Here is a 56,488-nt window from a genome sequence, read left to right on the forward strand (position 1 = left end):
GCCAGCGCCGCCTGCGCCGTCGCGTACAGCCCTAGATTCTGCAGGTTAAAGCGCAGCGATTGGCCGATCAGAAACTCCATCGACAGGTAGTACACCCGCTTGCGCCGCTGATGCGCGTGACGCTGCCGGGTTTGACAGTAGGCGTCATACAGGCGATCACGCACCACCAGCGCCAGGGCATTGAACCAGTCCCGCTGGCCCGCCGCCGCCGGCTCCATACCGACGCGATGGCGCAGCGCGCTGACGATCTGGCGCTGCATACGGCTTTCACTGCTCTCGCTTTCCGCGCTATAGGACATACGCTGCTACCCCTGTTATCTCGGCGTGATACGCCGTTGGCTCTGCGGCGCGGCGCGCCCTGAGCCGTCGTTCCCGTCGCCATCGCCGACGCGCTATGCGCCCGGCCCGCGGCCCCCGTCATGCGCTATGGCGCGCACGTACCACCGCCCAGCGGCAGATACTTGATCAGCCGCTGCTCATTTCCCCCCGCGCCGTAGCGGTAGTGGTACTCATCGGTCATTTGACGGATCAATAGCATGCCCATGCCATGCTCCGGCCAGCTGCACGGATCGTCCATGTGGGGATCCGGCGCCGTCGGCCGCAGCGCCCCGCGGGGGATCGGCTGCCCGCGATCGCGCAGCACTACCTCCAGATGCCGGGGATGGCGCGTCAGGGTTACCGCCACCGGATGCGCCCCCGCCTGACCGTGACGCACGATATTGCTGAAGGACTCATTGGCGGCCAGCTCCAGCTGGAACAGAACGTCAGGGGGCGCGCCGCTAAAAAACTCCTGCAGCGCGGCTCCCAGCGGAGCCAGGCTATCCAGCGTCGCCGCCAGCGGAAATGAATAGGTGCGCAGCTTCATGCCCTACCGCCTCATGCGCCGTGCTGCGCCAGCATCTGCTGGCGATCGGTGCCGATATGAAAAACGCGATCCATCCGGGTGATGCGGAACATGCCCTGGATATTTTCATTCAGCCCGCACAGCAGCAGATCGCCCCGATTGTTTAACAGCTTCAGCAGCGATACCAGCGCGCCCAGGCAGCTACTGTCGATGAAGTCCACCTGGCTGAAGTCCAGCAGCAGCCGGTGGTGCCCCTGCTCGATCAGCGTAACGACGTTCTGGCGAAAGACCCCGGCAACCGACGCATCCAGGCGGCGGATCAGCGGCGAGACAATCGTCAGGCCACCCACTTCCTCTACGGCAAAATTCATATATTCTCCTCTACCCGTCCCTGCAGGCCATCGGCGCAGCGGGTGATCATCAACAGTGAAATATCATCGGAAAAGCGTTGATGTGGGGTTCCCTCATCGGGGCTGTGCCAGCGCGAGAGCGCGGCGGCCAGCGTCTGCAGCAGCTGCGGCGCCGCCGCGTGGCTCTGCGCCTGCAGCTCACGGCGCAGGCGCACCTCGCCGAACAGCTCGCCCTGCGGGCTGTCGCACTCGCTGACGCCATCGCTGTACAGGCACAGTCGATCGCCGGGAGCCAGCGTCAGCGTATGATCCTCATACTCTGCCCACTCAAACATGCCGATCGGCAGACCGCCGTCGCCAACGCCGCTCAGGCTACCGTCCGCCCGGATCCACAGCGGCGTAGGATGCCCGGCCTGACACAGGGCTATCTGGCCGTCACGGGTGTCCAACACCCCGTACACCAGGGTGAAATAGCGCACGACGCCATCCTCCTGCGGCTCCAGGCAAAAGCGACGATTGAGCTCGCTCACCACCCGGTGCGGCGGCGCAGGATCCTGCGCCGAGGGGGAGAACAGCAGACTGTGCGTCAGCAGCGCGCTGTTAAACTCCTGCGCCACCGACTGCGCCAGCATGGCGGCGCTTACGCCGTGTCCGGCCACATCCACACAGTAGAACGCCAGATGATGCGTATCCAGCAGAACATAGTTCAGCAGATCGCCGGACACATAGGCCGAGGGCAAGAACAGCCAGTCGGCATGGAAGCCGTTAATGGTTTGGTCGTGAGAGGGCAGCAGATTGCGCTGCATCGCGGCGGCGGCCTGCAGATCGGATTCAATCTGCTGATAGGCATGGGCCAGCGTAGCGTTGCGCGCCGCCAGCGTGGCCTCCAGAGAGATGATGCGTCGGGCGGCATGCAAGCGACTGCGCAGCTGCCCCTGATTGAGGGGTTTCGTCAAGAAATCGTCGGCGCCGGCGGCCATTCCGGCCAGCATATCCTCGGTTGACTGGCGGATAGTCAACAGGATCAGATAGATATAGTGACCATAGTCTCCGGCGCGGATCGCCCGGCACAGCGCGGCGCCGTCCATCAGCGGCATCTCCCAGTCGCTGATCACAATATGCACCCGATGGCTCGCCAGGCACGCCAACGCCTGCTCACCGTCCTGCGCCTCGATAACCCGGTATTGCCAGCGCGCCAGGATCGTCGCCAGCAGGCGACGATAGCCCGGTGAGTCATCCACAATCAATACCGTATCGGCAAGCAAGACGCTCTCCGCTACCATGGTCATCCCCCGGGCCACGCCCGTTGACGTAATAACCGAGTACCCTGTAGCAAAGATAGATAACAACCCGGCGGCTCACCAATTTTTCCGCCGTATTTTATCGCCGGACGCGCCCTAAACGGCGGCGCCCGCACCGTGAGTCACCCCCTGCGCCGCGTTAAAACTGCAGCCTCAGCCAGGCGAAATAGACGTTGCCGTTATCATAGGTGCCTGGGATATACGTCATTTGCAGCGTCAGCGGACCATAGCCGACGGAAGCCATCGGTAATATCACCGGAATCGGTATATAGCGCCAGTTATCACGCATGGTCACCCCCACGGTATAGCCGGCGCCCCAATGAAAGTCCGATCCCTCCAGCGGGCGCCAGGTCGCCTCCCAGCCATAGCCGCCGATCGGCTCCCACTTATTAAACGAGTCTTTAAACGCCATCAGGTACAGGCCGTGCCAGTTACCCTTCTCATCCCAGCGGGACTGGCCAAAACCAGCGCCCCACGGACGTTCGTTATAGGTATCGATCTTCTCCCGGCTATAGGCAAAGCGGGCGTGCCACGTAATCGCCGGCAGATACAGATCGTAATGCTGCGGCTGATCCCAGGTCTGAACAATATTGTTGCGTAACGTGTCCAGCATTCCTGGCTCAGCGGCGGAGGCCGCCCCAGCCAAAAAGACGGGCAATGCCGCCAACGCGGCCAGAATGTCATTATGCGTTTTCACTAAAACGGGTTCACTCTATTTTATTTAATGCAGGCGCCCATAGCATAAAATACAAACACAAACCATCTATAAACAAACAGCCGCACGCCTACGGCTCGCCATCATTGAAAACAATCACTTAATTATCAGTTAGATAAAACAAAATCGCGCTATTAAAAACGCCGCATAGAATACGCTTAATATGCGCTAACACATTCAAATCACGATTAATTTAATGACCAAGGTACCCTGCCGCCATCCCTGAAAAAGATCATCCAGGCGCGATAAAATAAGATATTTCTCACGCGGTAGCATATTTATATTTTATTGGCTGCGTAGCCACAGCGCGGTCGCCAGCCCCTTTCTGCCCGCGCCGTTGCCGCCCCGTGAGTTAGTGCTATGATGAATCCACCTCTGTCTGGCTGGCGCCAGCGACTTGCCATGATGGCACCCTTTTCAACCCTGCCAGCCAGCTCCAGCAGCGTTATACTGAGGTCAGGATCATGAGCGTAGACATCACCCACAATGACGCCCCTTTCGGTACTTTGCTTGGCTATGCACCGGGCGGCGTCGCAATTTACTCCTCCGACTATAGCACGCTGGATCCCCGGGTTTATCCCGATGAAGCCTCCTTGCGCAGCTACATCGACGACGAATATATGGGCCACAAGTGGCAGTGCGTCGAATTTGCCCGCCGTTTTCTGTTTCTGAACTACGGCGTCGTATTTACCGACGTCGGCATGGCCTATGAAATTTTCTCCCTGCGTTTTCTGCGTCAGGTGGTTAACGACAGCCTACTGCCGCTGCAGGCCTTCGCCAACGGCTCGGCACGGGCGCCGGTCGCCGGCGCGCTGCTGATCTGGCAGAAAGGCGGTGAATTCAAGGATACCGGCCACGTCGCCGTCATCACCCAGCTGCTGGGAGACCGGGTGCGCATCGCTGAGCAAAACGTTATCCACGCCCCGCTGCCGCCGGGACAGCAGTGGACGCGAGAGCTCACGCTGCAGCGACACCACGACCGCTATACCATTCGGGACTCGTTTGACGATACCGAGATCCTCGGCTGGATGATCCATACCGATGACGCCCGCGACAGTTTACCCCAGCCCACTCTCGCACCGCCGATGATGGCACTACATGACGCCCGGCGCAGCGATAGGGGGACCTTTGACGGCCGCTGGCTGAATGAAGACGATCCCCTCGAAAAGGCCTATGTACAGGCTAATGGGCACATCATCAACCAAAACCCGTATCAATATGTCACCATCAGCGAAAGCGCCGAGCAGGAGCTGATCAAGGCCACCAATGAGCTGCACCTGATGTACCTGCACGCCACCGATAAGGTGCTGCGCGATGACAGTCTGCTGGCGCTGTTCGATATTCCCAAGATCCTCTGGCCGCGCCTACGCCTCTCCTGGCAGCAGCGTCGCCACTGCATGATCACCGGACGCATGGACTTCTGTATGGATGAACGGGGGCTGAAGGTCTACGAATACAACGCTGACTCGGCCTCCTGCCATACGGAGGCCGCGCTGATCCTGCAGCGCTGGGCGAAACAGGGCGACGGCGTTCCGGGCTACAACCCGGGCGAGGATCTGCTCAACGAGCTGGCCGGCGCCTGGCGCCACAGCCACGCCCGCCCGTTTGTCCACATCATGCAGGATAACGACGTCGAGGAGAGCTATCATGCGCTCTTTATGCAGCGGGCGCTGTCGCAGGCCGGCTTAGATAGCAAGATAGTCAAAGGTCTGGCGGCGCTGCGCTGGGACGCCACCGGTCAGCTGATCGACGACGATGGGCGCCAGGTGAACTGCGTGTGGAAAACCTGGGCGTGGGAGACCGCCCTGGAGCAGGTGCGGGAGGTCAGCGACGCCGAATATGCCGCGGTGCCCATCCGCACCGGCCAACCGGAAAACCAGGTGCGGCTGATCGACGTTCTGCTGCGGCCGGAAATCATGGTGTTCGAACCGCTGTGGACCGTCATCCCCGGCAACAAGGCGATCCTCCCGATCCTGTGGTCGCTGTTCCCCCACCACCGCTATCTCCTGGATACCGACTTTGAACCGACGCCGGCGCTGATCCGCAGCGGCTACGCCGTTAAGCCGATCGCCGGACGCTGTGGCAGCAATATCGATCTGGTCAGTCGCCATGAGGAGGTGCTCGATACCACCAGCGGAAAATTCCGCGACCAGAAGAATATTTATCAGCAGCTATGGTGCCTGCCGCGGGTGGCGGACAAGCATATCCAGGTCTGTACCTTTACCGTGGGCGGTAGCTACGGCGGCGCCTGCCTGCGCGCAGACAGCTCATTGGTGATCAAGAAAGAGAGTGATATCGAGCCGCTTATCGTGCTCAAAGACAGTGAGTTTCTGAAGTAGGTGCCGACCTAAGCCCGCCGATCGGCGGGCTTAGGTGCGACGGAGAGCCTATTCCAGCAGAGGCTGGCGTTAACACGCGCCGAAGCGCGCAGATCCCCTGCGCACTCCCGCTCGTCAGGCGCCTACGCTGACTGATGGGATAGGCTCTATCTCCGTGACATCATGGGTATGGGTCGCCGCCCGCTCAGCGCAGAGGGCGCGCACCGGACGTTATTCTGGGACGTTATTCTGAAACCAGCTCCTGGAGCTGATTGCGGAATTCGACAATTTTCTTACCTGGCTCTTTTTTACAAACTTTAATCACCTGCGGCACCATGATCGTCTGGACCTTCTGCCAGTCAACATAATCACCGTTTTTATAGTCGAGATCCTTATTGACCACCCAGACCATAACCGGCGTCATCGCCTTCGGGTTCATCTGGGTAAACTCATGGCAAGTCATGGTTTCCGGCGTGGTTACCGTGGTCATCGTCAGCGCCTGGGCACAGGCGTTGCCAGCCAGTGCCAGCGTCAGCGCCAGTACGGAACCACCAATAAATGTTGTTTTATTTTTCATCACCAACTCCTTATTCAGTCATATTCTCGTTAGACGCACTCGATACTGCTACTCTTATAAATATCATTTTTATTTTATTTCCATAATAAAAAGCAGCAAAAAACAGTCCACCTCCTGTACATATTTTCGGACACTACTTCAGCGCCACAAATAGATTAGACAAAATGACAGTGCTAGGCTGGATTTTATTTATGAGATTATCGCGCAGCGCATTTATTGATAATAAATTAAAATAAAACCTTCCTTCGCACGTAATGTATAAATTTATTTTCAAGCGATGAGACGCACAGCGCATCGATATAAAACCGCACGACGCAGAATCTCATACGCCGCCGCGCGCTCAGGCCATGACGGCGCCAATTACATACTCCGTGCCCCTAGGGGCCCAGTAGACGGCGCGCCACCGTAGCACCGACGATAGCCAACAGCATCGGCAGCAGAAAGTCTGGGCTGATATGGGTTAGCTCGAACACCAGCAGCAGCGCGGTCAGCGGCATTCCCATCGAGGCGGATAAAAACGCCCCGGCGCCGACGACGGCGAACGCCCCCAGCGCGGTGCCCGGCCACAGCCTCAGCCACAGACTCCCCACGATGCAGGCCAGCAGCGCGCCGTTGGCCAACGCCGGCGTCATCAGCCCTCCGCGTGCCCCCGCCCGCAGAGCCGCCATCTGTACCGCCACCTTCGCACATAGCAGCAGTCCGGCCAACGCAATGCCCACGTCGCTGTTAAAGCTGAGCCAGGTCGCCCCTTTTCCGTTGCCAGGCAGCTGCGGTAGCCACAGACTGAGCAGCGCCAGCAGCAGAAAGGCCAGCAGATTATCCCGGATCAGTCGGACATCACGCGTAGAGCGAGATTCAGCCAAACGTCCCAGGCGGGCAAACAGCACCCCCGCACAGCCAAACAGCGGGCCAAACAGCAGCGACCAGAGGATCAGCCCCTCCGTCACCCGATAACCCGGCATATGGTATTGGTACTCATCCCCCAGTCCGATCCGGGCGACCAGCGTCGCCACTGCGCAGCAGACCAGCGCCGGGATCACCGCCCTCGCCCGCCAGCTCTTCAGCAGCACCTCCAGCGTAAACAGAGCGCCGGCCAGCGGCACATTGTACACCGCCGCCAGGCCAGCCCCGGCGCCGCAGGCAATCAGTGTACGCGTCTGCTGCGCCGTAACCCCCAGCGCAGAGGCCAGACGCTCCGCCCCCAGGGCCCCCATCTCCCGCGGCGCAGACTCCCGCCCCAGCGGCGATCCCATCCCGACCGTAATCACCTGCAGCGCGGCATGCAGTATGCTTTCCCGCGGCGGCATCCGCGGCGGCGGAGTGCGTAGCACGTCGCGCACGCTGACCAGACGGCGTCCATAACGGTACAGCGCGTACCACCCCACGCCGGCTACGCCGCCCGCCGCCATCAGCGCCGTAAAACGGCGCCACGCCGGCGCATCGCTGACCCCCTGTAGAAAAGACTCACTGCTGATAACCGCATCCAGGCTATAGCCATAGGCAAGGTGCTGCACGCTGTGCAGCAGCAGGGCGACCAGCCATCCCGCCCCCCCAGCGATCCCCCCCGTCAGCAGCGTCGCCAGCGTAAAGCGGCCCCAGCGCCGCCAATGCAATATGTCACCCAGCTTACTCACCGTCACCGTCCGTCACCCATTCATCACAGTGGGTGACCATAGCACAGCCTGTGCCAGGCTATCCTGCCGCGGCTGCGTCAATATTGTTATCTTTTCTTACACGTCAGAGAGCGAGCGCCGCCATCTACGCGCTTATAATAAAAAGCTGGGTTATTCATCGCTCAAGAGAAGAATAAATACGCCGACTCCGATAAATAATGACATTCAGCCATACTGTATATATCGCGCGAGAACTATTGGGTGCGCAATATATAAAACATTGCAAGCCGATAAGTTTGACCCATGACAAGTTTTAACAGGATAAAACCACTGCGGGTTATCCTTGCCTATGCTATTCCTTATATTGCTGGGTGCACCGCAACGTTAATTGAGTAGGACAATCTCTCTATCCCCAAAGGAAATTCATATGCAGAATTTAACTGGCAAGTGGCTATGTCATGGCGATGGAATGACCTATCAGATTACGCAAGATGGAAATGCCGTATTTGTTTCCGGATCAGGCAACGGCTGCCATAACGTAGGCTTTGGTGTTATTGACCCACAGGATCAATCCGTTGTATTAAATTGGGCCGATCTTCCTGATAGCAAAGGCTTTGGCGCAAAGGGCACCTGCTATATTGATGCCAGCCATCCCGGTACGCTGAAGAAAAAGGAGGGGTCTGCCAAATATGCTATCGGAAACTTTGAAAAGGTAGCTTAACCTGGAATAACCCCATCGCCGCATGCGATGGGGTCTTCGGCGAATATAAGGCATTTTATCAACCTGACCAACATGACACGTCTGGCGATCCATCGGTCATCGCGAGCAGGCGCCGCATCAAAATAATAGGGCGATCTCATCATCCTGCGCCACCGCAATGATGTAGCCTGAAGACGGCAATCCCATCCCCCATGCCTCCACGATCAGGGCTCCCTCTTGCCGAGCGGTGGCGCCGCGCACGGTGAAACGTGCGGCCACCGGTGCTGCGTGAGTCCTCTCTGCCGTTGCCCTGCGGCCAGCAGATCGGCGGCGGCAGAATGACGCCACACGGCCGAGAAGGCATGGTTTTAAAGATGGCCGATTAGAGCGCGTTGATTCATCCGATCGCAGGGAGGGCAGGACACAGGATCGTCGAGATATCGGCGTGTGGTGCGTTGCCGCACATTATGGGCTTTCTTGGGCAAGTCGATACGAGCAACGTGGAGAATGCGATGGAGGGCGATTATTGTGTGGCTAGCTAAACCGAACTAGGGATGCACAGTAAACGCTCCGGGAAACCCTTCATCGCTGAATGCTGTGCTAAATGTGGTCCGCCACCGAGGCCTCGAACCTCGCACCTACAACCTCAAGGTTATCGGCTCTACCAAACTGAGCTAGTGGCGGATAGATTGGAGCGGGCAGCGGGAATCGAACCCGCATCATCAGCTTGGAAGGCTGAGGTAATGGCCATTATACGATGCCCGCCTATATGGTGGCCCTTGCTGACTTTGAGCCAGCGACCAATCGGTTATGAGCCTTTAGCCCACGCCTCTCTGAGCTAAAGGGGCAAGCACTGTAAACAAGGGAGAGTTATCCCCAGACTGCCGCAGCCGACGCTAACCAGGGGTCTCATTACCGCGGTGGGGGATGTTATCGATGACCGTAGCGATGAGCAATGGCTCAAGGAGATTTTCAGATATTCCTCACACAGCGCAGCAGGGCGCGCTCTGGGCTGCCCCGCCTCTTACCGTTTACCCCTCGGTATTACTGTGCAGGGCGCCATCCAGCCCCCGCACATCATCGCGCCCACGGATTATATCGCCAGGGCGCGAAGGGCGCGTCAATCGACGACCCTCAATGCGTAGGATAACAGCGCTAGCCCATCGGCCCGCAGATCGCGCGCTCTTTAGGCGTTATCGCCACCCTCTCGCAGAGCGTTAGGGCAGCACATCTCCGCACTACGATTAAGGCGTGTCATGTTCACGCTCTGGGCCCCGTCTGAGCGATCTGGCTCATACAATCGGGTGTTCCACTCGCTGTTTTGCCAGGAGTGGGCGGATGGGGAGCAAGCGCAATGGTACGAGGCTATGCACGTCTGGCAGTCGATCACCTTACCGAGTACGCCAGAAAAATCGACCCACTTTTGGCAATTAACGACACAAAAACGACACAGGAGGGAAAATAGGCAGGATTGAAAATCGCGTAACGCATTGATTTTCAATGGTGCGCCCTGCAGGATTCGAACCTGCGACCCACGGCTTAGAAGGCCGTTGCTCTATCCGACTGAGCTAAGGGCGCATCGGAAAACAACCGGTGCATCTGCCTGATGTTTCAGGCGGAATGGGATTATACGGCCCCACTCGGGTGAGTCAATGCCTTTCACTGTAAAACGCGCCTATCGGGTATTGATGGAGATCAATATTCACCTGACAGCGGGCCAGCCATTTGCGACAATGGCGTTATCCCCGCAACATAACCAGGATGGATCAGCTCACCATGACAGCAAAAATTATTGATGGGAAAACGATTGCGCAGCAGGTCAGAAGCGAAGTGGCGACACGGGTGCGACAGCGCCTGGCGGACGGCAAACGGGCGCCGGGACTGGCGGTTATCATGGTCGGTGACGATCCAGCCTCCCGCATCTACGTCGGCAGTAAACAGCGCGCCTGTGAAGAGGTCGGCTTTCTCTCCCGCTCCTATGCGTTGCCGGACAGTGCCGATGAGGCCCAGCTGCTTGCGCTGATCGATACACTCAACGCAGACGCGGCCATCGATGGCATTCTGGTACAGCTGCCGCTGCCCGCCGGCATCGATAACAGCCGCGTGCTGGAACGCATCCATCCGGACAAAGACGTGGATGGCTTTCACCCTTACAACCTGGGCCGCCTGTGTCAGCGCACTCCCAAGCTGCGCCCCTGCACCCCGCGCGGCATCATTACCCTGCTGGAGCGCTGCGGCATCGAAACCCAGGGGATGGATGCCGTGATGGTCGGCGCCTCCAACATCGTGGGGAGACCGATGGCGCTGGAGCTGCTGCTGGCCGGCTGCACCACCACCATCACCCACAGCCGCACCCGTAACCTGCAGCAGCACGTCGAGCGCGCCGATCTGATCGTCGCCGCCGTCGGTAAACCCGGCTTTATCCCCGGCGAATGGGTCAAGCCCGGCGCGGTGGTGATCGATGTCGGCATCAATCGGCTGGAGAGCGGTAAAGTGGTCGGCGACGTCGACTTTGCCGGTGCCGCCCAGCGCGCCAGCTGGATCACCCCGGTCCCCGGCGGCGTCGGGCCGATGACCGTCGCCACCCTGATGCAGAACACCCTGCAGGCCTGTGAGGCGTTTCACGATCGCTAAGTCCTCGGCGCGCCATCGCACCCCAGACGCAGCTTTCCCGTGCGCCAGGCGCTGCAGGCTGGCACAATAGCGGCGTGTCCGCCCGCGCGGCGGTTAATTTTTAAGGCAAGAGAAAAGACCATGCAAACTTTCCATCTGGACAATCACCCGCACGTCGAGCTGTGCGATCTGCTGAAGCTGCAGGGCTGGTGCGACAGCGGCGCCCAGGCCAAAAACCTGATCGCCGAGGGCCAGGTCAAGGTCGACGGCGCGATCGAAACGCGCAAGCGCGCAAAGATTGTCGCAGGCCAGGTGGTCGACTTCGCCGGGCAGCAGGCGCGCGTCATCGCCTAAGCTGAGCGTCAAACGTAAAAAAGCCGGACCCGGGTCCGGCTTTTTGCGCGTTATCACTCGGCCTTACTTACGCCGCCAGGTAGTGCCCTGCGGCCCATCCTCCAGCACGATCCCCATCGCATTCAGGCTGTCACGCGCCTCATCGGCAAGCGCCCATGCCTTGGCGGCGCGGGCGTCGTTGCGCTGCTTGATCAGCGCCTCGATCTGCGCAACCTCGTCGTCGCCTGCCGCGGCGCCGCTCTGCAGGAAGTGCTCCGGCGTCTGCTCCAGCAGCCCGAGTACGTGGGCCAGGCCGCGCATCTGCGCCGCCAGCGCATTCGCCTGCGCCATGTCTTCCCCTTTCAGGCGGTTGATCTCACGCGCCATGTCGAACAGTACCGAGTAGGCCTCCGGCGTGTTGAAGTCATCATCCATCGCCGCCCGGAAGCGAGAGGTAAAGGTCTCATCCGCCGCCGCCGCCGCCGCGGCGTCGGTGCCGCGCAGCGCGGTATACAGACGCTCCAGCGCCGCACGCGCCTGCTTCAGGTTCTCTTCGCTGTAGTTCAGCTGGCTGCGGTAGTGGCCGGACATCAGGAAGTAACGCACCGTCTCTGCGTCATAATGCGCTAGCACGTCGCGAATGGTGAAGAAGTTGCCCAGCGACTTGGACATCTTCTCGCGATCGATCATCACCATGCCGGAGTGCATCCAGTAGTTGACATAGGCGCCGTCGTGGGCGCAGGTCGACTGGGCGATCTCGTTCTCATGGTGCGGGAACATCAGATCAGAGCCACCACCGTGAATATCAAAGTGCGCCCCTAGCTGTTTGCAGTTCATCGCCGAACACTCGATGTGCCAGCCGGGACGCCCGTCGCCCCACGGTGACGACCAGCTCGGCTCGCCCGGCTTAGACATCTTCCACAGCACAAAGTCCATCGGGTTACGCTTCACGTCGGCCACCTCCACCCGCGCACCGGCCTGCAGCTGCTCCAGATCCTGGCGCGACAGCACGCCGTAGTCCGGATCGGTATCGACGGCGAACATCACGTCGCCGTTGCTGGCCACGTAGGCATGATCGCGGGCGATCAACTGCTCTACCAGCGCGATGATCTCAGCGATATGGTGGGTCGCGCGCGGCTCCACGTCGGGACGGGCGATGTTCAGGGCGTCGAAATCGCGATGCATCTCCGCCAGCATACGCTCGGTCAGTTGCTCGCAGCTCTCTTTGTTCTCCAGCGCACGCTTGATGATTTTATCGTCCACGTCGGTCACGTTACGCACATACTTCAGCCTGTAGCCCAGGTAGCGCAGGTAGCGGGCCACCACGTCGAAACAGACAAAGGTACGACCGTGGCCGATGTGACACAGGTCGTAAATGGTTACCCCACACACATACATACCGACTTCACCGGCATGGATGGGTTTAAATTCCTCTTTCTGGCGACTGAGTGTATTAAAGATTTTAAGCATCGGGGGTATCCGTGATAGTTGCTGATAACAGGATAGAAACGTAAAGGTTATACTAACGCAGCGCCCGGAGAGAATGAAGCCCGGGAGCGGCGCACGGCGAATATTCCCGGAGAAAGAGGTGCCAGCGGCAGGGGCATCGGCTACAATCATCCCGCTTGCTTCAATCATCATAAAACAGGATTATTGTTATGGTTACTTTCCACACCAATCATGGTGACATCGTCATCAAAACCTTTGACGACAAAGCACCGGCTACCGTTGCCAACTTCCTGGAATACTGCCGTGACGGCTTCTACGACAACACCATCTTTCACCGCGTGATCGATGGCTTCATGATCCAGGGCGGCGGTTTCGAGCCGGGCATGAAACAGAAAGCCACCAAGGCACCGATCAAGAATGAAGCCAACAATGGCCTGAAGAATACCCGTGGCACGCTGTCCATGGCGCGCACCAACGATCCGCACTCTGCGACCGCCCAGTTCTTCATCAACGTCGTTGATAACGACTTCCTCAACTTCCGCTCCGAGCGCCCGGACGGCTGGGGCTATGCCGTATTCGCCGAAGTGGTGGAAGGCATGGACGTGGTCGACAAGATCAAGGGTGTCTCCACCGGCCGTAACGGCATGCACCAGGATGTTCCGCGTGAAGACGTGATCATCCAAAGCGTTACCGTGAGCGAATAATCGCCCGAATGGCAACGCTGTTTATCGCTGATTTACACCTCAGCCAACAGGAACCGGCGATCACCGCCGGTTTTCTGCGTTTTCTTGCCGAAGAAGCCCCTAAGGCAGAAGCCCTGTACATTCTGGGCGACTTTTTCGACTACTGGATAGGCGATGATGACCCCCAGCCGCTGCACCGGCAGGTCGCCGAGGCGCTGCGCCGTCTGAGCGACAGCGGCGTTCCCTGCTACTTCATCTGCGGCAACCGCGATTTTTTACTGGGTAAGTCCTATGCCAAGCGCTGCGGCATGACTCTGCTGCCCGACGAACAGATCATTACGCTGTACGGTCAGCCTATTCTGCTGCTGCACGGCGATACCCTGTGCAGCGACGATCGCGACTACCAGCGCTACCGACGCCGGGTTCATAACCCCCTGCTGCAGTGGCTGTTCCGCCGCCTTCCCCTACGTCTGCGCCTGAAGATCGCCGCAGGCATGCGCCGACAGAGCCAGCGTAGCAACAGCGCCAAGGCGATGACCATCATGGACGTCAACCAGGAGACGGTCTGCGCCACCCTGCGGCGCCACGGCGTTCAGCGCATGATCCACGGCCATACCCACCGCCCGGCCCTGCACCACTTTAGCCTGGACGATGGCCGCGGCGCCCTGCGCGCGGTGCTGGGAGCCTGGCATACCCACGGCTCGATGATCCGGGTCGACGCTCAGGGGATACACCTGATCGAACTGCCCGCTCACCCCGCCGAGGACTAACCCATCGCGGCGCGGTTAACCCTCGCCAGCGTGAGCTGATATAGCGCCATGCCGGCCTACGCCGCGTACGCCTGGGCGCGTATTCCGCCCTCCCCCGCCGACAACGCCAGCGATACGGAAGGCCGCCGCAGGAGAGTCGCATCGCGACTCCCCCCATCGGCGGCGCTTAAACACGATGGCGTCAGACTCTCTGGCGTCGAACGGCTGAGGCCCCCGCAGAGCCCTTCCAGGACGACGGCTTTTGTCGTTGAGGTTTCCAGCGCATGACGGCGTAACGGGGCTATCTTTCCCCGGCGCGGCGGCCACGCAAACGTTTTCCTCACCGGCGAAGCTATGCTATGCTTTGCCCCTCTTATTTGCAGGGCCGCCGGGATCGGGCGGCCATGTCACCGCCACCGAGTTAGAGGAGCACGCCATTCATGTCCGCCAGCGCCGCACCGGCCAGGATCGCCATCGTCATGGGGTCCAAAAGCGATTGGGCCACTCTGCAGTTCGCCGCCGAAATCCTGACTCAGCTTGAACTGTCCTGCCACGTAGAGGTGGTATCAGCGCACCGTACTCCGGATAAGCTGTTTCACTTTGCCGAGCAGGCGGCGGCGCGCGGGCTGCAGGTGATCATCGCCGGCGCCGGCGGCGCGGCCCACCTGCCCGGCATGCTGGCGGCCAAAACCCTGCTGCCGGTGCTGGGCGTACCGGTACAGAGCGCCGCGCTGAATGGGGTCGACAGCCTGTACTCGATAGTGCAGATGCCGCGCGGCATCCCAGTTGGCACCCTGGCCATCGGCAAGGCGGGGGCGGCCAATGCCGCCCTGCTGGCGGCCCAGATCCTGGCGCTGCATGACGAGCCGCTGAGCCGCCGCCTGGCCGCCTGGCGCCAGGCGCAGAGCGACGACGTGCTCAACCATCCCGATCCGCGGGAGGACGCATGAAGCCGGTTTGCGTACTGGGCGACGGCCAGCTGGGACGCATGCTGCGTCAGGCCGGAGAGCCGCTGGGGATCCCGGTCTATCCGGTGGGTATCGAGGCCGATCCGCACAGCGTGCCCTGGCAGCAGGCGGTGATCACCGCCGAGATAGAGCGCTGGCCCGACACGCCGCTGACCCGCGAGCTGGCCCGCCACCCGGGCTTTATCAACCGCGATATCTTCCCACAGCTGGCCGATCGCTACAGCCAAAAGCAATTGCTGGACGAACTGGGCCTACCGACGGCGCCCTGGGCGCTGCTGGCCACCCCAGCACAGTGGCCCGCCCTGTTTGAACGCCTCGGACCGCTGGCCATCGTCAAGCGCCGCACCGGCGGCTATGACGGTCGCGGTCAGTGGCGTATCCGCCCCGGCGCTGAAACCCAGCTGGATGCCGAGGTCTACGGGCAGTGTATCGTCGAGCAAGGGATAAACTTCATCGGCGAGGTCTCGCTGATCGGCGCCCGCGCTCGGGATGACCGCTGCGTTTTCTATCCCCTCACCCATAACCTGCACCAGGACGGCATTCTGCGCGCCAGCCTGGTCTTTCCGCAGCCGGAAAGCTTTCTGCAGGAGAAGGCGCAGACGATGCTGCAGCGCATCATGCAGCGCCTGGAGTACGTCGGCGTCATGGCGATGGAGTGTTTCGTGGTGGATGACGACACCCTGCTGATTAACGAGCTAGCGCCGCGCGTACACAACAGCGGACACTGGACCCAGAACGGCGCCTCGATCAGCCAGTTCGAGCTGCACCTGCGCGCGCTGCTCGGCCTGCCGCTGCCGCACCCGGATGTCTCCACCCCCTCCGTGATGATCAACCTGATCGGCACCGCGCTGGACACCGCATGGCTAGCCGGTCCGCTGGTGCACCTGCACTGGTACGATAAGGCGGTTCGTCCGGGGCGCAAGGTGGGCCATCTCAACCTGAACCACTTCCAGTCCCAACGACTGGTCAGCGCCCTGGACACCCTGCGCGGCCAGCTGCCGGCGGAGTACCAGGACGCCCTGGCCTGGGCCGGCGCACGGCTGAGCTGAGCATCAGCGCGCAGAGGGGCGCCGCAGCAGCCCTCTTCCCAGCCCGGCGCCGCAGCACCCCAGCAGCAGCGCGGCGCCCGGCGGCAACAACAGCCACATCGGCCAGGCGGGCTGCCAGGGAAAGTCAAACACCTGCCGCTGCAGCAGCCACAGCGCCCCCTCGGCCGCGGCCGCGGCCACCGCGCCCGCCGCAAGCCCCAGCAGCATGAATTCGGCATACAGAGTGCGGCGCAGCACCCGCCGCGAAGCGCCCAGGATCCGGTAGATCTGCAGCTCCTGACGGCGCTGATCCATCCCCACCTGTACCTGCGCCAACAGCAGCAGGCCCCCACACAGCACCACCAGCAGCACCATCACCTCCAGCGCTCGCCCCACCTGATCCAATATCTGACGCGCCTGCAGCAGCAGGGCGCCCATATCCACCAGCGTCAGGGTCGGAAAGCGGCGGTTAAGCTCAGCCAAGAACCGCGTATCGCCGTCATAGCGCAGGCTGGTGAGCCAGGTTTGCGGCTGCCCCTCCAGCCCGCCGGGCGGAAAAATGAAGTAGAAGTTGGGGCGCAGACTCTCCCAGTCCACCCGCCGCAGGCTGGTCACTCGGGCGCTGAACTGGCGACTGTCGCCGCTAAACGTCAGGCTATCTCCCAGCGTCAGACCCAGGCGTTCAGCCACCCCTTGCTCCACGGAGACGCCCCCCGCGCCCGACGGCCACTCTCCGGCCAGCAGCGGGTTTCCAGGCGGCAGCGACGCCAGCCAGGTGAGGTTCAGCTCACGGTTCAGAGACTCATCGCCCCCCTGCGTCGCCGGCGGGCGCCCGTTGATCGCCGTCAGCCGCGCCAACGCAATGGGATAAAACGGCTGCGGAGTGACGCCGTTGGCGTGCAGGAACGCCTGCAGCGGCTCGCGCTGCGCCGCGCTGATGTTGAGCAGAAAGTAGTTGGGGCTGTCGGGCGGCAGCTGCTGGCGCCAGCGATCGAGCAGATCGCCGCGCAGCATCAACAGCAGCGCCAGCAGCATAAAAGAGAGCGAAAAGGCCGCCAGCTGGCTCAGGGTTGCCCCCGGCTGGCGCAGCAGACGCCCCAGCGCCAGACGCAGCGTCAGGCTGCCCGGCACCAGTCGGCGCAAGCTCCACAGCCCCAGCCAGCCGCACAGCGCCAACAGCAGGGCCAGCAGAGCCATCCCCAGCAGCAGCGACCACATCAGTGCGCTGGTGCCGACCAGCCACAGCAGCCCGGCGCCCAGCAGCAGCGCCATCAGCGGCAGGTAGTAGCGCAGGGGCCAGACCGGGCACGGCGCGTCGGCGCGCAGCACCCGCAGGGGCCGCATCGCCAGCAGCTGACGATAGGGCCGCAGGGCGACCAGCAGCGCCATCAGCGGGATCCCCCCCAGCGCCCACAGCCAGGGCCAGAGACCGGGCGACGGCAGCGCGACGGGCAGCAGCGGCGCCAATAGCCACAGCAGCCCCCGCTCGACCAGCAGCCCCAGCCCCGCCCCCACCAGCAGCGCCGACCCCAGCAGCCATAGCCACTGTCCGACCACCCACTTCAGCAGCAGACGCCGCCCGGCGCCCAGCGTCTTCAACAACGCCACCAGCGCATGACGGCGGCGGCAGTAGTGCCCCATCGCCACGCTGACGGCGGCCATGGCCAGCAGCAGCGTCAGCAGCGCCGACAGCAGCAGAAACTGCTGCGCCCGCTGCAGGGTACGCGCCAACACGTTCGAGCCCTGTGCGGCCTGAGTCAGGCGCTGATCCGCCTGCAGGCGCGGCGTCAGATAGGCGTCATAGCGCGCCAGCGCCTCGCGGCTGCCGGCCAGTCCATAGCGGTAGCTCACCCGGCTACCCGGCTGCACCACTCCGCTGCGCTCGGCGTCTGCCAGCGCGATCAGCATCCTGGGCGCGCTGCTCAGCAGACTGAACCCGCCATCCGGCTCCCGGTCGACCTCGCCGGCCACCCGCAGCGTTATATCCCCCACCTCCACGGCATCGCCGGGGCGCAGATCCAGCTGCGCCATCAGCCGTGGCGCGACCAGCGCCTCGCCGGGGCGCGGCATCTGGCGCGACGGGCGCGTATCCAGCCGCCCATACAGCGGGTAGGCGTCGTCCACCGCCTTCACCTCCGCCAGCTGCAGCTTCCCCTCGGCAAACGCCATGGTTGAAAACACCCACTGCTGGCTGACCCGGATCCCCTCCCGCCGCGCCTGCGCCAGCCACGCCTCCGGCACCGGCGTATAGCTGCGCAGCACCCGATCGGCGGCGATCGCCTCGCGTCCCTGCCGCTGCAGCCCCTGATCCAGACGATCGCCAATGCGCCCCAGCGCCAGCACGCAGGCGACCGCCAGCGCCAACGCCAGCCAGACGATCAGCAGCGACGGAGTACGCCATTCGCGCCAGAACCAGCGCCGGATCACGCGACCTCCCGCAGCGTTCCGTCCACCAGCCGCAGACGCCGCTGGCAGCGTGTCGCCAACTGAACATCGTGGGTCACCAGCACCAGCGTCGTCGCTTGGCGCTGGTTCAGCTCAAACAGCAGATCGGCAATGCGATCGCCGGTCTGGCGATCCAGGTTGCCGGTCGGTTCATCGGCAAACAGGATCTGCGGCCGGGCGCTGAAGGCGCGCGCCAGCGCGACCCGCTGCTGCTCACCGCCGGAGAGCTGGGCCGGCAGGTGGCGCAGGCGCTGCCCCAGCCCCAGCTGCGTCAGCAGCGCCGCGGCACGCTGGCCGCTGTCGCGCTCACTCTCGCCGCGCAGCAGCGCGGGCAGCTGTACGTTCTCCAGCGCCGTCAGGGTCGGAACCAGCATAAATGATTGAAACACAAAGCCGATATCGCGGGCGCGCAGGGCGGCGCGCCCCTCCTCATCCAGCTGTGACAGGGGGTGCCCCAGCAGACGCACCTCGCCGTCGCTGGCATCGTCCAGCCCGGCCAAGATCCCCAGCAGCGTCGATTTTCCCGATCCCGACTCACCGATCAGCGCCAGACTCTGTCCGCGTTTGACAACCAGGTCGACAGCAGTAAGGATGGAGATCTGGTTTTCACCCTCACCAACCCGTTTGGCGACATGATGAACTTCAATTACGTTTTGCGCTGGCATCGAATACTCCTGATAGTGGTCATGATCCTGTGTGGCCTAACGGCGGCCCGTGCCGATACACTGCTGGTGCTAGGGGACAGCCTGAGCGCCGCCTATCGCCTGCCGGAACAGCAGGGCTGGGTCGCACGCCTGGCACAGCAATGGCAGCGGCGTACCCCGCCGCTGACGGTGATCAACGCCAGCATCAGCGGCGATACCGCCGAGCAGGGCCTGCTGCGCCTGCCGGCGCTGCTGCAGCAGCACCGGCCGCGCTGGGTGCTGATTGAGCTAGGGGCCAACGATGGGCTACGCGGCGTTGCTCCCGACGCCATCGCCGCTACGCTGTCCGCTGTCATCGGACAGGTGCAGCAGGCCGGCGCCACGCCGCTGCTGATGCAGATCCGCCTGCCGCCCAACTACGGCCGGCGCTACGGCGACGCCTTCGCGGCTATCTACCCTCAGCTGGCCGCGCACTTTGGCACGGTGCTGCTGCCGTTTTACATGGAGGCGGTGGTCAGCCACCCCGACTGGATCCAGGATGACGGCCTGCACCCCAACGCGCTGGCCCAGCCGTTTATCGCCGACTGGATGGCGCAGCGCCTGCTGCCGCAGCTAACGCGCGCGGAGGACGGTGCGCCGTCTATTAATTAAACATGAATATTCAGCGACCAACAGGGCAACTTAGGTAAACTTATGCAAAAAGCCATCTTAATCACCGGCAGCTCTAGCGGCATCGGACTGGCAGCGGCCAAGGATCTACACCAGCGGGGTTACCGAGTGCTGGCCGCCTGCCGTAAAGCGGAGGACGTCGCGGCGATGGAGGCCATGGGGATGGAGGGCATCACGCTGGATCTCGACAGCGCCGAGAGCGTAGAGCAGGCCGCCCGTCGGGTACTGACGCTGACCGGCGGGCGTCTGTATGCCCTGTTCAATAACGGCGGATTCGGCCTCTATGGGCCCCTCAGCCAGATCAGCCGCGAGGGGCTGGAGCGCCAGTTCGCCACCAACCTGTTCGGCACCCATCAGCTGACTCAGCTGCTGCTACCGGCGATGCTGGCCCAGGGTGAGGGGCGCATCATCCAGACCAGCTCCATTATGGGGTTGGTTGCCACCCCCGGACGCGGCGCCTATGCCGCCAGCAAATATGCGCTGGAGGGCTGGTCGGATGCGCTGCGCATGGAGCTGCGCGGCAGCGGCGTACACGTCTCCCTGATCGAGCCCGGCCCCATCCACACGCGCTTTACCCACAACGTGCACCAGTGCGACAGCGCTAGGCCGGTGACCAACCCCAGCATCGCCGCCCGCTTCGCCCTGACCCCGGAGGCGATACTGCCCAAGCTGCGCCACGCGCTGGAGAGTCCGCGTCCGCGCCTGCGCTATCCGGTCACCGTTATCGCTCACGTGCTCAGCCTGCTGCGACGGATCCTGCCGGGCCGCGTGCTGGATCGCATTCTGAGTGGCCATTCGACGGCGCGCTGATCTTGTAATTGCCGCCGCCGCCCCCATATCCGTTTTATCTAGCCGAAGGGATCGAGAGAAACCACCATGATCAACGCCACCGTAGTCAACATTACCGAAGCCAACCTACACCAGACGCTGGAGCAATCCATGTCGGTGCCGGTGCTGTTTTACTTTTGGTCTGCCCGCAGCCAACACTGCGAACAGCTCACGCCGGTGCTGGAAAAGCTGGCCGCCGAGTACGCCGGGCAGTTCATCCTGGCCAAGGTCGACTGCGACGCCGAACAGATGCTGGCATCCCAGTTCGGGCTACGCGCCATTCCGACGGTCTACCTGTTTAAGGACGGTCAGCCGCTTGACGGCTTTCAGGGACCGCAGCCGGAAGAGCAGATCCGCGATCTGCTGGCCCGGGTTCTACCCAAGCCAGAAGAGCTAAAGGCCGCCCAGGCGGCGGAGCTAATGGCCGCCGGCAATATGGCGGAGGCCCTGCCGCTGCTGAAAGAGGCCCACACCCTGGCGCCGACCCGCAGTGATATCACGCTGGCGCTGGCGGAAACCCTGATCGCCCTAAACCGCAGCGACGAGGCCAGCGCCCTGCTGACCACCGTACCGCTGCAGGATCAGGATACTCACTACCAGAGCCTGATCGCCCAGATCGAGCTGATGAAGCAGGCCGCCGACTCCCCGGAGATCCAGCAGCTACAGCAGCAGGTCGCCGAACAGCCGCAGAACGTGGCGCTGGCCGTCCAGCTGGCCCTGCAGCTGCATCAGGTCGGACGCAATGAAGAGGCGCTGACCCTGCTGATGGATCACCTGCGCCACGATCTGGCCGCCGGTGACGGAGCGGCGCGCAAGACGCTGATGGACATTCTGGCCGCCCTGGGCACCGGCGATGCGCTGGCCGCTAAGTTCCGCCGCCAGCTCTACTCCCTGATGTACTGATCGCTGCGATCGGCGCATTCCCCTGCAATCCCTGCCCGCTGACGCCGGCGGGGATTTTTTATGGCCGCCGCCCTCGCGCGCGAGTTCCCGGTAACATTTCTGCAATTCCGAACTATTAGCACGGAATTCCGATTTTTCCACGTGCGATATCTCAAATTATTAATTAGTCGTATAAATAACCAATATTTTTATTGCTCCAGGTCATATATTCTAAAAAAGTATTACTGAATATTCGTATTCTTGTCTTTTGTAACACTTCACACCTGGCATAAGGAAATGATCCATGAGTAGTCCAATCCCACCCAGCGCCCCGCCCACGGAACAGCGCGTCGGCTTCGGCGCCTATATCGCGCTGATCTTCGCAATGGTATTCTTCTCCGGCCTGCTGGGCGGAAAAGAATGGTACGGCGTCTTCGACTTCACCACCCTCAACGGCGCATTTGGTAAGGTGGTCAGCGGCGTCAGCAGCGCCGGCGATGCGGTGAACGCCGCCACCAGCACCTTCCGCGGTAAGGGTGGCTCCGGTGCCATGGACGGATTTCTGTTCGCCTTTGGCCTGATCCCGGCGGTCATGTTCGCCCTGGGGATGATCAACGTGCTGGAGCACTACGGCGCGCTCAACGCGGCCCGTAAGCTGCTGACGCCGCTGCTGCGCCCACTGCTGGGGATCCCCGGCGCCGCCGGCCTGGCGATGATCGGCTCACTGCAGAGCACCGACGTTGGTGCCTCGTTGACCCGCAACCTCTCCGACGAAGGACAGATCGCCGAACACGAGCGTGACGTCTTCACCATGTTCCAGTTCTCCGCCGGCGCCATGATCACCAACTTCTTCTCCTCCGGCGCGGTGCTGTTCACCCTGATGACCCTCGACGGCACCCCGGCGGTACCGGCCTCTATCGGCCTGTGCGTGGCGGTGATGTTCGTGATGAAAATTTTCGGCGCCAACCTGATGCGCCTGTACCTGCGCCTGACGACACGTAACAGCGCAAAAAATGTAACCCATCCGGCACAGGGAGAAGCCTAATGTCTGCACCTATTTCTACCTCCGCATCGAAGCCCATGATCACCGACGTCTTCGTCGCCGGCGCGCGTAAAGGCTGGAACATTGCTACCACCAGCACCCTGCCCAACGTCTTGATGGCCTTTGTGCTGATCAAGGCCCTGGAGATCACCGGCGCCCTGAAAGGGATGGCGCTGGTGTTTGGCCCGCTGATGGGGCTGTTTGGCCTGCCGGGTGAGGCCGCCGCCGTGCTGATCGGCGGTTGGATGTCCATGGGCGGCGGCGTGGGCGTTGCCGTGGCGCTGTTCGACCAGGGTATCCTCACCGGAACCCATCTGGCGATCCTGGCGCCGGCCATCTACCTGATGGGCTCCCAGATCCAGTATGCCGGGCGTATCCTCGGCGTTATCGGCACCGCCGCCAAACGGATCCCGGTGATGATCGGCATCTCCGTCATCAACGCCTTCATCGCCATGCTGCTCATGCGCGTAATTCTGTAACTCAAGGAGAGATCGAATGATACAGCTGGAACAGTATCTGGACGAACTGCGCAGTGTGGTCAACGTCGACTGCGGCACCCAGACCCGCGACGGTGTCGCCCGGGTCGCCGACATCTTTGCCGGCCTGTACCGCGACGCCGGCTGGCACGCGGAGCGGGTCGATCTCGGCGATCAGGTCGGACCGGGGGTCTTTGTCACCAACCAGCCGCAGGCCGATCGCTACGATGTGCTGCTGGTCGGCCATCTGGACACCGTCTTCCCTCCGGGCACCGCCGCCGAGCGTCCGCTGAGCGTACGCGATGGCCGCGCCTACGGGCCGGGCGTCTCGGATATGAAGAGCGGCCTGCTCAATATTCTGTGGGCCCTGCGTGGTCTGGAGGAGCGCGATCGCCAGCGCCTGCGCATCGCCGTCGCCATGAACCCGGATGAAGAGACTGGATCCGTCCACTCCCACGCCTGGATTGGCGAGCTGGCCAAGCGCAGCGGCTGCGTGCTGGTGTGCGAAGCGGCGCGCGCCGACGGCTCCCTGGTCAAGGCACGGAAAGGTATGGCCCGCTATCGCCTCGACTTCCAGGGCGTCGCCGCCCACGCCGGTAACGATCCGGAGAAAGGACGCTCGGCGATCACCGCCCTGGCCCACGCCATCATCGCCGTCAACCAGCTGGGCGACAGCGACAAGGGCACCACCCTCAACGTCGGGGTGATCAGCGGCGGCGACGCGGCAAACATCGTGCCCGACCACGCTCAGGCCGTGGTCGATCTGCGCTTCTGGTGCAACGATGAGTATCAGCGCGTCAATCAGGCGCTGCAGGCCCGCTGTCAGCAGCCGTTCCTGGACGGCGTCAGCTGCACGCTGCAGCAGGATGCCCACACCCCGGCCATGGCGCCGTCGGGCGATACCGAAGCCCTGATGGCCCGCGTCGAACAGGCGGGGCGTGAAGAGGGGATCGCCATCACCTGGCAGGCGGTGGGCGGCGGCTCCGACGCCAACCACACCGCGGCGCTGGGGATCCCGTCGCTGGATGGCTTTGGCCCGATCGGCGCCGGCTTCCACAGCCCGGCCGAATACCTGGAGCTGGAGAGCGTCGCCCCGCGCATCCGTCTGCTGCGCCGAGTGATCGCCGGCCTGTAATCCCCCATCAACGAGACCCGGAGGTCGTGCCAAGCACGGCCTCCGTTTTTTATCCCCCTCCCTGCGGCGATCCTGCGCGGCGAAGCGACAAGCTGAGAGCCTGGTTACAAACTCACCACTATTTCTGTGCCATAGTTAACGATGGGTTCTGACCAAAAGGAGGGCTTATGTTCCCAGAGTATCGTGATCTGATCTCCCGTCTGAAAACCGAAGACGTCCGATTTGCCACCCTGTTCCATGAGCATAACCAGCTGGATCATGAAATCAGAAGGGCCGAAAACAGACCCGGCGCGCTATTCAATGAGCAGATCGCCGCCATGAAGCGCGAAAAACTGAGGATCAAGGATGAGCTGTACCAGATCCTGCGCAGTGAGGAGGCGGTCAGTTGATCGTTACACCGCGGACATAAAAAAACCCGCCATATGGCGGGTTTTTTGCGTCGGTGAAACGGCAGCGATTAGTGCTGACCTTTCACTTCTTTCAGACCGTTGAACGGTGCAGCCGCGCCCAGCGCTTCTTCGATACGGATCAGCTGGTTGTACTTGGCAACGCGGTCAGAACGGCTCATGGAACCGGTCTTGATCTGGCCTGCCGCGGTACCTACCGCCAGGTCAGCGATAGTGGCATCTTCGGTTTCGCCAGAACGGTGAGAGATGACAGCGGTGTAGCCAGCATCTTTCGCCATCTTGATAGCCGCCAGAGTTTCGGTCAGAGAACCGATCTGGTTGAACTTGATCAGGATGGAGTTGGCGATGCCTTTCTCGATGCCTTCTTTCAGAATCTTGGTGTTGGTTACGAACAGATCGTCACCCACCAGCTGCAGCTTGTCGCCCATCACTTTGGTCTGGTAAGCGAAACCGTCCCAGTCAGACTCGTCCAGGCCGTCTTCGATAGAGACGATCGGGAACTCTTTGGTCAGACCTTCCAGGTAGTGAGTGAACTCGTTAGAGGTGAAGGATTTGCCTTCGCCTTTCAGTTCGTACATACCGGTTTCTTTGTTGTAGAACTCAGAAGCGGCGCAGTCCATCGCCAGGGTAACATCTTTACCCAGCACGTAACCGGCTTTCTCAACGGCTTCTTTGATGGCAGCCAGCGCAGCGGCGTTGGATTCCAGGTTCGGCGCGTAGCCACCTTCGTCACCCACGGCGGTGTTCATGCCTTCGGCTTTCAGAACTTTAGCCAGGTTGTGGAACACTTCAGAACCGATGCGTACCGCTTCTTTCAGTGTCTTAGCGCCAACCGGCTGGATCATGAACTCCTGGATGTCGACGTTGTTGTCGGCGTGCTCACCGCCGTTGATGATGTTCATCATCGGCAGCGGCATGGAGTATTTGCCCGGAGTGCCGTTCAGTTCGGCGATGTGCGCGTACAGCGGCATGCCTTTAGCGGCAGCGGCAGCTTTCGCGTTAGCCAGGGAAACCGCCAGGATGGCGTTAGCACCGAACTTGGATTTGTTTTCGGTACCGTCCAGTTCGATCATGATCTGGTCGATGTTAGCCTGGTCTTTCGCGTCTTTGCCGATGATGGCTTCAGCGATCGGGCCGTTGACGGCGGCAACCGCCTTCAGGACGCCTTTACCCAGGAAACGTGACTTGTCACCGTCGCGCAGTTCCAGCGCTTCGCGAGAACCGGTAGAAGCACCTGACGGCGCAGCAGCCATACCGACGAAACCGCCTTCCAGATGAACTTCGGCTTCTACAGTCGGGTTACCGCGGGAGTCGATGATTTCGCGACCGATGACTTTAACGATTTTGGACATTAGGTTTTCCTCGATACAAGTTAAACTAAAACTCCAGACGACAGACGCGGAACAAAAGTCCCGCGCCTGCCCATAATCACTTATTTCACCTGACGTTTCTGGTATTCCGCCGCCGCTTTAACAAAGCCGGAGAACAGCGGATGCCCATCACGCGGGGTGGAGGTGAACTCCGGATGGAACTGCGAGGCCACGAACCACGGGTGGTTAGGCAGCTCGATGATCTCCACCAGGCTATTGTCCGCTGAACGGCCGGAGACGCGCAGACCCGCGGCTTCGATCGGCTTCAGCAGCATGTTGTTCACTTCGTAGCGATGACGGTGACGCTCCACAATGCTCGGCGCATCGTACAGCTGGCGCGCCAGCGTACCGTCCACCAGATTGCACTGCTGACCGCCCAGGCGCATGGTACCGCCCAGATCACTGTCTTCGCTGCGCATTTCAACGTTACCTTCTTCATCACGCCACTCGGTGATCAACGCCACGACCGGGTATTTGCAATCCGGCATGAACTCCGTTGAGTTGGCGCCTTCCATGCCCACGACGTTGCGGGCAAACTCCATCAGGGCAACCTGCATACCCAGGCAGATGCCCAGATACGGGATATTGTTTTCGCGCGCATAGCGAGCGGTGGCGATCTTCCCTTCAATGCCGCGATAGCCGAAGCCACCCGGCACCAAGATAGCATCCAGATCTTTGAGGATCTCGGTACCTTTGGTTTCGACATCCTGCGAGTCGATCAGCTTGATATTCACGCTGACGCGATTTTTCAGCCCACCGTGCTTCAATGCTTCGATCACCGACTTATAGGCGTCCGGCAGCTCGACGTACTTGCCGACCATCCCAATGGTCACTTCACCGGCGGGGTTGGCCTCTTCAAAGATAACCTGTTCCCACTCGGAGAGATTCGCCGCCGGGCAGGCCAGATTGAAGCGTTTGCAGATAAACTCATCCAGCCCCTGCGACTTGAGCAGCCCCGGGATCTTGTAGATGGAATCTACGTCTTTCAGGGAGATAACCGCTTTCTCCGGTACGTTACAGAACAGCGCGATCTTCGCGCGCTCGTTGGCCGGAATCGCGCGATCGGAGCGGCAGATCAGCACGTCAGGCTGGATACCGATAGAGAGCAGCTCTTTCACGGAATGCTGGGTCGGCTTGGTCTTCACCTCACCGGCGGCCGCCATGTAGGGTACCAGGGTCAGGTGCATGAACATGGTGTGCTCACGACCGACGTCGACCGCCAGCTGGCGGATGGCCTCCAGGAACGGCAGCGACTCGATATCACCGACGGTGCCACCGATCTCAACCAGAACCACGTCGTGGCCCTCGCCCCCTTCCAGGATGCGCTCTTTGATGGCGTTAGTGATATGCGGGATCACCTGAACGGTGGCGCCCAGATAGTCGCCGCGGCGCTCTTTACGCAGCACATCGGAGTAGATGCGCCCGGTGGTAAAGTTATTGCGACGGGACATTTTGGTACGAATGAAGCGCTCGTAGTGACCCAGGTCCAGATCGGTTTCCGCGCCGTCTTCGGTAACGAAAACTTCCCCGTGCTGGATCGGGCTCATGGTACCCGGATCGACGTTGATGTACGGGTCGAGCTTCATCATGGATACATTGAGGCCACGGGCTTCAAGAATGGCCGCCAGGGAGGCTGCGGCAATGCCTTTACCCAGAGAGGATACGACCCCGCCGGTCACAAAAATATAATTCGTTGTCATGCTGAACCTGAGAGTTAGGTTTAAAGACGATGGAAGAACCAGGACGGGACAGTAGTATACCCGAAGGTTTTATTTGCCACAAACGATCTGATCCCGTCCGCGCCGTTTTCTGCGCCCAAACACCGCCTGCAATAATCTTCTTTTACTTCTTAAACAACAAGATACAGAGAAAAAACGCCAAAAAATCCCATTAATCTCTGTCGCAGCGTATCAAACAGCCAAAACAAAACGGAAAACCACCGTCGCCGCGGCGCGCCACCCTACTGTTTTTCTTGCTGTTTTACCTGCTGCCACGCCGCTTCCATCTCCTCTAGCGAGGCGCTATCCAGCGTCTGTCCACCGGCGATTATCGCCTGCTCGACCGCGCGGAAACGGCGCTCAAACTTACGGTTGGCCTCCTGCAGTGTGGTTTCTGCACGACAGCCGAGATGACGCGCCAGATTGACCGTGGCGAACAGCAGATCCCCCACCTCCTCACTCAGGCGGGTCTGATCCACCACCGCCTGCTGCGCCTCATCCATCACTTCGTCTATCTCTTCGTAAACCTTGCCCAGCACCGGCCCCAGGGTGTCCCAGTCAAATCCCACCGAGGCACAGCGCCGCTGGATCTTGTCGGCGCGCATCAGCGCCGGCAGCGCCTGCGGAATATCATCCAGCGCTGAGTCCATCGCCTTTTGCGCCCGCTCCCGCTGCTTACGCTGCTCCCAGCGCGCCACGGACGCCTGCGCCGTCCCGTCATACTCCGCGTCGAACACGTGGGGATGGCGGCGTTCCAGCTTGTCGCAGATGCTTTGACACACGTCGTCAAAGTCGAACAGCCCCTGCTCTTGAGCCATCTGCGCATGGAACACGACCTGAAACAGCAGATCGCCCAGCTCTTCTTGAAGTCCATTGAAATCGCTGCGCTGAATCGTGTCAAGCACTTCATAGGTTTCTTCCAGCGTATAGGGCGCGATTGTGGCAAAAGTTTGACGTAGATCCCAAGGACAGCCCCGCTGCGGATCGCGCAGCGTGCGCATAATCGTCAACAGTCGTTGCATGGCAGGTGTGGTCATCGGTGTTATTCCCGCAGTAAAAAAGAGAGCGACGCCAGCCGGCCCAACCCGGGCCGGCGCGTCAGACAGTGGGGAGGCGGCCCCGGACTTACTCCGCGCCGCCGCGTCCGCCGTTCAGACGACGCGCGTCCAGCACGTCCGGCAGCTGATTCAGCTTGGCCAGCACCCGGCCCAGCACCTGCAGGTTATAGATCTCTATCTCCATATCGATGGTCGCCATCTGCTGCTTGGTATCGCTGCGGCTGGCGACCCCCAGCACATTGACCTTTTCGTTGGCCAATATGGTGGTGATGTCGCGCAGCAGCCCACTGCGATCGTTGGCGGTCACCCGCACCACCAGCGAATAGCCGCTGGAGTAGCTCTCGCCCCATACCGCGTCGATAATCCGCTCCGGCGCGTGGCGACGCAGCTCATCCAGCTGGTCGCAGTCGACCCGGTGAATGGAGATCCCGCGCCCCTGGGTAATGAAACCGACGATCTCATCGCCGGGGATCGGCTGACAGCAGCGGGCGATGTGGTGCATCAGGTTACCGACCCCTTCGACCACTACCCGGCCGCTGCTCTTGTCGCTGCGTACGCTGGACTGCCCCTTCTGGGTCAGCTGCTTCAGCGCCTCGCGATCGGCCTCCTCCGCGCTGGGCTTGTTGATCTTGCCCTGCAGGAAGTTGACCATCTGGTTCAGGCGGATATCGCCGCCGCCGATGGCGGCCAGCACCTCGTCCAGGGTATGCACGTTGTAGCGCGGCAGCAGCAGCTTTTCCGCCTCTTTCAGGCTGATCCCCAGACGGGCCAGCTCGTCATCCAGAATCTGGCGCCCGGCCAGGATGTTCTTATCGCGATCGAGCTTACGGAACCAGTTGTGGATCTTGGCGCGCCCGCGGCTGGTGGTGACATACCCCAGGTTCGGGTTCAGCCAGTCGCGGCTCGGGTTAGGCTGCTTCTGGGTGATGATCTCCACCTGATCGCCCATCTGCAGTTGATAGGTAAAGGGGACGATGCGCCCGCCGATCTTGGCACCGATGCAGCGGTGGCCGACGTCGCTGTGGATATGGTAGGCGAAGTCGAGGGGCGTGGAGCCGGCGGGCAGATCGATAACGTCGCCCTTGGGGGTAAAGACATACACCCGATCGTCCAGCACCTGGCTTCTCACCTCGTCGATCATCTCGCCGGTGTCGGCCATCTCCTCCTGCCAGGCCAGCAGCTTGCGCAGCCAGGCGATGCGGTTATCGTAGCCGGAGCGGCCGCCCGCCTGCGGCCCCTCTTTGTATTTCCAGTGCGCCGCCACGCCGAGCTCGGCGTCCTCGTGCATCTGGCGGGTACGGATCTGGATCTCCAGCGTCTTGCCGTGCGGCCCGAGCACCACCGTATGGATCGACTGGTAGCCGTTGGGCTTGGGGTTAGCGACATAGTCATCGAACTCGCTGGGCAGGTGACGGTAGTGAGTATGCACTATCCCCAGCGCCGCGTAGCAGTCCTGCAGGCGCTCGACCACCACCCGCACCGCACGCACGTCGAACAGCTCGTCAAAGGCCAGGGATTTCTTCTGCATCTTGCGCCAGATGCTGTAGATGTGCTTGGGGCGACCGTAGATATCCGCCTTGATCCCCTCCTCGGCCATCGCCCCGCGCAGGTCGCGCACAAAGTCGTCGATAAACTGCTCGCGATCGATGCGCCGCTCATGCAGCAGCTTGGCGATGCGCTTGTACTCATCCGGATGCAGGTAGCGGAAGCAAAAGTCCTCTAGCTCCCACTTCAGCTGGCCGATCCCCAGCCGGTTGGCCAGCGGAGCATAGATGTTGAAGCTCTCCTTGGCCGCCAGCACGCGCTCCTCTTCCGGCGCATCCTTCACCTCGCGCAGGTGGGCGATGCGCTCCGCCAGCTTGATCACCACGCAGCGGAAGTCCTCTACGATGGCCAGCAGCATCCGGCGAATGTTATCCACCTGCTCTGACCCGGCCGCCCCGCTCTGGGTAGCCTTCAACTCGCGGATGGCGTCCATCTCCAGCACCCCGCGCACCAGATCGGCGATGGAAGGGCCAAAGTCCTCGCGCACCCGGGCGTCATCGATCACCGCACCGTCCACCAGCGGGAACAGCAGCGCGGCGCGCATGCTGTCATTATCCATGCTCAGGGTGGAGAGGATCTCGACCATTTCGACGCCGCGCCACAGCAGCAGCGGCGCCGCGGCGTTACCGGCGGTTTTCTCCTGACAATAGCGCCAGGTGGCGGTGAGACGCTCACACGACTCAGAATTGGACAGGTTCAGGCTTGCCACCCACTGCTCGGGGACAAATTCACCAGCCGTATTCAAATGAGCACTTCTTACCGCGACCATGGTTCTCTCCCTCTCGACTACTGTCTATCAAATGCCTATTGCGCCGCCGATTCAAACAGCGCCATCGACTCCAAATGCCCCGTGTGGGGAAACATGTCCAGCATACATAAACGCGTCAACCGATAGCCGCCCTGCAGCAGCGTCTTACTGTCCCGGGCTAGCGTGGTCGGGTTACAAGAGACATAGACTACCCGACGCGGCGCCAGGCGAACGATATGCTGCATCACCCCGGGGGCGCCGGCGCGCGCCGGATCGAGCAAAATCTTGTCAAATCCCTGTGCCGCCCAGGCCTGACGCGTCACGTCCTCCTCCAGATTCTGATGGAAGAATTCTACATTACTCAGCCCGTTGTTACGTGCATTATTCTGCGCCGTCACCACCAGCTCGGGAACCCCCTCGACGCCCACCACCCGCTGGGCGCGGCGCGCCAGCGGCAGGGTAAAGTTGCCCATGCCGCAGAACAGATCCAGCACGCGCTCATCGGCCCTGACATCCAGCCAGGCCAGGGCCTGTTCGACCATCTGCGTATTTACCGCGGCGTTCACCTGGATAAAATCCTGCGGGTTAAAATCCAGGCGGATCCCGTCGATCTGGTAATAGGGCGCCTCGCCGAGCAGGCGCTGCGGTGCGCCGCCGTCGCTCAGGTACAGCGTGAGCCCGCGCTGGCGGGCAAAGGCGCCCAGGGCCTCCCGATCCGACAACGCGAGCGGATCCAGATGGCGCAGCACCATCAGCGGCCCATTGTCGGCCAGCGCCAGCTCCAGGTGTCCCAGACGGCGCCGCGCGCGCAGCGCCGACAGACACTCGCCCAGCGGCAGCAGCAGCGCCTCCAGCGCGGGCGCCAACACCGGGCAGGCCTTCAGGGCCACCAGGTCGTTAGAGGCCGCCTGACGGAACCCCAGCACCACCCGCTGCGTCCTCGCGTTAAACTGTAGCCCAAAGCGGGCGCGCCGCCGGTAGCCATAGGGCTCTCCGGCGATCACCTGCGGCGCCATATCCACCCCGGTCTCACGCGCCATCAGACGCTGTAGCGCCTGCGACTTGCTCTGCTGCTGCAACGCGATCGCCGCATGCTGCTGCTGACAGCCGCCGCAGACGCCGGCGTGGGGGCAGCGCGGCGCCACCCGCTGCGGGCTGTGGCTGATTAAACGCGTAACCCGCCCGCGGGAAAACTGGCGTTTCTCCTCGCTCAGGATGACCTCGGCCTCCTCGCCGGGCAGCAGTCCGCTGATAAACAGCGTCTTGCCCTTATCGCGCGCCACCCCCTGGCCAAAGGCATCCAGATCGGTGGCGGTCACAATCAGGTTTTTCCGGGTCGCGGTACGGCGCCCCGGTGTGTAAAATTGAGCCATGTCGATTGCTTATCTGTGCGGTGGGTTAAGCCGGGGCTTACCCCAATAATAGTTTGCCGCCAATTCTCCCACATCGGAACGCCATGACCAAATACAGCCTGCGGGCGCGCATGATGATCCTGACGCTGGCCCCGACGCTGCTGATCGGGCTGCTGCTCAGCACTTTCTTCGTCGTGCACCGCTACAATGAACTGCAGGATCAGCTGGTCGACGCCGGCGCCAGCATCATCGAGCCGCTGGCCGTCGCCAGCGAATACGGCATGACCTTCCGCAGCCGCGAGGCGGTGCGCCAGCTGATCGGCCTGCTGCATCGGCGTCACTCGGACATTGTGCGCGCCATCGCAGTCTTTGACAGCCAGAATAATCTGTTCGTTACCTCGAACTATCACCATAACTACGCCATGCTGCAGCTGCCGGACGGCAGCCCGCCGCCGACCGATCTGATGCTGAGCAAACGCGGCGACGCGCTGATCCTGCGTACCCCGATCATCTCCGAAAACCGCCTGGCGGAAGATAAAAACGCCGTCAGCGCGCCGCTGGGCTATATCGCCATTGAGCTGGATCTGCGCTCGGTGCGCCTGCAGCAGTATAAAGAGGTCTTTGTCGCCACGCTGCTGCTGCTGATCAGCATGTGCATTGCGCTGCTGTTCTCCTACCGTCTGATGCGCGACGTCACCGGCCCCATCCGCAACATGGTCAACACCGTCGATCGTATCCGCCGCGGTCAGCTCGATAGCCGCGTAGAGGGACACATGCTGGGTGAGCTGGATATGCTGAAAAACGGCATCAACTCGATGGCGATGTCGCTGACCGCCTACCATGAGGAGATGCAGCAGAACATCGACCAGGCCACCTCCGATCTGCGTGAAACCCTGGAGCAGATGGAGATCCAGAACGTCGAGCTGGATCTGGCCAAGAAGCGCGCCCAGGAGGCCGCTCGCATCAAGTCCGAGTTCCTGGCCAACATGTCCCACGAGCTGCGCACCCCGCTCAACGGCGTGATCGGCTTCACCCGCCAGGTGATGAAAACGCCGCTGAGCGCCACCCAGATAGATTACCTGCACACCATTGAACGCTCGGCCAACAACCTGCTGACCATCATCAACGACGTACTGGACTTCTCCAAGCTGGAGGCCGGTAAGCTGGTGCTGGAACACATCCCGTTCATGCTGCGTGAAACCATTGACGAGGTGGCGACCCTGCTGGCGCCCAGCGCCCATGACAAGGGGCTGGAGCTGACGCTCAACGTGCGCAACGACGTTCCGGAGCATGTGCTGGGGGATCCGATGCGCCTGCAGCAAGTGCTGACTAACCTGCTGGGCAACGCGATTAAATTTACCGAAAAGGGCAACATCGACATCCGCATCGAGCTGCGCAGCCAGACCGCCCAGGCCGTCGAGCTGGAGGTACAGGTGCACGATACCGGCATCGGTATCTCCGAGCGTCAGCAGTCCCAGCTGTTCCAGGCCTTCCGCCAGGCGGATGCCAGCATTACCCGCCGCCACGGCGGCACCGGTCTGGGGCTGGTGATCACCCAGAAGCTGATCAACGAAATGGGCGGCGACATCGCCTTCCACAGTCAGCCCCACAAAGGGTCGACCTTCTGGTTCCATATCCGCCTGGAGCTCAATCATAACGCGCCCCCCTCCAGCCTGCCGCTGGAGCGGCTGCAGGGCCAGACCCTGCTGTACATCGAAAGCAACCCGGTGGCGGCGCAGTGCACCCTCGATATGCTGAAGGTCACCCCGCTGCAGGTCACCTACTGCCCGCAGTTCGCCCAGGTGATCCCGGACAGCCACTACGATATCCTGCTGTTCGGCCTGCCGGTCAAGACCTCTCTCACGACGGAGTCGACGCAGGAGAAGCTGAGCCAGGCGCTGCGCCTGGCCGACCGGGTGATCCTGGCGCTGCCCAGCCACACGCTGCACGACAGCGATACCCTGAAGGCCCGCGGTATCCGCAGCTGCCTGTTCAAACCGCTCGCCAGCAGCCGACTGCTGCCCGCACTGATGGATAACGCCCTGCCGCTGCGGGCGCCGCAGGTGATCTCTCCGCACGGCGCCCGCCTGCCGCTGACGGTGATGGCGGTAGACGATAACCCGGCCAACCTGAAGCTTATCGGCGCCCTGCTCGGCGAGCTGGTGCAGCATACCCTGCTGTGCCACAGCGGTGAGGAGGCGCTGGCGGCGGCGCGCGAACGCCATCTGGATATCATTCTGATGGACATCCAGATGCCGGAGATGGACGGCATCCGCACCACGGAGCTGCTGCGCCAACAGGCGCGCCACGCCACCACGCCGATCATCGCTGTCACCGCCCATGCGATTAACGGCGAACGTGAGCGTTTACTGCGCGCCGGAATGGATGACTATCTGGCCAAGCCGATCGACGAAAACATGCTGCGCCAGCTGCTCAACCGCTACAGCGGCGAGCGCCCCAGCGCGCCGCTCAGCGCGCCTGTCCCGGCAGAGCCGGATAGCGCCGATGTCTCCCTCGACTGGGGCCTGGCGCTGCGCCAGGCAGCCAATAAAGCCGATCTGGCGCGCGACATGCTACAGATGCTGCTCGCGTTCCTGCCCCAGGTCCGCGAGCGGATCGCCCGCCAGCTGGCGGGCGAGCAGGACGGCGACCTGTGCAGCCTGATCCACAAGCTGCACGGCAGCAGCAGCTACAGCGGGGTGCCGCGCCTGCGCAGGCTGTGCCACTATCTGGAGCAGCAGCTGCGCCACGGTACGCCGGCCAGCGATCTGGAGCCGGAGTGGCTGGAGCTGCTGGATGAAATGGACAACGTGACCCGCGCCGCGCAGGGCTACCTCACGCCGGTGCCGGGCGACGAACAGTAAATATCTCCCGGCATCGCCGGGGGATGGTCTCTGCGCCGATAAGGCTGCCCGCATCGCCACGGAGACGTCAGGCGCCGCCGGGCCGTGGATCGCATTAGGGGCAAGAGACAAAAAAAACGGCGGGCCGCGGCCCACCGTTTCTTCTCCGCCGCCGTCGCCCGGCGCCGCGGGGGTCACCCCTCCGCGATCACCGTCGCACAGGCATAGCGTCGCTCATCGGCCAGCGACACGTGCAGCGAGGCGATCCCTAACTCGGCGGCCAGCTCGGCCGCGCGCCCGTGTAAGATCAGCCGTGGCTTGCCCAGCGCATCGTTAGCCACCTCAAACTGGGCAAAGGCCAAGCCGTGGCGGATACCGGTCCCCAACGCCTTGGCCGCCGCCTCTTTGACGGCGAAGCGCTTGGCCAGATAGCGTACCCGCTGGGCATGCGTCAGATACTGCTGCCACTCCGCCGGCGAAAGCACCCGCCGCGCCAGCTGATCGCCGCTGCGCTCAACCACCGCCGCGATGCGAGCGATCTCGACGATATCGGTACCCAGCCCCACAATAGCCATCAGCGACGCGCGTCCAGCAGCAGCTGCTTCATGTCGCGCACCGCCAAATTCAGCCCGTCGAGGGCCGCGCGGCCGATGATGCTGTGGCCGATGTTCAGCTCATGCATCTGCGGCAGAGCGGCCACCGCCTGCACGTTGTGGTAGGTCAGACCGTGCCCGGCGTTGACCTTCAGGCCACGCGCGTGCGCAAAGCGCGCCGCCGCGGCAATCCGCTCCAGCTCCGCCGCCTGCGCCAGCGCACTGGGCGCATCGGCATAGGCGCCGGTATGGATCTCAATGTAGGGCGCACCGACGGCCACCGCGGCCTCGATCTGGCGCTCATCGGGATCGATAAACAGCGACACCTGGATTTCGGCGGCGCTCAGACGCGCCACCGCCGCCGCGATCTTGTCGCGCTGACCGGCGACGTCCAGGCCCCCCTCGGTGGTCACCTCCTGGCGCTTTTCCGGCACCAGGCAGCAAAAGTGCGGCCGCAGCTCACAGGCGATCGCCACCATCTCCTCGGTCACCGCCATCTCCAGGTTCATGCGGGTCTGGATGGTCTGACGCAGCAGCCGCACATCGCGGTCGGTGATATGCCGACGGTCCTCGCGCAGGTGTACGGTGATGCCGTCCGCCCCGGCCTGCTCGGCGACGAAGGCCGCCTGTACCGGATCGGGATACTGAGTCCCGCGCGCGTTGCGCAGGGTCGCGATGTGATCGATGTTAACGCCCAGCAGAATATCGGCCATGACAGCTCCTCAAGGATGATCGGTCGGGATAACCCGGTTATCAGACATCATATTACCCGCCAACGGACGGCTGACAAGTGCCGCCGGGCTAGCCTGATGCAGTGTAACGCCGGGCGCGCCGCCGGACGCAGGACAGCGGCGGGGAAAACAGGGGGACAGTCGGCGTCAGGAGGGCCCCGGCGAGGCCGGGCGACGCGGGGAGAACTGACGGAACAGCTCACGGCTTTTCAGCGGCTTACCGCCCAAGTAGGGCTTTAAGGCCATGCGGGTAAAGCGCTTGGCGGCGCGCAGGGAGGCGCCGTCGGGGAATTCGCGGCTGGCCAGCGCCTTCAGATCGCGTCCGGTGAAGCTGAGCTGATCCACCACCAGGCTGGCGATAAATCCCTTCTCCTCGCGGTAGCGGTAGGTCATCGTATCGGCCACCGGCTCGCCGGAGCCCGCACAGTGCAGAAAGTCGACGCCGTAACCCAGCTGGGCCAGCAGCGCCAGCTCAAAGCGGCGCAGCGCCGGCTCCGGTGAGCCCGCGTGGGCGGCCAGATGTTGAATGCAGTGCAGATAATCGAAGAACAGGGCGCTGTAGCAGGTCTCCTGCTCCAGCACTCGCGCCAGCAGTTCGTTGACGTACAGGCCGCTGTAGAGGGTGATACCGCTGAGCGGCAGCGCCAGGGAGACGGCCTCGGCGCTGCGCAGGGTCTTTACCTCGCCCCGGCCGCCCCAGCGGATCAGCAGCGGTGTAAAGGGCTGCAGCGCCCCCTTCAGCAAAGAGCGGCGGCTGCGCGCCCCTTTGGCCAGCAGACGTACCCGACCATGCCCCTCGGTGAACGTATCCAGCATCAGGCTAGTTTCACTGTAGGGCCGTGCGTGCAGCACGAAGGCGCGTTGCCAGCCGTCCATCGTCTGGTTTACAGATCGTCGACGTAACCCAGGCTACGCAGCGCACGCTCGTCGTCCGCCCAGCCGGATTTCACCTTAACCCACAGCTCAAGATGCACCTTGGCGTCAAACATCGCCTCCATGTCCTGGCGCGCTTCGATACCAATGGTTTTGATCTTGCTGCCTTTGTTGCCGATGACCATCTTCTTCTGGCCATCGCGCTCCACCAGGATCAGACCGTGGATGTCATAGCCGCCGCGCTCGTTCGGCGCAAAGCGTTCGATCTCTACGGTGACCGAGTAGGGCAGCTCCTCGCCGAGGAAGCGCATCAGTTTTTCACGGATGATCTCAGAGGCCATAAAGCGCTGGGAGCGATCGGTGATGTACTCCTCCGGGAAATGGTGCTCCGCCTGCGGCAGACGCTGGCGCACGATGCGCGCGATAGCGTCCACGTTGGTGCCCTTCTCCGCCGAAATCGGCACCACGTCCAAAAAGTTCATCTGCTGGCTCAAGAACTGAATGTGCGGCAGCAGCGCGGTCTTGTCGACCACGTTGTCTACCTTGTTGATCGCCAGGATCACCGGGCACTTCAGATCGCGCAGCTTGTTGAGCACCATCTCGTCATCCGGCGTCCAGTGGGTGCCTTCCACCACAAAGATCACCAGCTCGACATCGCCGATGGAGCTGCTGGCCGCACGGTTCATCAGGCGGTTAATGGCCCGTTTCTCCTCGATGTGCAGCCCCGGGGTATCGACATAGATAGCCTGGTACGGGCCTTCCGTATGAATGCCCATAATGCGGTGACGAGTGGTCTGCGGCTTACGCGAGGTGATGGAGATTTTTTGCCCCAGCAACTGGTTCAGCAGCGTTGACTTACCGACATTGGGACGGCCAACGATGGCAATAAAGCCGCAGTAGGTTTTTTCTTCGCTCATTCAAGCTCCAACTGTTTTAACGCCTGCTCGGCGGCGGCCTGCTCGGCCTTGCGCCGGCTGGAGCCGACGCCGACTACCGGCGCGGACAGCCCGCTGACCTGGCAGTGAATGGTAAACTCCTGGTCGTGCGCCTCACCGCGCACCTGCACCACCAGATAGGAGGGCAGCGGCAGATGGCGACCCTGCAGAAACTCCTGCAAACGCGTCTTGGGATCCTTCTGCTTGTCGCCCGGGCTGATCTCCTCCAGACGGGAGCGATACCAGTCGAGGATCAGACGCTCAATGGTCTGAATATCGCTGTCGAGGAAAATGCCGCCGATCAGCGCCTCTACGGTATCCGCCAGGATAGACTCACGGCGGAAGCCACCGCTCTTCAGCTCGCCCGGCCCCAGACGCAGGCACTCGCCCAGATCGAACTCACGCGCCATTTCGGCCAGGGTGTTGCCGCGCACCAGCGTGGCGCGCATCCGGCTCATATCGCCTTCATCCACCCGCGGGAAGCGGTGATACAGCGCATTGGCGATCACAAAGCTCAGGATCGAGTCACCCAGAAACTCAAGCCGTTCATTATGTTTACTACTGGCGCTGCGGTGGGTCAGCGCCTGCATCAGCAGATCCTGCTGTCTAAAAGTGTAGCCCAGCTTACGCTGAAGCCGGTTTATTACGATGGGGTTCATGAGATACCAATAAATTCAGAATGCGTCAAAAACCGCAGCATACGGAACAGGCCTGCCTTGCCATAAGCCAATCCAAAGCTGTTTCGTTTGCAGTGGCCCCCGCGCGGGGGGCCAAACGTGTCACGGGAATATTCTACAACGACTGACCGGAGATTGCTGCGTAATTACGGGGGTTATTTAATGAATTCCACCAATCCGCTCCAGCCGGACGCCGGTTGGCCACTGGCCTTCCTGTTTCTTAAAGCTCATCCAGATCGCCGTGGCCTTACCGACCAGATTTTTCTCCGGCACGAAACCCCAGTAACGGCTGTCGGCGCTGTTGTCGCGGTTATCACCCATCATAAAGTAGTGGCCCGGCGGGACGATCCAGGTGCCCTCGGGCTGACCCGGCTGCTGGTAGTAGCGGGAGACCATATCCTGCGCCTGCGGCACGGTCAGGATGCTGTGGCTCACCGTACCCAGCGTCTCCTGACGCTGATACATGCGGTAGCCGTTCGGCACGCTCTGATCGATGGGATACTGATAGAAACCGCTGCTCGGCTCGTTGGCGCTCATCTGATTAAAGGTCTGCACCCATTCGCTCGGGCGCGACGGACTGTAGGTGATAGGCAGCAGCCGATCGCACTGCTCGCCCTGCTGGCAGGCTGGATACACCGTCAGCTCCTTGCTGTAGGGGTCGTACACCACTTTGTCGCCCGGCAGACCGATGGCGCGCTTGATGTAATCCAGACGCGGATCGAGCGGATACTTGAACACCACGATATCGCCGCGCTTGGGATGCCCGGTCGGGATCAGGGTGGTCTGGGTCACCGGATCCTTCAGCCCGTAGGCAAACTTCTCCACCAGAATAAAGTCGCCGATCAGCAGCGTCGGCATCATCGAACCGGAGGGGATCTGGAACGGTTCGTAGATAAAGGAACGGATCACCAATACCAGAGCCAGCACCGGGAACACCGATACGCAGGACTCGATCCAGCCCGGCGCCTTGACGGCCTGGCGGGCGCTCTGCGCATCCAGCCCCTGCTCGGTCTGGCTGTTAATCTGCGCCAGGCGGGCACGCCGCGCCGGCGCCAGTTTGAAACGGTCGATACACCACACGATACCGGTTACCAGCGTGGCGATAACCAGGATCAAGGCAAACATATTTGCCATGTCCATCACTCCTTAAAATCAATGCTTATAAACGCAGCGGGCGCGGTATCAACCGCGCCCGCCAGGCTAACGATCAGTCCTTGCCGACGTGCAGAATGGCCAGGAACGCTTCCTGCGGCAGCTCGACGTTGCCGATCTGCTTCATGCGTTTCTTACCCTCTTTCTGCTTCTGCAGCAGCTTCTTCTTACGGCTGATGTCGCCGCCATAGCACTTGGCCAGTACGTTCTTACGCAGCTGCTTCACCGTCGCTCGAGCGATGATCTGGTTACCGATCGCCGCCTGAATGGCGATGTCAAACTGCTGGCGCGGGATCAGCTCTTTCATCTTCTCGACCAGCTCACGGCCACGCACATTGGCGTTGGCGCGGTGGGTAATCAGCGCCAGCGCATCGACGCGCTCGCTGTTGACCATCACGTCAACCCGCACCATATCCGAGGCCTGGAAGCGCTTGAAGCCGTAATCCAGCGACGCATAGCCGCGCGAGGTGGACTTCAGACGGTCGAAGAAGTCCAACACCACCTCGGCCATCGGGATTTCATAGGTCAGCGCCACCTGATTACCGTGGTAGACCATGTTGGTCTGCACGCCGCGCTTCTCGATACAGAGCGTAATCACGTTACCCAGGAACTCCTGCGGCAGCAGCATATGGCACTCGGCGATCGGCTCGCGCAGCTCCTGAATATTGTTCACCGCCGGCAGCTTGGAGGGGCTGTCCACGTAGATCACCTCGTTACGGGTGGTCTCCACCTCATACACTACCGTCGGCGCGGTGGTGATCAGATCCAGATCGTACTCACGCTCCAGACGCTCCTGAATGATCTCCATGTGCAGCAGGCCGAGGAAGCCGCAGCGGAAGCCGAAGCCCAGCGCCGTCGAGGTCTCCGGCTCATAGAACAGCGAGGCGTCGTTCAGGCTCAGCTTGCCCAGCGCATCGCGGAAGGCATCATAGTCATCGGAGCTGACCGGGAACAGCCCGGCGTATACCTGCGGCTTCACCTTCTTGAAGCCCGGCAGGGCGACGTCCGCCGGGTTGCGGGCCAGGGTCAGGGTATCGCCCACCGGCGCACCGTGGATATCCTTGATGGCGCAGACCAGCCAGCCGACCTCGCCGCAGTTCAGCACGTCGCGATCGACCTGTTTCGGGGTGAAGATCCCCAGACGATCGGCGTTATAGGTCTGCCCGGTGGTCATCACCTTGACCTTATCGCCCTTGCGCAGCGTACCGTTCTTAATACGGATCAGCGACACCACGCCGAGGTAGTTATCGAACCAGGAGTCGATGATCAGCGCCTGCAGCGGCGCCTCTGGATCGCCCTCCGGCGCCGGAATATCGCGCACCAGACGCTCCAGCACATCGCCGACGCCAACGCCGGTCTTGGCCGAGCAGCGCACCGCATCGGTGGCATCGATGCCGACGATGTCTTCGATCTCCTGGGAGACACGATCCGGATCGGCGGCGGGCAGGTCGATCTTGTTCAGTACCGGCACCACTTCGAGATCCATTTCGATGGCGGTATAGCAGTTGGCCAGGGTCTGGGCTTCAACCCCCTGCCCGGCGTCGACCACCAGCAGTGCCCCTTCACAGGCGGCCAGCGAACGGGAGACCTCATAAGAGAAGTCCACGTGTCCCGGCGTATCGATAAAGTTGAGCTGATACACCTGTCCATTCTGCGCCTTATAGTCGAGCGTGACGCTCTGGGCCTTGATGGTGATACCGCGTTCGCGCTCCAGATCCATGGAGTCCAAAACCTGGGCCTCCATCTCACGGTCTGACAGACCGCCGCAGAGCTGAATGATACGGTCAGACAGCGTCGACTTACCGTGGTCAATGTGCGCGATAATGGAGAAGTTTCTTATATTCTTCATAAATATGAGTTTATTGACTCGCTATGCGGATTGATTTTATTTGATGGACACAGCGGTGGACACTCCACGATAACTACCCCATCAACTACAGGCATGCATATTACACTGTAGCGTTGAAATCGTCAGCATACGTATACAACCTTACTCACCTATCGGATAGGCTTGGGGTGATAATAGGAGTCACCCCTACGGCCTTCGCATTACGAATTCTAAGAATTACCATATAAGACAGCCAATTACCGTACTGCGCCGCGCTCACTGCGTCCCAAGTACAAAAGGTTGGCAAGCCACAGAACTACAGATCAACAGATGACAGTCCCAAATCTGTCTCACGTTTTAGGGCATCCATGCCCCACCCAATCAATCAGCCAGCCGGCTTTGACGGCCATGCGATATCAGGAGCGGTTGACGTATCTACTGCTTTCACTGCCTTGATATACTCCATCCATACAATAAGCGTCGCCTTATCGACATCACTGATGACGCCTAAAGCCAGTTCAGTCCGCCAGTCGGCGGTTACAGCATTAGCTTCATCTAATAACAATTGCCTGTACGCTTCAGCCTGCATGACAAGTTCTTCGTGCGTTGGTGGAGGGTTCACAATTTCCATCGCTTCTTTTTCAGTAATGGAAATCAACCCCTCCTTAATAAAACCATCCTGAGAACCATCTGATGGGTATGCGTAAACGCAATTTTCCGAGTCTTTGAAATATTTCATGATCACACCATTTCAGCCCAAATCATGTTGGAAAGCGAGCCGGCAGTTTTGGTTATGGAGTAAGTCGCCCCTGCGGGAACAATAAACGTCATGGACGGACCATTATGAGTAGCGGATGACTCTACACCGATGACCCTGGCGACGTTAACCCCATTCACTGCCGCAACTGCGGTTCCGAAGCTCGTAGCATCACACGAATAAATAACCAGCATCGGGCGTGTAGCGCTATTGGTGTACGTCACCCCCATTACCCTGCTGCTGGTAACTATTGTGTATGTTCCACCCATGGTGGCATCGCCGGCAGCGACTGTTCCGCTGGTTGTGCCGACGTTCCGTTTAGCCGCATCTCCTAGACCAAGGTATTGGAGAACATCATTAACAGTGCCAGCTCCAGCGATATCGCGGCCAACCTTTGAAAAATCAGCAAGGGCTGCGCGATCTGCTCCAATAAAATACGGAATTTTATTCTCGCTGGTAGCCAACCCAGCCAACGCCGTTAAGGTGGCGTCACTGGCTTGAAAATGTTTCTTCAATGATTTTAGAAGCTGCCCGCGATCGCTTTTATCCAGCTGAATAGCAGCAGCCTCAATAACGCCAACAATCTCTTCTTGCAGTGCGTCAAAGTAGTCATCATCCAGATCGGTAGATGGCGTACCGGTCTGAGGATTACCACGGGTAAATCCGTTCTTTCCCGCGCCGAATTTATCTTTCTGCGCAGTAGGCGTATCTATACGGTGCATGAATCACTCCGGATATTTAAAAATAACGTAGGTATGTGATGGGCAAAGTTTATTCAGTACACATTCAACAACTGCATCTCCCCATACTCGCAGCGATGAATCACATTGGTCGTTACATGTCATCCATGTGGCGTCAGTGTGCGCTGGCATATTCACCTGCCAGTAATAACGCCATTCTGTTGAGTTAACGGCATCAGTACATGCTGATGTGCATTTAAACGTGCTCTTGTCATAGCGCGTGATCGTCGCATCGGGCTTCCCCAGCGCAACAAGTTGCGACAAGTAAAACTCTGCGTTAATACCACCAGGAAGATTAACTTTCGCATCCAGGCGCTGCTGCCGCTGGCGTAATGTCTGCGTACCGGCTGGAATACATTCATCAGGAAGGCCGCACAAGCGCTCCCAGCGATTGATCAACTCGCTCGTCGTTCTCGGGTCAATCTCTAGCATCAAATCATCAGCACGCCGATGAACTCGCATCAATGACGGTGCAGCGCCCAAGATCGCCGGGTCACTACCGTTCCATGCTGGGCCAGGTGGAAGCAATGCGGCTAGCAATGAGACATAATTATCGGTTGTCACGTCCATGATATCGCCCCCAACACGGCCAGCTCATTTTTAGCGATTGGCTCATCAGCAGAAGGTGCAATCAACTGGTGGCTATGCTCGCCGGTAGCAATAGAGATAGCTTCATGGATGCGGGATAACTCTAGAACTCCCTCAGGAACCCCATCGCGCTGTAGGAAAGCTCGCAACTCTTTTGTTACGGCCGCCCGCGTTTCCTGCGTGTCTGGTTTCAGTCGAATATTAAAATTAACGGGATGTGCTATTGGTGCAAACACGTAGAGATCGGAGCCAGATACCGGCGCCTTCGGTACGACATGAGCCTTTACTGCAGTGATTGTCTGATTATCAGGGATTGGATTAACAAGATCGTCACTGGCAACCATGACCCCTACTGTCCCCGTTCCCATCCAGTGCCGATAGGTCCATGCCCGAGTAATGCCCGGAACCTCTTTTGCCCAGATAACATAATCGTGATCTGCGCCACCCTGCGGGGTAAAGTAATACCGCTCAATGACCCGAGCCCGCCAAGTCTCCAAATCCTCAATATCAAAACCACCGATTACAGTATCTGCCAACCCAGCAGAAGGAAGCCCCTGTACAGGCGTAACAAGAACCAGGGAGCTACCATCATCAAGGTTACCAATCAAGCCGGGAACCGAGCACCGGATAGGAAGCCTCATGACACCGCCAGCACTAACAGCATCAGCGATTGCCGTATACTGCACCAGGTCATCTCGCTGGATAACAGATCCAGCAGTAACCCGGATATCATTATTTACCCCATCCCAGCGCATATACCCAAAGGCAGTCTGCGCTTGCTTTCGTGGGCACTTCTTCATCCCGCCATGACGATAGAGCCACGCTTCATCACAGAGATCTGGCAGCATATTTTTGGCCAGATAATCGATATAGCCATATACCGTATGAAGTGCCGCCGCATACACCTTTGCCCTCACATCCTCGTCCATGCGGCGCATACTGTCGTTGACATCCAGTCGAGAGAAAAGGTCGTTGCGGATCATGTTAATATTTTCGGCCAGTGTTGGCCTTTGAAACTCACTTTCCGCCATCGGTTATTACGCCCCATAGATTTTCAAAGGTGATAGTTACAGGACCGCTACGGCGCCATATCGTAATGCTATTGCCAAGAGCATTGATTCCGGTTCGTTGCACATCAATATCGATGCGCGTCGCTATACCGTCATCTAGCATCCACTGCAATGACTCGCGTATATATGTACTAACGATATTTACAAGACTATTTGTCAGCTTTCTACGCTGCAATAACCATAACCGTGAACCATATCGATCATTCTGAACCACAGGCCATGAATCGCCCCACCACCCCATAGGGATATCGGAATTATCATCCGGCATGGCTCGGCGCCACGTGAATAGTGAGATAACTACGGATCGGGCAAGTGGATCTAATGGAGAATACGTACTCACGCGCTCTCCATTTACGGATAGCCATAAATCCATATTTACTCCATTGCTTTATCAGGTTTATTCGTTTTATTTCCCTGCCCATTTTCAATATGAGCATGCCCGTTATAAGAGATTCGCATCATGGACATAGTAAAGGCGTTACTATCACATTTATCCTTAATGTCTCCAGTTGCCTCAATATCCATTTCGAAGCGGGCCTTCGACGCATTCTTAAAAATGATTGGCTTCCCCGCCCCATTCACGACAATCCCTGAGCGAGTCAAAACGACTGACTGTCCGAGATCATCAAATAACGCGACCTCCCCCTCATTCAAGCCGGAGAGGCGATAGCGGCGATCGGCAACAACGATAGCCACAGCATGAGAGCGATCGCCATCTGGGAACAAAACAACAGATTCAGAACCCGGCTTAGCCATGGCAGTGAACCCATAGGGTTCAAGATGCTCCACACCAGTCTTTTCATCACCACCTATCAGCGACACGTCGACAGTCTGACATTTCGATGCAGAGCTAATACTCTGAATAACTGCCCGACCTATCAGATTAAGTACCTTACGATTTAAGGCATCCATCATCCCCATTAGAATGGCTCCTCTTCCACTTTGCGCGTGCGCTTTCGCTGCGTCTTCGGCTCAGGGAGATAAGCATCAGGTGGACCGACACGCAGCTCTGCCAACGTTCCGCTGGCATCTTTGGTGAAGTGAACTTCTGAGATAAGGAGTTCTACGTTGTTAAAACCGCAGATCGGGTCATAAACGATGACCCGCTGGTTAGGCTGCCATAGGCTCCCATCCCCTTGGCGCCAGCCATAAACGGTGTACGTGGTTTCATCGGTACGCGCCGCTCTTTGCCGCGCTTCAAACTCAGCCCTAGCAATACACGTAGCGCCGGTTGACTGCCCTGTTTGCTGAACGTACATAGGGCGATAACGCGTGATCGAGGCATCGCTTGTTCTGGCACGCAATGCGGTCGTGGTGGCAACACCAAAATCATCATCATTCCCTGCCCGCTGTCCGGCGACCTGGTACACGGAAAACCGCTCACGAATGCTCTTTTCAGTATCACATGACAGGATATTTTCACCCAATACCAACGCCGTTACCGCTCGGGAGGCACCGACACCGCCAATCACTAAGCGCCCTCTCGGGTCGTCGTAAGCCAGCGCTTGCTGTTGGCCGAGTATCTTGTTCAATACCTCGATGACGGTTTCACCATGATCTGGCTGTACGCTGGGAATGGAGCCAGAAGGAGCGCCAGCATTAACGACGCTGATCCCGAAAGGCTTGGCTAAGGCCGAGGCAACCTGCACCAGAGATCGGCCATTAAACTGCGTAGGCTCTGCAGTGCAGTCGATGAGATCGGCGGTTAGGCTACGCCCAGATATCCCCGTACTGATTGATCGCCCGTCGTAACGGACTGGGGTCGCCTCGACCCAACCGGTGATCACAAGGTCATCACCGATCAGAACCTCAACTCGATCACCATTCTTCACTCTGGGTTGCAAGGTGGCTTTACCGTCATCACCTGGCCATTGTCGGGTGATCTCTACGTTAAAATCGCGCGCCAGACGCTCTATGCCAGCACCAATGCGCACAGACGTCCATCCACCCCACTCCCGCCCATTCACGCGCAAGGTAACGTTGTCATTCATCGTACTGGCACCTTAAGAGCTACAGGAGGAACAAACCCAGGATGCACCACTGCGTTGCGCTGGATAATTTCCCGCTCTCGCTCAGCATTGTCATACCAGGTGGCTGCTAGAACGATCGCAGGCGTAACCTCTGCGGGCGTTCTAACAACGGTTCGCTGTGTCTGTTCAAGGCGATCTTTGATATCCGCATTCAAATCAGTCTTTACACGCCGTAGCGCCAGGAAGATATCGTCATCCGATGCCCGCGCCATCTCCTTATCGATGGCAGCATTCATCGTTTCACGGATATCAACGAGATCATCCCACGTCACTAAGTCAGTAGCGGTTGCTGATACTGGCTGTCGCGGTGCCGTATTCAATGCAGGATGCGATACCGATGGCCATCCCGTTGTATCTTCGCTCCCGACAGACTTCGGCGGTGATGGCAGATTAGCTACAGCGGCAGCTGCTTCACTGATAGCGGTAGTTCTGATAGCACTGGTGATGTAGTTCGTTTGCTCAGTGCGATTTTGCGTTGTCACGCCATCCGTTTTCCACACTCCGCGCGGAGCCAGATCAGAACCAAGACTGATGCCGGATAATGATTTGATCATGGTGTATAGATCAGAGGCGTTACCCGATAGTCGATTACCGGCTCGCCACATTGATTGCAGGCCATCAACAAAGCCTTTCCCTGATGATGGCGGTGGCAACAGGACAGAGATATCGCCTTGCATTAGCCTGGCTGCGGCAGAAATCGCTGAATCGACCATCGACATCTTGTCACTGACAAAGGCCATGGCAGATCTCGCATTATCCAGCACGCCGTTTTGTACAAAATCAGGCATGCCATCCATGCCAAACTTCTCAAAACCACGACCGATACAATTATCTAGTGCGGAGCATGACGATGTCAGAGTCTGTGCTGTTGCCGCTCCTGCCGTTGGGTATGACAGTTCGCCGGCCTCAACAAAGCGCAAATCAAACCGAACCATCCGCCCTTCTTTGGCAGATGTTCGCACTCTAATTTCACCATCCACACATACAGACATCTCGCCATAGGCGGGATGAACCAGCGTGCCAGGCCCTGGCTTGTTCAATGCTTCGATCAGCCGATCGCGCTGCTCAAAGCAATCATCCCCTACCACATACGCAGTAAGTATTGGCCTCAGCGTTACCTTTCCAAGGTCCTCCGAGTAGGGCTTATCCCTATTTGGATATTCATGCGTTTCCGTACGGCGCCCTACTGGCGCTTCCTCATCCTCTACCTTGAACGTGACGCCTCGAAATGACGCGTCATGTAATCTATCTTTCCACGTCATATAGATCTCCAATATAAAAAAACCACCTAAAAAGGTGGTTTGCATTAGGAGTTAATGTTTACTTAGAAAGGTAAAGAGCTTTCTCGTAATTATTTTTTTGCGATTTTATAAATTCATTTCCAGCTGACTCCATAGAGGAAAGAAGATTCGCTCCCTTTTCTATCTTCACTGTTTTCCTTTCTAGAATCAGGTTGAATACAGGGATGTTTTCAGACATATACCTCACTGAAGAGACAAACTCAACTGTCGCATCACTCTTAATGCTTAAATTTTCTGCCGACAACTTATCCTCAGACTTACCTTTCATTTTATTAACATCATCGGCGATAGAGGTAAGCTTCTTAATCAAATCATCTTTAAACTGACTTGGATTTCCGTTAGAAATTATCTCCTGAGTATCATTGTCACCAATCTTTAAAGTAACATCTAGCAATTTATTCTCTTTGTATATATTACCAAGCTTTACATACCCATCCGATAAGCTGATAACATGCTCGTTTTTAAACGATATATCCCCAGACACCAAAAGTGATGAAAAAACGATGGACGCACCAACAATGACACTTGCAACAATATATCCCTTCATTATATTACCCTAAGTAAATAATTTAACAGATAAACATCATTAACAACAGATAGATGATCTATCCTCTACCTGATTATAACAATAATAGCAAATGTCATGCTGACTTCATCTCAATCCGACAGGGCTAATCCGTGTATAACCAACATCATGATTAACGCCGATTCCTGTAGCACGATTGTCTACAACTCGCATCCCCGGTGGGGCATCCTCAAACTTCACAGTAATCTCACCCTCTGGCTTCTTCTGTTGAGCTTGATTGATCTGGTACTGGTTGTATCCATAGCCACTAACACTACTACCTCCACCCCATGATGATGACTTCATCGAGGTTGCAGCAGAGGTAGCATCATCAGTAAACCAACTGATGATCGGACGCAACTTTTCCCACATGTCCTGAAACCATTGGACAATTGGCCCCCAATTATTAATCACTAACCCCAGTGGTGACCAGGCAAACACGGTCTTAAGCAACTCCCAGCCTGCCTCAAAATAAGGACTAACAGTTTCCCATAGCGCTTTGAAGTATGGGCCGACTGTGTCCCAATTAGCTATTAACAAACCTGCCGCGAGCGCAATACCGCGCACAACTATTCCGATCGGTGAAGCACTTGCAGCGGATGACATTATGTTCATTGCCATACTAGCCCCTAGCGTTGCTAATTTTAGGGCTGCAAATCCAGCTGCTGCACTAACCAAAGCTCGTACAACTTCAGGGTTACGGGAAATGAACTCTGTTGATTTAGCAATGAGAGGCATCATTCCAGCAGCACTAGCATTAATCTGAGGAAGAAGCGCGCTACCAATAGCAACTCCAGCGTGAGCCGCTTGATTTCTCAACAGTTGCAATTGGTTTGCCGTCGTCGCAGCTCTGGCTTCATATTCTTTTTGCATTGAGCCAGTATATTGCGATGCATCACCAACCATGTTGAAGTTTTTCTTCAAAAGTTCGAGGTTAGTTAGGGAAGGTGCGAACAAGTTCCTGATATGAGATCATCATATTCATCCGGAGCGCATCCCAGAGGGACATCATGAGCCATCAACTCACCTTCGCCGATAGTGAATTCAGCACTAAGCGCCGTCAGACCCGAAAAGAGATTTTCCTCTCCCGCATGGAGCAGATTCTGCCATGGCAGAATATGACCGCTGTCATCGAGCCGTTTTATCCCAAGGCGGGCAATGGCCGACGGCCCTATCCGCTGGAGACCATGCTGCGTATTCACTGCATGCAGCATTGGTACAACCTGAGCGACGGTGCCATGGAAGATGCCCTGTACGAAATCGCCTCCATGCGCCTGTTTGCCCGATTATCCCTGGATAGCGCCCTGCCGGATCGCACCACCATCATGAATTTCCGCCACCTGCTCGAGCAGCATCAACTGGCCCGTCAATTGTTCAAGACCATCAATCGCTGGCTGGCCGAAGCAGGCGTCATGATGACCCAAGGCACTTTGGTGGATGCCACCATCATTGAGGCACCCAGCTCTACCAAGAACAAAGAGCAGCAACGCGATCCGGAGATGCATCAGACCAAGAAAGGCAATCAGTGGCACTTTGGCATGAAGGCCCACATTGGTGTCGATGCCAAGAGTGGCCTGACCCACAGCCTAGTCACCACCGCGGCCAACGAGCATGACCTCAATCAGCTGGGTAATCTGCTTCATGGAGAGGAGCAATTTGTCTCAGCCGATGCCGGCTACCAAGGAGCGCCACAGCGCGAGGAGCTGGCCGAGGTGGATGTGGACTGGCTGATCGCCGAGCGTCCCGGCAAGGTAAAAACCTTGAAGCAGCATCCGCGCAAGAACAAAACGGCCATCAACATCGAATACATGAAAGCCAGCATCCGTGCCAAGGTAGAGCACCCGTTTCGCATCATCAAGCGGCAGTTCGGCTTCGTGAAAGCCAGATACAAGGGGCTGCTGAAAAACGATAACCAACTGGCGATGTTATTCACCCTGGCCAACCTGTTTCGGGTGGACCAAATGATACGTCAGTGGGAGAGATCTCACTAAAAACTGGGGATAACGCCTTAAATGGCGAAGAAACGGTCTAAATAGGCTGATTCAAGGCATTTACGGGAGAAAAAATCGGCTCAAACATGAAGAAATGAAATGACTGAGTCAGCCGAGAAGAATTTCCCCGCTTATTCGCACCTTCCTTAGCAGTGGGGCAATGGCTCCAATTGACTCTTTACCAAATAGCGCATTCAGCGCTTTTGGCTGCCTGGCCTTATCTAACTTTGAGATACTTGTGAGAACTTTAAGTATCGTTCCCTGAGCATCCTTTTGCATACCCACAGCAAGCTTTTTGGGATCAAAACCAAGGTGCTTGAATGCCTCCTGTTGCTGCTTTGACCCAGCAGTAATTGCCAACATGAAGTTTTTAATGCCGGTGGCGGCAACCTCCTGCTCAACACCTACGCCAGCAAGCGTTGCGCCAAGAGCTGCAATCTGACCAGACGCAATACCAGCAACCTCACCAAGAGGACCGATACGGGTAACGATATCAGAAATCTGCTTAGCGTTGGCTGCGCCATTGTTCGATAGATAGTTGATCTTATCAGCAAGAGCAACCACCTCCCCCTGAGTCATTTTGAAGGAGGTTCGCCACTTAGCCATCATCTCACCAGACTGATCAGCCGACTGGTCAAAGGCAACCCCCATTTTCAGGGCATCCTCTGCAAATTGCTTCAGGTCTTTCCTTGCAATGCCAGCCTGCCCGCCAGCGGCCACGAGTTTCGCAATATCATTGGCCGCCATAGGTAAGCGATCGGACATTTTTAAAATGTCCTCACCCATCTCAGAAAACTGCTTTGGCGTGTCAAAATCAACGACCTTACGGACATCAGCCATCTGCGACTCAAAGTCTATCGCAGCTTTAGCGCCGGAAATGAACGGAGCGGCAAAAGCACCGCCACCGATCAAGTCTCCCATAGAAAAGTCAGCCAGGCCGCTTGATTTGATTCCCTTGCGAAAACCTTTAATTTTCTTCTGCATAGAGGATAGCGCAGGAGAAAGCTTATCAACCCCGGTAATCAGGGCTTTCAGTTCGAACTCAGCCATTTGTGTTTTCCCGGTTGATGCGGTTAGCCTGCTCAGCAAGTAAGCCAAGTACTGAAAACGGTTCGTTGAGCATTTCTATAGGATTGACGTTCCAGTATTTCGCGCAATCAAAATAATAATTTAGGAGTTGTCCTGCGCTGATGTCCCGAGGAAAAAACCCAAAATATCCCAACTGATCGTGTTCAGATCTGCGGGCTGCATTTCATCAACTGAGCTCGGCGGAATTCCGGCTAGGCGTGAAATATATTTGGCAATAACACCAGAGTCCATTTTCACGCCAGCATCACTGCTCGTCATATACGGGAAACCTAGTTCACGAACATCCTTTCCTGTCGGCTCACGCATCTCCAATACATGGATATCCTCTCCATGAGCCCGAATTGATTTACTAAGTTTAATTTCTTTCATTATTGATACCCCCCTTCTTCACCGTGGAATTCAAGATCCGCCGTACCTTCTTCGGCGTTGTGGTTTGCCTCGCCATGCAACCAGGCAGACGAAAGCACATAGACCTGACCATTAGCCAGCTCGGCAGTGATGGTCATATCATCAGACGTAGTAATTTTGCTTACTGGAAATCCTTTCGGCACTTTCAGAGTGGCTTTGATATATGGCGCGCGATGCGTTTCCTTATAGTCATTGCTGCCATCCATCCCAGTAACGTCGTCCTTGACGTTCGTGTTCATCGGAACCTCAATGCCTCCGGTCAGCGAAAGTTGCTGCCCATCAACCTTGAAATAACAGGTGCCGCCAATACGGGCCATTATGCTGTCTCCTCTGCATACTGAGTGCGGAACTGGTTAACCACAGCGAAAACACGCAGCTGGTTAACGTAGTCCGGCGGGAACAAGGTGTTAATGCGGTTGGGATCGTTAGCATCACGCTCAACAATCAGATATTTTTTGAACAAGTCGTAGTTTTCTACGATCCCAGCGCGCTCAAGTTGGCGATAAATCGTCAGCAGCTCCCCCTTAATAACAGCGGGCGTGACGATCGCCTGACCGGGACCAAAGCGGGCGCCATCATTGGCGACCTTATGGCGCCCATATTTGCTGGTGATGACCGATTTTAAGCGGCGCAGGACATAGGCGCTGGTATGCAGCGTCTCACTATCGAGATAGCTGTTATCTTTCACGCCGTAAGCATTTTTCTTGTAGGTCGTTACATCACGCTGAATGCGTAACACGCCGCCTTCGACGTAGGCTGTCGCCACACCGTGAGACAACAGGGACTGCTGCTCCGTCATCGTAAAGCGCTTACCCTTCGGCGCCGGGAGCATGCCGATCAGCTCCCCTGTCTGCGTCGGCCTTGCCGGATCATTACGAATGAAAACGGCGTCGCGTGCGGTGCGGCTGGCCGCTAATTCATCCGCAGGGGCCTGCATGTCACTTTCATAACCGGCAAGCGTAATGTGCTGTTGGTTTAGCTGATCACCGGCAGACACCAGATCGGATAGCGTTCCGATTTTCGCTGTATAGACATGGCCATACAGCTGACGTGCATAGCTCCAACGCCCGCTGGTATCGTTCATTTCCGTAGCCAGCATGGTGAGTGAGGCCGTATCGTTGAACGGGTGACCGATATAATCAAACGGCTCATCAGCCATCGCAGCAATCGCTCCAGTCAGAACCGGTGCGCCAGATCCTTTAGTACCAGCAGCAATAGCAATTTGAACCCCTGCCGGTAACAGCTCACCACTACCAAACCCGTAGTAGTTCACCGTAACGGGGATTTCATTGCCGCATAGGCCTTTATGGCGAGCGGTCAGCGTAACGACACCCGCTGCAGAGGTTGCCGTAAACGGCAGAGTCACATCGGCAGTGACCGCGTCCTTGATACTACTGGCGACCGTAGCAACATCATCGCCATTGGTCACCGCCGCTTGTACGCGGGAATTACCGATATACAAAGAAATCGTGCCCGTCTCCGTAGCCGCGCCGGTTACTGTCAGCGTCACTGTCGCTGGCGTTCCCGTAGGTTCAGGCACCGCAATGACATACAGCTCACCAAACGGATCGGTTTTTCGGTACGCCTGCACCATCCGAGCCAACTGGCTACCGGGTCCACAAATCTGACGGGCGTAATCGGCCGATGGCATCAGCACCAGGCTATTAGGCGTAATGGCCGCCCCCGCGTTCACATAACCCAGCAAGAGCGATGCCCCGCTATCTTGGGCTGTATTAGCCGCAGAGTTGTCCATTTCAGCATAAAACAGCGGCACCAGCGCATTGCTGGGGATCGTGTTCATACTAATCGTCATTGGGTTTCACCTTATTCTCAGAGCGCTTGATATCACCGGCGGCCTCACGGCGGAGCCAGTAGTTATTCTCTTCTACGTTGCGGCCTTCTGACGGCAAAAGGTCGCCTCGGGCGGGATCAGGAACTGACCGCCCCTTTACAGGGATCACAAACATGGTGCCTCTCAGGGTGTCGGCGATGCCGGTGGGAATGAAATTTCTGTGTGGTGCTCGATGGTGCGGTCTGGGCCATCACCGGGATCGATAAAATCAACATCGATTGCCAGCGTTTTTAGGTCATCCAGCGCACTCAGTTCGTCAACCTGGCGGGTATCGTCATCAGTCAGTTCAATATCAACAGAAAAATCGAACTGGTAGATAAGCTCATGGCGGTTTAAATCAAGCAGCGCGCCACCCTCATAGGCGATCGGATTGCCCCGCTCATCCGGATTCCATCCCAGCAGCGCCTTAAACAGCATATGCCGTACATCATGCACCACATCGTAGGAAGCGAACTGGCCACGCTCATCGCGCCCATTGCTCAGCATGACAATGACAGAAAACCCCTCTTTGAGATCCTGCCAATAGTCTGTCTGGCTTTTTTGCTCTCCCGGCGCGTCATCCCCCGGAACAACATACGCCGCCGGCAGCCTTAACTTCCCTGCCTCGGGGAGATCTTTAAATTGCGCCGCCCCCGCAACACGATTCTCAAAAATCGGACATTTCGCGCGAAGCGTGGCGATAATTGGCGTGAGTTTCATCAGCGTTTTTTCTCCGGCTTGAGCGAGCTGCGCAACTCGCGCTTAAGGTAGTAGCGAGTCCAGCTGCTATTTTTTTGCAGGGTTTCAACCATGAAGTTATTGCGCGGAGCAATACGCCATCCACTGCCGCCAGACGCGCCGCGATGGTGTCCACGCTGCCGCCTCGCTCCGCCGCGAACGCCATAGAACAGGAAGGCCGGATAAAAATCATCGGTGATCATCCTGTTGCCATTACCATTACGCTGGTTAGGTGCAATGCGAACCATAAAACCGGGGCGGTTTTTACTGGCTCGGGGAACCATGTAACCGATTGAGCGTGCCAGACGCCCCGTCCTATACCCGGGGTTTTCTCCCGCAGCAGAGCGCTCTCTTCGCATTACCAAGCGGCGGGCATCACGCATATGCACCTGGCCAATCTTGATGAATGCGCGGCGCACTCTGGCGCGGTTAAAGCGCATATCTGAGGGCTGCTGGAATTCAACGTGTAAAAATTGATCCACTTCCTCCCCCTCCCGATGATGCGGCGGCAATCTCACCAAGATCGGTGCATTCGATTAGCAAGAACCGCTGCTTGCCATTCAAATCCCTAGCGCGCTTGACTCTAAAAACGTTATCGCCGTGGACTATTTCATAATCAGCCGTGATCCCTTTCCGCCAGCGAATCGTTACGTAGTGCGTAATAGCGTTATCCGTCTGCGCCGTATCACGATATGTCGTAGCGCTGGTCTGCACGACCTTAGCCCAAGCGTAAAATTTAATGGGATAAGTGGGTTGCACCCCAAAATCAGACGACGGTGAATCAACCCGCTGACGGATAAGAACACGCCGATTGAGCTCCCCGGGATCGGGGAGGATATATGCAGCGCTGGTTTGCGCGTGTCGTAGCTTCATAGCGTAATATACCGATAGGGACTGACGAGCCAGGTATACGACTGCGGCACCTCAACCCGCTCTACCTCGCTCACAGACGAGCGATTCTCGTAATACGTGGTCAAAAGTAGAAGCATGCCAAGAATGACATCGTCGGGCACAATCAAACCATCCGGATCCGATGGAGGAACGCTAGTACCAGGTGGATACAACTTCCGATTCAGGTATGTTTCTGTCCGCGCCTGAACGGCCTTACCCAACAGAGTTAACAGGCTGTCCTCATCGATATAATCGGGCTCCAACCTTAGCTGCTGCTTGATTTGATCCAACGACAGA

58 protein-coding genes, 3 tRNA genes and 2 pseudogenes (2 of these 63 only partly in view) are annotated in these 56,488 nt (G+C 59.0%); 18 read left to right on the forward strand and 45 right to left on the reverse strand.

Going from position 1 to position 56,488, the window contains the following annotated elements; all coding sequences use genetic code 11:
- The 5 genes from ETEE_RS03450 to pagP all read right to left on the reverse strand — a co-directional run.
- On the reverse strand, positions 1-299 hold the 5' end (the start) of the coding sequence (locus ETEE_RS03450) for a glycogen/starch/alpha-glucan phosphorylase (RefSeq protein ID WP_081854087.1). It extends 2,140 nt beyond the left edge of the window; the window shows 299 of its 2,439 coding nt (coding positions 1-299); it begins with the start codon at positions 297-299; its stop codon lies off the left edge, out of view.
- 125 nt (positions 300-424) lie between these two features.
- On the reverse strand, positions 425-865 hold the full coding sequence (locus tag ETEE_RS03455; protein WP_034164130.1) for an ATP-binding protein: 441 nt from the start codon (positions 863-865) through the stop codon (positions 425-427).
- Positions 866-876: 11 nt separating this feature from the next.
- Positions 877-1,215 carry an STAS domain-containing protein gene (locus tag ETEE_RS03460; RefSeq protein ID WP_034164129.1) on the reverse strand — a complete coding sequence of 113 codons (339 nt, stop codon included), beginning with the start codon at positions 1,213-1,215 and terminating at the stop codon, positions 877-879.
- A complete protein-coding gene (locus tag ETEE_RS03465) occupies positions 1,212-2,477 on the reverse strand; it encodes a PP2C family protein-serine/threonine phosphatase (RefSeq protein WP_034164268.1) in 1,266 nt (421 codons plus the stop codon). The genes ETEE_RS03460 and ETEE_RS03465 overlap by 4 nt, the downstream gene beginning before the upstream one ends.
- A 157-nt stretch (positions 2,478-2,634) precedes the next feature.
- On the reverse strand, positions 2,635-3,153 hold the full coding sequence (gene pagP / locus ETEE_RS03470; protein ID WP_225865206.1) for a lipid IV(A) palmitoyltransferase PagP: 519 nt from the start codon (positions 3,151-3,153) through the stop codon (positions 2,635-2,637).
- A gap of 521 nt (positions 3,154-3,674) precedes the next feature.
- Between pagP and gss the strand changes: the two genes are divergently transcribed.
- On the forward strand, positions 3,675-5,549 hold the full coding sequence (gene gss, locus ETEE_RS03475) for a bifunctional glutathionylspermidine amidase/synthase (RefSeq protein WP_034164128.1): 1,875 nt from the start codon (positions 3,675-3,677) through the stop codon (positions 5,547-5,549).
- A gap of 223 nt (positions 5,550-5,772) precedes the next feature.
- Here gss and ETEE_RS03480 read toward each other — a convergent pair whose 3' ends face one another.
- Both ETEE_RS03480 and ETEE_RS03485 read right to left on the reverse strand, forming a co-directional pair.
- Positions 5,773-6,105: an HdeA/HdeB family chaperone gene (locus ETEE_RS03480; protein WP_034164127.1), complete on the reverse strand. Its 333-nt coding sequence runs from the start codon at positions 6,103-6,105 to the stop codon at positions 5,773-5,775.
- A gap of 377 nt (positions 6,106-6,482) precedes the next feature.
- Positions 6,483-7,730, reverse strand: coding sequence for a chloride channel protein (locus tag ETEE_RS03485; RefSeq protein ID WP_370634787.1), 1,248 nt, complete (start codon positions 7,728-7,730; stop codon positions 6,483-6,485).
- A gap of 415 nt (positions 7,731-8,145) precedes the next feature.
- Here ETEE_RS03485 and ETEE_RS03490 point away from each other — a divergent pair, with 415 nt between their 5' ends.
- Positions 8,146-8,439 carry a hypothetical protein gene (locus ETEE_RS03490; protein ID WP_034164125.1) on the forward strand — a complete coding sequence of 98 codons (294 nt, stop codon included), beginning with the start codon at positions 8,146-8,148 and terminating at the stop codon, positions 8,437-8,439.
- Positions 8,440-8,556: 117 nt separating this feature from the next.
- On the opposite strand, the gene ETEE_RS21505 is transcribed toward ETEE_RS03490, so the two are convergent.
- From ETEE_RS21505 to ETEE_RS03500, 3 genes are all read right to left on the reverse strand, one after another.
- Positions 8,557-8,697 (reverse strand): hypothetical protein, encoded by a 141-nt coding sequence (locus ETEE_RS21505; protein ID WP_156119368.1) that lies wholly within the window; start codon positions 8,695-8,697, stop codon positions 8,557-8,559.
- A gap of 328 nt (positions 8,698-9,025) precedes the next feature.
- Positions 9,026-9,102 (reverse strand) — tRNA-OTHER (locus ETEE_RS03495).
- A 6-nt stretch (positions 9,103-9,108) separates the two neighbouring features.
- A tRNA-Gly gene (locus ETEE_RS03500) sits at positions 9,109-9,183 on the reverse strand.
- A 517-nt stretch (positions 9,184-9,700) separates the two neighbouring features.
- Here ETEE_RS03500 and ETEE_RS21785 point away from each other — a divergent pair.
- Positions 9,701-9,883, forward strand: a pseudogene (locus tag ETEE_RS21785) (integrase); the annotation flags it as partial.
- 36 nt (positions 9,884-9,919) lie between these two features.
- Here ETEE_RS21785 and ETEE_RS03505 read toward each other — a convergent pair.
- Positions 9,920-9,996, reverse strand: a tRNA-Arg gene (locus ETEE_RS03505).
- A gap of 198 nt (positions 9,997-10,194) precedes the next feature.
- On the opposite strand from ETEE_RS03505, the gene folD reads away from it, so the two are divergent.
- Both folD and ybcJ read left to right on the forward strand, forming a co-directional pair.
- Entirely contained in the window at positions 10,195-11,052 is an 858-nt protein-coding gene (gene folD / locus ETEE_RS03510; protein ID WP_034164266.1) for a bifunctional methylenetetrahydrofolate dehydrogenase/methenyltetrahydrofolate cyclohydrolase FolD, read from the forward strand.
- A 120-nt stretch (positions 11,053-11,172) separates the two neighbouring features.
- Entirely contained in the window at positions 11,173-11,385 is a 213-nt protein-coding gene (gene ybcJ / locus ETEE_RS03515) for a ribosome-associated protein YbcJ (RefSeq protein ID WP_034164123.1), read from the forward strand.
- Between the two features lie 63 nt (positions 11,386-11,448).
- Here ybcJ and cysS read toward each other — a convergent pair whose 3' ends face one another.
- The gene (cysS, locus tag ETEE_RS03520) at positions 11,449-12,834 is read right to left on the reverse strand and encodes a cysteine--tRNA ligase (RefSeq protein WP_034164121.1); all 1,386 of its coding nucleotides are present in this window, start codon (positions 12,832-12,834) and stop codon (positions 11,449-11,451) included.
- A 188-nt stretch (positions 12,835-13,022) separates the two neighbouring features.
- On the opposite strand from cysS, the gene ppiB reads away from it, so the two are divergent.
- The 4 genes from ppiB (at position 13,023) to purK (ending at position 16,262) form a co-directional block, all read left to right on the forward strand.
- Positions 13,023-13,517: a peptidylprolyl isomerase B gene (gene ppiB / locus ETEE_RS03525; RefSeq protein ID WP_034164120.1), complete on the forward strand. Its 495-nt coding sequence runs from the start codon at positions 13,023-13,025 to the stop codon at positions 13,515-13,517.
- Between the two features lie 8 nt (positions 13,518-13,525).
- Positions 13,526-14,266, forward strand: coding sequence for a UDP-2,3-diacylglucosamine diphosphatase (lpxH, locus tag ETEE_RS03530; RefSeq protein WP_034164118.1), 741 nt, complete (start codon positions 13,526-13,528; stop codon positions 14,264-14,266).
- Positions 14,267-14,685: 419 nt separating this feature from the next.
- The gene (purE, locus tag ETEE_RS03535) at positions 14,686-15,195 is read left to right on the forward strand and encodes a 5-(carboxyamino)imidazole ribonucleotide mutase (protein WP_034164117.1); all 510 of its coding nucleotides are present in this window, start codon (positions 14,686-14,688) and stop codon (positions 15,193-15,195) included.
- The gene (gene purK / locus ETEE_RS03540; RefSeq protein WP_034164115.1) at positions 15,192-16,262 is read left to right on the forward strand and encodes a 5-(carboxyamino)imidazole ribonucleotide synthase; all 1,071 of its coding nucleotides are present in this window, start codon (positions 15,192-15,194) and stop codon (positions 16,260-16,262) included. The genes purE and purK overlap by 4 nt, the downstream gene beginning before the upstream one ends.
- 3 nt (positions 16,263-16,265) lie before the next feature.
- On the opposite strand, the gene ybbP is transcribed toward purK, so the two are convergent.
- On the reverse strand, positions 16,266-18,668 hold the full coding sequence (gene ybbP, locus ETEE_RS03545) for a putative ABC transporter permease subunit YbbP (RefSeq protein ID WP_034164113.1): 2,403 nt from the start codon (positions 18,666-18,668) through the stop codon (positions 16,266-16,268).
- Positions 18,665-19,351: a putative ABC transporter ATP-binding protein YbbA gene (ybbA, locus tag ETEE_RS03550; RefSeq protein WP_034164112.1), complete on the reverse strand. Its 687-nt coding sequence runs from the start codon at positions 19,349-19,351 to the stop codon at positions 18,665-18,667. The genes ybbP and ybbA overlap by 4 nt, the downstream gene beginning before the upstream one ends.
- Here ybbA and tesA point away from each other — a divergent pair.
- From tesA to ETEE_RS03585, 7 genes are all read left to right on the forward strand, one after another.
- Complete coding sequence (gene tesA / locus ETEE_RS03555) at positions 19,319-19,981, forward strand: multifunctional acyl-CoA thioesterase I/protease I/lysophospholipase L1 (protein WP_071844134.1); 663 nt, start codon at positions 19,319-19,321, stop codon at positions 19,979-19,981. The genes ybbA and tesA overlap by 33 nt on opposite strands.
- A gap of 42 nt (positions 19,982-20,023) precedes the next feature.
- Positions 20,024-20,809 carry an SDR family oxidoreductase gene (locus tag ETEE_RS03560; RefSeq protein WP_034164111.1) on the forward strand — a complete coding sequence of 262 codons (786 nt, stop codon included), beginning with the start codon at positions 20,024-20,026 and terminating at the stop codon, positions 20,807-20,809.
- Positions 20,810-20,875: 66 nt separating this feature from the next.
- Complete coding sequence (locus tag ETEE_RS03565; RefSeq protein ID WP_034164110.1) at positions 20,876-21,730, forward strand: co-chaperone YbbN; 855 nt, start codon at positions 20,876-20,878, stop codon at positions 21,728-21,730.
- Between the two features lie 283 nt (positions 21,731-22,013).
- Positions 22,014-22,754 carry a nucleoside recognition domain-containing protein gene (locus tag ETEE_RS03570; protein ID WP_034164108.1) on the forward strand — a complete coding sequence of 247 codons (741 nt, stop codon included), beginning with the start codon at positions 22,014-22,016 and terminating at the stop codon, positions 22,752-22,754.
- Positions 22,754-23,230 (forward strand): YjiG family protein, encoded by a 477-nt coding sequence (locus ETEE_RS03575; RefSeq protein ID WP_015462165.1) that lies wholly within the window; start codon positions 22,754-22,756, stop codon positions 23,228-23,230. The genes ETEE_RS03570 and ETEE_RS03575 overlap by 1 nt, the downstream gene beginning before the upstream one ends.
- A 16-nt stretch (positions 23,231-23,246) precedes the next feature.
- Positions 23,247-24,362, forward strand: a complete 1,116-nt coding sequence (locus ETEE_RS03580) for a M20 family metallopeptidase (RefSeq protein ID WP_034164107.1) — start codon at positions 23,247-23,249, stop codon at positions 24,360-24,362.
- A 167-nt stretch (positions 24,363-24,529) separates the two neighbouring features.
- Positions 24,530-24,751 carry an HP1242/YdcH family protein gene (locus tag ETEE_RS03585; RefSeq protein ID WP_005289369.1) on the forward strand — a complete coding sequence of 74 codons (222 nt, stop codon included), beginning with the start codon at positions 24,530-24,532 and terminating at the stop codon, positions 24,749-24,751.
- 68 nt (positions 24,752-24,819) lie between these two features.
- Here the strand turns inward: ETEE_RS03585 and eno are convergent, their stop codons facing one another.
- The 5 genes from eno to rlmD form a co-directional block, all read right to left on the reverse strand.
- Complete coding sequence (gene eno / locus ETEE_RS03590) at positions 24,820-26,121, reverse strand: phosphopyruvate hydratase (protein ID WP_034164105.1); 1,302 nt, start codon at positions 26,119-26,121, stop codon at positions 24,820-24,822.
- Positions 26,122-26,201: 80 nt separating this feature from the next.
- A complete protein-coding gene (pyrG, locus tag ETEE_RS03595; RefSeq protein WP_034164104.1) occupies positions 26,202-27,839 on the reverse strand; it encodes a glutamine hydrolyzing CTP synthase in 1,638 nt (545 codons plus the stop codon).
- Positions 27,840-28,099: 260 nt separating this feature from the next.
- Positions 28,100-28,894 (reverse strand): nucleoside triphosphate pyrophosphohydrolase, encoded by a 795-nt coding sequence (mazG, locus tag ETEE_RS03600; RefSeq protein ID WP_034164103.1) that lies wholly within the window; start codon positions 28,892-28,894, stop codon positions 28,100-28,102.
- Between the two features lie 88 nt (positions 28,895-28,982).
- The gene (gene relA, locus ETEE_RS03605; RefSeq protein WP_034164102.1) at positions 28,983-31,229 is read right to left on the reverse strand and encodes a GTP diphosphokinase; all 2,247 of its coding nucleotides are present in this window, start codon (positions 31,227-31,229) and stop codon (positions 28,983-28,985) included.
- 35 nt (positions 31,230-31,264) lie between these two features.
- Complete coding sequence (gene rlmD, locus ETEE_RS03610; protein ID WP_034164101.1) at positions 31,265-32,581, reverse strand: 23S rRNA (uracil(1939)-C(5))-methyltransferase RlmD; 1,317 nt, start codon at positions 32,579-32,581, stop codon at positions 31,265-31,267.
- A gap of 83 nt (positions 32,582-32,664) precedes the next feature.
- Between rlmD and barA the strand changes: the two genes are divergently transcribed.
- Positions 32,665-35,424, forward strand: coding sequence for a two-component sensor histidine kinase BarA (barA, locus tag ETEE_RS03615; protein ID WP_034164099.1), 2,760 nt, complete (start codon positions 32,665-32,667; stop codon positions 35,422-35,424).
- A gap of 173 nt (positions 35,425-35,597) precedes the next feature.
- Here the strand turns inward: barA and acpS are convergent, their stop codons facing one another.
- The 17 genes from acpS to ETEE_RS03695 form a co-directional block, all read right to left on the reverse strand.
- Entirely contained in the window at positions 35,598-35,978 is a 381-nt protein-coding gene (gene acpS / locus ETEE_RS03620; RefSeq protein ID WP_034164098.1) for a holo-ACP synthase, read from the reverse strand.
- Positions 35,978-36,709, reverse strand: a complete 732-nt coding sequence (gene pdxJ / locus ETEE_RS03625) for a pyridoxine 5'-phosphate synthase (RefSeq protein WP_034164097.1) — start codon at positions 36,707-36,709, stop codon at positions 35,978-35,980. The genes acpS and pdxJ overlap by 1 nt, the downstream gene beginning before the upstream one ends.
- Positions 36,710-36,874: 165 nt before the next feature.
- A complete protein-coding gene (recO, locus tag ETEE_RS03630) occupies positions 36,875-37,603 on the reverse strand; it encodes a DNA repair protein RecO (RefSeq protein WP_034164095.1) in 729 nt (242 codons plus the stop codon).
- Between the two features lie 8 nt (positions 37,604-37,611).
- Complete coding sequence (era, locus tag ETEE_RS03635; protein ID WP_012849548.1) at positions 37,612-38,517, reverse strand: GTPase Era; 906 nt, start codon at positions 38,515-38,517, stop codon at positions 37,612-37,614.
- Positions 38,514-39,194, reverse strand: coding sequence for a ribonuclease III (gene rnc / locus ETEE_RS03640; protein ID WP_034164094.1), 681 nt, complete (start codon positions 39,192-39,194; stop codon positions 38,514-38,516). Before rnc ends, era begins: the two co-directional genes overlap by 4 nt.
- Before the next feature lie 177 nt (positions 39,195-39,371).
- Positions 39,372-40,346: a signal peptidase I gene (lepB, locus tag ETEE_RS03645; protein WP_034164093.1), complete on the reverse strand. Its 975-nt coding sequence runs from the start codon at positions 40,344-40,346 to the stop codon at positions 39,372-39,374.
- Positions 40,347-40,419: 73 nt separating this feature from the next.
- A complete protein-coding gene (gene lepA, locus ETEE_RS03650; protein WP_034164091.1) occupies positions 40,420-42,213 on the reverse strand; it encodes a translation elongation factor 4 in 1,794 nt (597 codons plus the stop codon).
- A gap of 364 nt (positions 42,214-42,577) precedes the next feature.
- Entirely contained in the window at positions 42,578-42,931 is a 354-nt protein-coding gene (locus ETEE_RS03655) for a tail fiber assembly protein (protein WP_034164090.1), read from the reverse strand.
- Between the two features lie 2 nt (positions 42,932-42,933).
- A complete protein-coding gene (locus ETEE_RS21790) occupies positions 42,934-43,671 on the reverse strand; it encodes a hypothetical protein (RefSeq protein WP_081926391.1) in 738 nt (245 codons plus the stop codon).
- Positions 43,672-43,674: 3 nt separating this feature from the next.
- Positions 43,675-44,259: a YmfQ family protein gene (locus ETEE_RS19725; RefSeq protein WP_071881875.1), complete on the reverse strand. Its 585-nt coding sequence runs from the start codon at positions 44,257-44,259 to the stop codon at positions 43,675-43,677.
- Positions 44,250-45,308, reverse strand: coding sequence for a baseplate J/gp47 family protein (locus tag ETEE_RS03670; protein ID WP_034166104.1), 1,059 nt, complete (start codon positions 45,306-45,308; stop codon positions 44,250-44,252). The genes ETEE_RS19725 and ETEE_RS03670 overlap by 10 nt, the downstream gene beginning before the upstream one ends.
- Complete coding sequence (locus ETEE_RS19730) at positions 45,295-45,720, reverse strand: phage GP46 family protein (RefSeq protein ID WP_071881876.1); 426 nt, start codon at positions 45,718-45,720, stop codon at positions 45,295-45,297. The genes ETEE_RS03670 and ETEE_RS19730 overlap by 14 nt, the downstream gene beginning before the upstream one ends.
- 2 nt (positions 45,721-45,722) lie before the next feature.
- Entirely contained in the window at positions 45,723-46,268 is a 546-nt protein-coding gene (locus tag ETEE_RS03675) for a phage baseplate assembly protein domain-containing protein (protein WP_034166138.1), read from the reverse strand.
- Complete coding sequence (locus tag ETEE_RS03680; protein WP_034166057.1) at positions 46,268-47,338, reverse strand: phage baseplate assembly protein; 1,071 nt, start codon at positions 47,336-47,338, stop codon at positions 46,268-46,270. The genes ETEE_RS03675 and ETEE_RS03680 overlap by 1 nt, the downstream gene beginning before the upstream one ends.
- Positions 47,335-48,639: a DNA circularization protein gene (locus tag ETEE_RS03685; RefSeq protein ID WP_034166058.1), complete on the reverse strand. Its 1,305-nt coding sequence runs from the start codon at positions 48,637-48,639 to the stop codon at positions 47,335-47,337. The genes ETEE_RS03680 and ETEE_RS03685 overlap by 4 nt, the downstream gene beginning before the upstream one ends.
- Before the next feature lie 58 nt (positions 48,640-48,697).
- Positions 48,698-49,225 carry a hypothetical protein gene (locus ETEE_RS03690; protein WP_034166056.1) on the reverse strand — a complete coding sequence of 176 codons (528 nt, stop codon included), beginning with the start codon at positions 49,223-49,225 and terminating at the stop codon, positions 48,698-48,700.
- A gap of 105 nt (positions 49,226-49,330) precedes the next feature.
- Positions 49,331-50,200 (reverse strand): phage tail tape measure protein, encoded by an 870-nt coding sequence (locus ETEE_RS03695; protein ID WP_227625200.1) that lies wholly within the window; start codon positions 50,198-50,200, stop codon positions 49,331-49,333.
- A 53-nt stretch (positions 50,201-50,253) separates the two neighbouring features.
- On the opposite strand from ETEE_RS03695, the gene ETEE_RS03700 reads away from it, so the two are divergent.
- A complete protein-coding gene (locus ETEE_RS03700; protein ID WP_000019440.1) occupies positions 50,254-51,234 on the forward strand; it encodes an IS5-like element ISKpn26 family transposase in 981 nt (326 codons plus the stop codon).
- 147 nt (positions 51,235-51,381) lie between these two features.
- Here ETEE_RS03700 and ETEE_RS03705 read toward each other — a convergent pair.
- From ETEE_RS03705 to ETEE_RS03740, 9 genes and pseudogenes are all read right to left on the reverse strand, one after another.
- Positions 51,382-52,284, reverse strand: a pseudogene (locus ETEE_RS03705) (phage tail tape measure protein); the annotation flags it as partial.
- Between the two features lie 120 nt (positions 52,285-52,404).
- Complete coding sequence (locus tag ETEE_RS03710) at positions 52,405-52,692, reverse strand: phage tail assembly protein (RefSeq protein WP_034166070.1); 288 nt, start codon at positions 52,690-52,692, stop codon at positions 52,405-52,407.
- A complete protein-coding gene (locus ETEE_RS03715) occupies positions 52,692-53,048 on the reverse strand; it encodes a phage tail tube protein (protein ID WP_034166071.1) in 357 nt (118 codons plus the stop codon). The genes ETEE_RS03710 and ETEE_RS03715 overlap by 1 nt, the downstream gene beginning before the upstream one ends.
- Entirely contained in the window at positions 53,048-54,544 is a 1,497-nt protein-coding gene (locus ETEE_RS03720) for a phage tail sheath subtilisin-like domain-containing protein (protein ID WP_034166073.1), read from the reverse strand. The genes ETEE_RS03715 and ETEE_RS03720 overlap by 1 nt, the downstream gene beginning before the upstream one ends.
- Positions 54,534-54,698, reverse strand: coding sequence for a DUF2635 domain-containing protein (locus ETEE_RS19740; protein ID WP_005288483.1), 165 nt, complete (start codon positions 54,696-54,698; stop codon positions 54,534-54,536). Before ETEE_RS19740 ends, ETEE_RS03720 begins: the two co-directional genes overlap by 11 nt.
- A gap of 8 nt (positions 54,699-54,706) precedes the next feature.
- Positions 54,707-55,282 carry a phage tail terminator protein gene (locus tag ETEE_RS03725; protein WP_034171917.1) on the reverse strand — a complete coding sequence of 192 codons (576 nt, stop codon included), beginning with the start codon at positions 55,280-55,282 and terminating at the stop codon, positions 54,707-54,709.
- Positions 55,282-55,740 (reverse strand): hypothetical protein, encoded by a 459-nt coding sequence (locus ETEE_RS03730; protein WP_051905074.1) that lies wholly within the window; start codon positions 55,738-55,740, stop codon positions 55,282-55,284. The genes ETEE_RS03725 and ETEE_RS03730 overlap by 1 nt, the downstream gene beginning before the upstream one ends.
- A 19-nt stretch (positions 55,741-55,759) precedes the next feature.
- On the reverse strand, positions 55,760-56,173 hold the full coding sequence (locus ETEE_RS03735) for a phage head closure protein (protein WP_034166081.1): 414 nt from the start codon (positions 56,171-56,173) through the stop codon (positions 55,760-55,762).
- Positions 56,170-56,488 carry the 3' portion of a head-tail connector protein gene (locus ETEE_RS03740; RefSeq protein ID WP_034166080.1) on the reverse strand. It continues 5 nt past the right edge of the window, so 319 of the gene's 324 nt are visible here — the last part of the coding sequence; the start codon falls outside the window, past its right edge; the stop codon is at positions 56,170-56,172. Before ETEE_RS03740 ends, ETEE_RS03735 begins: the two co-directional genes overlap by 4 nt.

It is taken from the genome of Edwardsiella anguillarum ET080813 (genome assembly GCF_000264765.2).
Lineage (GTDB): Bacteria > Pseudomonadota > Gammaproteobacteria > Enterobacterales > Enterobacteriaceae > Edwardsiella > Edwardsiella anguillarum.

Bases quoted from the DNA above. Each gene is read 5' to 3' on its own strand.
- ybcJ (WP_034164123.1), top strand. From the start codon at position 11,173: ATGCAAACTTTCCATCTGGACAATCACCCGCACGTCGAGCTGTGCGAT.
- tesA (WP_071844134.1), top strand. From the start codon at position 19,319: ATGATGAACTTCAATTACGTTTTGCGCTGGCATCGAATACTCCTGATA.
- ETEE_RS03735 (WP_034166081.1), bottom strand. From the start codon at position 56,173: ATGAAGCTACGACACGCGCAAACCAGCGCTGCATATATCCTCCCCGAT.
- ETEE_RS03455 (WP_034164130.1), bottom strand. From the start codon at position 865: ATGAAGCTGCGCACCTATTCATTTCCGCTGGCGGCGACGCTGGATAGC.
- ETEE_RS03700 (WP_000019440.1), top strand. From the start codon at position 50,254: ATGAGCCATCAACTCACCTTCGCCGATAGTGAATTCAGCACTAAGCGC.
- ETEE_RS03685 (WP_034166058.1), bottom strand. From the start codon at position 48,639: ATGACGTGGAAAGATAGATTACATGACGCGTCATTTCGAGGCGTCACG.
- ETEE_RS19740 (WP_005288483.1), bottom strand. From the start codon at position 54,698: ATGTTTGTGATCCCTGTAAAGGGGCGGTCAGTTCCTGATCCCGCCCGA.
- ETEE_RS03480 (WP_034164127.1), bottom strand. From the start codon at position 6,105: ATGAAAAATAAAACAACATTTATTGGTGGTTCCGTACTGGCGCTGACG.
- mazG (WP_034164103.1), bottom strand. From the start codon at position 28,894: ATGACCACACCTGCCATGCAACGACTGTTGACGATTATGCGCACGCTG.
- ETEE_RS03655 (WP_034164090.1), bottom strand. From the start codon at position 42,931: ATGAAATATTTCAAAGACTCGGAAAATTGCGTTTACGCATACCCATCA.
- ETEE_RS03670 (WP_034166104.1), bottom strand. From the start codon at position 45,308: ATGGCGGAAAGTGAGTTTCAAAGGCCAACACTGGCCGAAAATATTAAC.
- pdxJ (WP_034164097.1), bottom strand. From the start codon at position 36,709: ATGGCCGATATTCTGCTGGGCGTTAACATCGATCACATCGCGACCCTG.
- gss (WP_034164128.1), top strand. From the start codon at position 3,675: ATGAGCGTAGACATCACCCACAATGACGCCCCTTTCGGTACTTTGCTT.
- ybbA (WP_034164112.1), bottom strand. From the start codon at position 19,351: ATGCCAGCGCAAAACGTAATTGAAGTTCATCATGTCGCCAAACGGGTT.
- ETEE_RS03730 (WP_051905074.1), bottom strand. From the start codon at position 55,740: ATGCGCTTTAACCGCGCCAGAGTGCGCCGCGCATTCATCAAGATTGGC.
- ETEE_RS03460 (WP_034164129.1), bottom strand. From the start codon at position 1,215: ATGAATTTTGCCGTAGAGGAAGTGGGTGGCCTGACGATTGTCTCGCCG.
- lpxH (WP_034164118.1), top strand. From the start codon at position 13,526: ATGGCAACGCTGTTTATCGCTGATTTACACCTCAGCCAACAGGAACCG.
- lepB (WP_034164093.1), bottom strand. From the start codon at position 40,346: ATGGCAAATATGTTTGCCTTGATCCTGGTTATCGCCACGCTGGTAACC.
- ETEE_RS19725 (WP_071881875.1), bottom strand. From the start codon at position 44,259: ATGGACGTGACAACCGATAATTATGTCTCATTGCTAGCCGCATTGCTT.
- pyrG (WP_034164104.1), bottom strand. From the start codon at position 27,839: ATGACAACGAATTATATTTTTGTGACCGGCGGGGTCGTATCCTCTCTG.
- ETEE_RS03490 (WP_034164125.1), top strand. From the start codon at position 8,146: ATGCAGAATTTAACTGGCAAGTGGCTATGTCATGGCGATGGAATGACC.
- ETEE_RS03690 (WP_034166056.1), bottom strand. From the start codon at position 49,225: ATGAAGGGATATATTGTTGCAAGTGTCATTGTTGGTGCGTCCATCGTT.
- barA (WP_034164099.1), top strand. From the start codon at position 32,665: ATGACCAAATACAGCCTGCGGGCGCGCATGATGATCCTGACGCTGGCC.
- ETEE_RS03675 (WP_034166138.1), bottom strand. From the start codon at position 46,268: ATGGGGATGATGGATGCCTTAAATCGTAAGGTACTTAATCTGATAGGT.
- ETEE_RS03710 (WP_034166070.1), bottom strand. From the start codon at position 52,692: ATGAAAGAAATTAAACTTAGTAAATCAATTCGGGCTCATGGAGAGGAT.
- ETEE_RS03725 (WP_034171917.1), bottom strand. From the start codon at position 55,282: ATGAAACTCACGCCAATTATCGCCACGCTTCGCGCGAAATGTCCGATT.
- ETEE_RS03570 (WP_034164108.1), top strand. From the start codon at position 22,014: ATGAGTAGTCCAATCCCACCCAGCGCCCCGCCCACGGAACAGCGCGTC.
- rnc (WP_034164094.1), bottom strand. From the start codon at position 39,194: ATGAACCCCATCGTAATAAACCGGCTTCAGCGTAAGCTGGGCTACACT.
- ETEE_RS21790 (WP_081926391.1), bottom strand. From the start codon at position 43,671: ATGCACCGTATAGATACGCCTACTGCGCAGAAAGATAAATTCGGCGCG.
- ETEE_RS03585 (WP_005289369.1), top strand. From the start codon at position 24,530: ATGTTCCCAGAGTATCGTGATCTGATCTCCCGTCTGAAAACCGAAGAC.
- recO (WP_034164095.1), bottom strand. From the start codon at position 37,603: ATGGACGGCTGGCAACGCGCCTTCGTGCTGCACGCACGGCCCTACAGT.
- ETEE_RS03465 (WP_034164268.1), bottom strand. From the start codon at position 2,477: ATGGTAGCGGAGAGCGTCTTGCTTGCCGATACGGTATTGATTGTGGAT.
- eno (WP_034164105.1), bottom strand. From the start codon at position 26,121: ATGTCCAAAATCGTTAAAGTCATCGGTCGCGAAATCATCGACTCCCGC.
- ppiB (WP_034164120.1), top strand. From the start codon at position 13,023: ATGGTTACTTTCCACACCAATCATGGTGACATCGTCATCAAAACCTTT.
- rlmD (WP_034164101.1), bottom strand. From the start codon at position 32,581: ATGGCTCAATTTTACACACCGGGGCGCCGTACCGCGACCCGGAAAAAC.
- ETEE_RS03580 (WP_034164107.1), top strand. From the start codon at position 23,247: ATGATACAGCTGGAACAGTATCTGGACGAACTGCGCAGTGTGGTCAAC.
- ETEE_RS03575 (WP_015462165.1), top strand. From the start codon at position 22,754: ATGTCTGCACCTATTTCTACCTCCGCATCGAAGCCCATGATCACCGAC.
- ETEE_RS03680 (WP_034166057.1), bottom strand. From the start codon at position 47,338: ATGAATGACAACGTTACCTTGCGCGTGAATGGGCGGGAGTGGGGTGGA.
- purE (WP_034164117.1), top strand. From the start codon at position 14,686: ATGTCCGCCAGCGCCGCACCGGCCAGGATCGCCATCGTCATGGGGTCC.
- folD (WP_034164266.1), top strand. From the start codon at position 10,195: ATGACAGCAAAAATTATTGATGGGAAAACGATTGCGCAGCAGGTCAGA.
- ETEE_RS03720 (WP_034166073.1), bottom strand. From the start codon at position 54,544: ATGACGATTAGTATGAACACGATCCCCAGCAATGCGCTGGTGCCGCTG.
- ETEE_RS03715 (WP_034166071.1), bottom strand. From the start codon at position 53,048: ATGGCCCGTATTGGCGGCACCTGTTATTTCAAGGTTGATGGGCAGCAA.
- cysS (WP_034164121.1), bottom strand. From the start codon at position 12,834: ATGCTTAAAATCTTTAATACACTCAGTCGCCAGAAAGAGGAATTTAAA.
- ETEE_RS03560 (WP_034164111.1), top strand. From the start codon at position 20,024: ATGCAAAAAGCCATCTTAATCACCGGCAGCTCTAGCGGCATCGGACTG.
- lepA (WP_034164091.1), bottom strand. From the start codon at position 42,213: ATGAAGAATATAAGAAACTTCTCCATTATCGCGCACATTGACCACGGT.
- ETEE_RS19730 (WP_071881876.1), bottom strand. From the start codon at position 45,720: ATGGATTTATGGCTATCCGTAAATGGAGAGCGCGTGAGTACGTATTCT.
- ETEE_RS03565 (WP_034164110.1), top strand. From the start codon at position 20,876: ATGATCAACGCCACCGTAGTCAACATTACCGAAGCCAACCTACACCAG.
- era (WP_012849548.1), bottom strand. From the start codon at position 38,517: ATGAGCGAAGAAAAAACCTACTGCGGCTTTATTGCCATCGTTGGCCGT.
- acpS (WP_034164098.1), bottom strand. From the start codon at position 35,978: ATGGCTATTGTGGGGCTGGGTACCGATATCGTCGAGATCGCTCGCATC.
- relA (WP_034164102.1), bottom strand. From the start codon at position 31,229: ATGGTCGCGGTAAGAAGTGCTCATTTGAATACGGCTGGTGAATTTGTC.
- purK (WP_034164115.1), top strand. From the start codon at position 15,192: ATGAAGCCGGTTTGCGTACTGGGCGACGGCCAGCTGGGACGCATGCTG.